Origin of the sequence: Streptomyces sp. NPDC088707 (assembly GCF_044752725.1) — a bacterium.
In the GTDB taxonomy this organism is placed as follows: domain Bacteria; phylum Actinomycetota; class Actinomycetes; order Streptomycetales; family Streptomycetaceae; genus Streptomyces.
The window spans coordinates 223,793-280,427 of the sequence record NZ_JBIVLV010000001.1; the positions used below are offsets into that span (position 1 = coordinate 223,793).

Annotated in this window: 52 protein-coding genes and 2 pseudogenes (1 of these 54 only partly in view); 23 read left to right on the top strand and 31 right to left on the bottom strand. The window is 71.4% G+C overall.

Going from position 1 to position 56,635, the window contains the following annotated elements; all coding sequences use genetic code 11:
* Positions 1-713 carry the 3' portion of a cytochrome P450 gene (locus tag ACIP84_RS01105; RefSeq protein ID WP_401793023.1) on the top strand. It extends 544 nt beyond the left edge of the window, so the window shows 713 of its 1,257 coding nt (coding positions 545-1,257); its start codon lies beyond the left edge, outside the window; its stop codon occupies positions 711-713.
* 36 nt (positions 714-749) lie between these two features.
* Here the strand turns inward: ACIP84_RS01105 and ACIP84_RS01110 are convergent, their stop codons facing one another.
* Entirely contained in the window at positions 750-1,169 is a 420-nt protein-coding gene (locus ACIP84_RS01110; RefSeq protein ID WP_355969431.1) for a hypothetical protein, read from the bottom strand.
* Positions 1,170-1,492: 323 nt separating this feature from the next.
* Entirely contained in the window at positions 1,493-3,103 is a 1,611-nt protein-coding gene (locus ACIP84_RS01115) for an FAD-binding oxidoreductase (RefSeq protein ID WP_401793026.1), read from the bottom strand.
* 64 nt (positions 3,104-3,167) lie between these two features.
* On the opposite strand from ACIP84_RS01115, the gene ACIP84_RS01120 reads away from it, so the two are divergent.
* Positions 3,168-3,803, top strand: a complete 636-nt coding sequence (locus tag ACIP84_RS01120; protein ID WP_401793029.1) for a TetR/AcrR family transcriptional regulator — start codon at positions 3,168-3,170, stop codon at positions 3,801-3,803.
* A gap of 278 nt (positions 3,804-4,081) precedes the next feature.
* Here ACIP84_RS01120 and ACIP84_RS01125 read toward each other — a convergent pair whose 3' ends face one another.
* Positions 4,082-4,402: a hypothetical protein gene (locus ACIP84_RS01125; RefSeq protein WP_401793032.1), complete on the bottom strand. Its 321-nt coding sequence runs from the start codon at positions 4,400-4,402 to the stop codon at positions 4,082-4,084.
* Between the two features lie 184 nt (positions 4,403-4,586).
* On the opposite strand from ACIP84_RS01125, the gene ACIP84_RS01130 reads away from it, so the two are divergent.
* Both ACIP84_RS01130 and istB read left to right on the top strand, forming a co-directional pair.
* Positions 4,587-5,129, top strand: a complete 543-nt coding sequence (locus ACIP84_RS01130) for a GNAT family N-acetyltransferase (RefSeq protein WP_401793035.1) — start codon at positions 4,587-4,589, stop codon at positions 5,127-5,129.
* 345 nt (positions 5,130-5,474) lie between these two features.
* Positions 5,475-6,270, top strand: a pseudogene (istB, locus tag ACIP84_RS01135) (IS21-like element helper ATPase IstB).
* A gap of 29 nt (positions 6,271-6,299) precedes the next feature.
* On the opposite strand, the gene ACIP84_RS01140 reads toward istB, so the two are convergent.
* The 4 genes and pseudogenes from ACIP84_RS01140 to ACIP84_RS01155 form a co-directional block, all read right to left on the bottom strand.
* Entirely contained in the window at positions 6,300-6,590 is a 291-nt protein-coding gene (locus tag ACIP84_RS01140) for a hypothetical protein (protein WP_401793038.1), read from the bottom strand.
* A 978-nt stretch (positions 6,591-7,568) separates the two neighbouring features.
* Positions 7,569-7,804, bottom strand: a pseudogene (locus ACIP84_RS01145) (DUF2267 domain-containing protein); the annotation flags it as partial.
* Between the two features lie 61 nt (positions 7,805-7,865).
* Positions 7,866-8,261 carry a DUF2267 domain-containing protein gene (locus ACIP84_RS01150; protein ID WP_355969419.1) on the bottom strand — a complete coding sequence of 132 codons (396 nt, stop codon included), beginning with the start codon at positions 8,259-8,261 and terminating at the stop codon, positions 7,866-7,868.
* Positions 8,262-8,360: 99 nt separating this feature from the next.
* Complete coding sequence (locus ACIP84_RS01155; protein WP_355969418.1) at positions 8,361-8,792, bottom strand: Hsp20/alpha crystallin family protein; 432 nt, start codon at positions 8,790-8,792, stop codon at positions 8,361-8,363.
* Positions 8,793-8,920: 128 nt separating this feature from the next.
* On the opposite strand from ACIP84_RS01155, the gene ACIP84_RS01160 reads away from it, so the two are divergent.
* The 4 genes from ACIP84_RS01160 (at position 8,921) to ACIP84_RS01175 (ending at position 15,210) form a co-directional block, all read left to right on the top strand.
* The gene (locus ACIP84_RS01160) at positions 8,921-9,571 is read left to right on the top strand and encodes a type III effector protein (protein WP_401793040.1); all 651 of its coding nucleotides are present in this window, start codon (positions 8,921-8,923) and stop codon (positions 9,569-9,571) included.
* 130 nt (positions 9,572-9,701) lie between these two features.
* Positions 9,702-11,621, top strand: coding sequence for a molecular chaperone HtpG (gene htpG, locus ACIP84_RS01165; RefSeq protein WP_401793043.1), 1,920 nt, complete (start codon positions 9,702-9,704; stop codon positions 11,619-11,621).
* A gap of 540 nt (positions 11,622-12,161) precedes the next feature.
* Positions 12,162-13,196 carry a hypothetical protein gene (locus tag ACIP84_RS01170; protein ID WP_401793046.1) on the top strand — a complete coding sequence of 345 codons (1,035 nt, stop codon included), beginning with the start codon at positions 12,162-12,164 and terminating at the stop codon, positions 13,194-13,196.
* 976 nt (positions 13,197-14,172) lie between these two features.
* Positions 14,173-15,210, top strand: coding sequence for a PI-PLC domain-containing protein (locus ACIP84_RS01175; protein ID WP_401793048.1), 1,038 nt, complete (start codon positions 14,173-14,175; stop codon positions 15,208-15,210).
* 250 nt (positions 15,211-15,460) lie between these two features.
* On the opposite strand, the gene ACIP84_RS01180 is transcribed toward ACIP84_RS01175, so the two are convergent.
* From ACIP84_RS01180 to ACIP84_RS01210, 7 genes are all read right to left on the bottom strand, one after another.
* Positions 15,461-16,657, bottom strand: coding sequence for a S8 family peptidase (locus ACIP84_RS01180; protein ID WP_401793051.1), 1,197 nt, complete (start codon positions 16,655-16,657; stop codon positions 15,461-15,463).
* Between the two features lie 341 nt (positions 16,658-16,998).
* The gene (locus tag ACIP84_RS01185) at positions 16,999-18,954 is read right to left on the bottom strand and encodes a hypothetical protein (RefSeq protein WP_401793054.1); all 1,956 of its coding nucleotides are present in this window, start codon (positions 18,952-18,954) and stop codon (positions 16,999-17,001) included.
* Positions 18,955-18,964: 10 nt separating this feature from the next.
* Positions 18,965-19,378, bottom strand: coding sequence for a MerR family transcriptional regulator (locus ACIP84_RS01190; RefSeq protein ID WP_401793056.1), 414 nt, complete (start codon positions 19,376-19,378; stop codon positions 18,965-18,967).
* Positions 19,379-19,393: 15 nt separating this feature from the next.
* On the bottom strand, positions 19,394-20,395 hold the full coding sequence (locus ACIP84_RS01195; protein WP_401793059.1) for an MDR family NADP-dependent oxidoreductase: 1,002 nt from the start codon (positions 20,393-20,395) through the stop codon (positions 19,394-19,396).
* A gap of 245 nt (positions 20,396-20,640) precedes the next feature.
* Complete coding sequence (locus ACIP84_RS01200; RefSeq protein ID WP_401793062.1) at positions 20,641-21,828, bottom strand: FG-GAP-like repeat-containing protein; 1,188 nt, start codon at positions 21,826-21,828, stop codon at positions 20,641-20,643.
* Between the two features lie 190 nt (positions 21,829-22,018).
* On the bottom strand, positions 22,019-22,234 hold the full coding sequence (locus tag ACIP84_RS01205) for a DUF6243 family protein (RefSeq protein ID WP_355965333.1): 216 nt from the start codon (positions 22,232-22,234) through the stop codon (positions 22,019-22,021).
* A gap of 233 nt (positions 22,235-22,467) precedes the next feature.
* On the bottom strand, positions 22,468-23,805 hold the full coding sequence (locus tag ACIP84_RS01210) for a PLP-dependent aminotransferase family protein (RefSeq protein ID WP_401793065.1): 1,338 nt from the start codon (positions 23,803-23,805) through the stop codon (positions 22,468-22,470).
* Between the two features lie 88 nt (positions 23,806-23,893).
* On the opposite strand from ACIP84_RS01210, the gene ACIP84_RS01215 reads away from it, so the two are divergent.
* Entirely contained in the window at positions 23,894-24,517 is a 624-nt protein-coding gene (locus ACIP84_RS01215) for a DJ-1/PfpI family protein (RefSeq protein ID WP_401793067.1), read from the top strand.
* A gap of 186 nt (positions 24,518-24,703) precedes the next feature.
* Here ACIP84_RS01215 and ACIP84_RS01220 read toward each other — a convergent pair whose 3' ends face one another.
* The 8 genes from ACIP84_RS01220 to ACIP84_RS01255 all read right to left on the bottom strand — a co-directional run bounded on the left by ACIP84_RS01220 (position 24,704) and on the right by ACIP84_RS01255 (position 33,794).
* Complete coding sequence (locus ACIP84_RS01220) at positions 24,704-25,606, bottom strand: SMP-30/gluconolactonase/LRE family protein (RefSeq protein WP_401793070.1); 903 nt, start codon at positions 25,604-25,606, stop codon at positions 24,704-24,706.
* A 394-nt stretch (positions 25,607-26,000) separates the two neighbouring features.
* A complete protein-coding gene (locus ACIP84_RS01225; RefSeq protein WP_401793073.1) occupies positions 26,001-26,414 on the bottom strand; it encodes a hypothetical protein in 414 nt (137 codons plus the stop codon).
* Complete coding sequence (locus tag ACIP84_RS01230; RefSeq protein WP_401793076.1) at positions 26,411-27,112, bottom strand: hypothetical protein; 702 nt, start codon at positions 27,110-27,112, stop codon at positions 26,411-26,413. Before ACIP84_RS01230 ends, ACIP84_RS01225 begins: the two co-directional genes overlap by 4 nt.
* 372 nt (positions 27,113-27,484) lie before the next feature.
* On the bottom strand, positions 27,485-29,224 hold the full coding sequence (locus ACIP84_RS01235; protein ID WP_401793079.1) for a lysyl oxidase family protein: 1,740 nt from the start codon (positions 29,222-29,224) through the stop codon (positions 27,485-27,487).
* A 398-nt stretch (positions 29,225-29,622) separates the two neighbouring features.
* On the bottom strand, positions 29,623-30,861 hold the full coding sequence (locus ACIP84_RS01240) for a cytochrome P450 (protein ID WP_401793082.1): 1,239 nt from the start codon (positions 30,859-30,861) through the stop codon (positions 29,623-29,625).
* A gap of 24 nt (positions 30,862-30,885) precedes the next feature.
* A complete protein-coding gene (locus ACIP84_RS01245) occupies positions 30,886-32,277 on the bottom strand; it encodes an NAD(P)/FAD-dependent oxidoreductase (protein WP_401793084.1) in 1,392 nt (463 codons plus the stop codon).
* Positions 32,267-32,491, bottom strand: a complete 225-nt coding sequence (locus ACIP84_RS01250) for a ferredoxin (RefSeq protein ID WP_355965343.1) — start codon at positions 32,489-32,491, stop codon at positions 32,267-32,269. The genes ACIP84_RS01245 and ACIP84_RS01250 overlap by 11 nt, the downstream gene beginning before the upstream one ends.
* A 199-nt stretch (positions 32,492-32,690) precedes the next feature.
* Positions 32,691-33,794: a PP2C family protein-serine/threonine phosphatase gene (locus tag ACIP84_RS01255; RefSeq protein ID WP_401793087.1), complete on the bottom strand. Its 1,104-nt coding sequence runs from the start codon at positions 33,792-33,794 to the stop codon at positions 32,691-32,693.
* 414 nt (positions 33,795-34,208) lie between these two features.
* Between ACIP84_RS01255 and ACIP84_RS01260 the strand changes: the two genes are divergently transcribed.
* The 4 genes from ACIP84_RS01260 to ACIP84_RS01275 all read left to right on the top strand — a co-directional run bounded on the left by ACIP84_RS01260 (position 34,209) and on the right by ACIP84_RS01275 (position 38,155).
* On the top strand, positions 34,209-34,799 hold the full coding sequence (locus tag ACIP84_RS01260; protein ID WP_401793090.1) for a hypothetical protein: 591 nt from the start codon (positions 34,209-34,211) through the stop codon (positions 34,797-34,799).
* Positions 34,800-34,939: 140 nt separating this feature from the next.
* Positions 34,940-35,815 (top strand): hypothetical protein, encoded by an 876-nt coding sequence (locus tag ACIP84_RS01265; protein ID WP_355965315.1) that lies wholly within the window; start codon positions 34,940-34,942, stop codon positions 35,813-35,815.
* Between the two features lie 138 nt (positions 35,816-35,953).
* On the top strand, positions 35,954-36,694 hold the full coding sequence (locus ACIP84_RS01270) for a class I SAM-dependent DNA methyltransferase (RefSeq protein ID WP_401793093.1): 741 nt from the start codon (positions 35,954-35,956) through the stop codon (positions 36,692-36,694).
* 231 nt (positions 36,695-36,925) lie between these two features.
* Positions 36,926-38,155 (top strand): aromatic acid exporter family protein, encoded by a 1,230-nt coding sequence (locus tag ACIP84_RS01275; protein ID WP_401793096.1) that lies wholly within the window; start codon positions 36,926-36,928, stop codon positions 38,153-38,155.
* A 33-nt stretch (positions 38,156-38,188) separates the two neighbouring features.
* On the opposite strand, the gene ACIP84_RS01280 is transcribed toward ACIP84_RS01275, so the two are convergent.
* The 4 genes from ACIP84_RS01280 to mgrA form a co-directional block, all read right to left on the bottom strand.
* Positions 38,189-38,815, bottom strand: a complete 627-nt coding sequence (locus ACIP84_RS01280; RefSeq protein ID WP_401793099.1) for a hypothetical protein — start codon at positions 38,813-38,815, stop codon at positions 38,189-38,191.
* An 81-nt stretch (positions 38,816-38,896) separates the two neighbouring features.
* Positions 38,897-39,346 carry a hypothetical protein gene (locus ACIP84_RS01285; RefSeq protein ID WP_355965310.1) on the bottom strand — a complete coding sequence of 150 codons (450 nt, stop codon included), beginning with the start codon at positions 39,344-39,346 and terminating at the stop codon, positions 38,897-38,899.
* Positions 39,347-39,626: 280 nt separating this feature from the next.
* A complete protein-coding gene (locus ACIP84_RS01290) occupies positions 39,627-40,364 on the bottom strand; it encodes a VOC family protein (RefSeq protein WP_401793101.1) in 738 nt (245 codons plus the stop codon).
* 155 nt (positions 40,365-40,519) lie between these two features.
* The gene (gene mgrA, locus ACIP84_RS01295) at positions 40,520-41,512 is read right to left on the bottom strand and encodes an L-glyceraldehyde 3-phosphate reductase (RefSeq protein WP_401793104.1); all 993 of its coding nucleotides are present in this window, start codon (positions 41,510-41,512) and stop codon (positions 40,520-40,522) included.
* A 142-nt stretch (positions 41,513-41,654) separates the two neighbouring features.
* Between mgrA and ACIP84_RS01300 the strand changes: the two genes are divergently transcribed.
* Positions 41,655-42,542 (top strand): LysR substrate-binding domain-containing protein, encoded by an 888-nt coding sequence (locus ACIP84_RS01300; protein ID WP_355965305.1) that lies wholly within the window; start codon positions 41,655-41,657, stop codon positions 42,540-42,542.
* 96 nt (positions 42,543-42,638) lie between these two features.
* On the opposite strand, the gene ACIP84_RS01305 is transcribed toward ACIP84_RS01300, so the two are convergent.
* The 4 genes from ACIP84_RS01305 to ACIP84_RS01320 all read right to left on the bottom strand — a co-directional run bounded on the left by ACIP84_RS01305 (position 42,639) and on the right by ACIP84_RS01320 (position 46,681).
* Positions 42,639-43,283, bottom strand: a complete 645-nt coding sequence (locus ACIP84_RS01305) for a dihydrofolate reductase family protein (protein ID WP_401793107.1) — start codon at positions 43,281-43,283, stop codon at positions 42,639-42,641.
* Between the two features lie 244 nt (positions 43,284-43,527).
* Complete coding sequence (locus ACIP84_RS01310) at positions 43,528-44,565, bottom strand: endonuclease/exonuclease/phosphatase family protein (RefSeq protein WP_401793110.1); 1,038 nt, start codon at positions 44,563-44,565, stop codon at positions 43,528-43,530.
* 105 nt (positions 44,566-44,670) lie between these two features.
* Positions 44,671-45,948 (bottom strand): extracellular solute-binding protein, encoded by a 1,278-nt coding sequence (locus ACIP84_RS01315; RefSeq protein ID WP_401793113.1) that lies wholly within the window; start codon positions 45,946-45,948, stop codon positions 44,671-44,673.
* A 349-nt stretch (positions 45,949-46,297) separates the two neighbouring features.
* Positions 46,298-46,681, bottom strand: a complete 384-nt coding sequence (locus ACIP84_RS01320) for a hypothetical protein (protein WP_355965302.1) — start codon at positions 46,679-46,681, stop codon at positions 46,298-46,300.
* A gap of 290 nt (positions 46,682-46,971) precedes the next feature.
* Here ACIP84_RS01320 and ACIP84_RS01325 point away from each other — a divergent pair, with 290 nt between their 5' ends.
* The 3 genes from ACIP84_RS01325 to ACIP84_RS01335 all read left to right on the top strand — a co-directional run bounded on the left by ACIP84_RS01325 (position 46,972) and on the right by ACIP84_RS01335 (position 48,895).
* Positions 46,972-47,406 carry an ATP-binding protein gene (locus tag ACIP84_RS01325; RefSeq protein WP_401793116.1) on the top strand — a complete coding sequence of 145 codons (435 nt, stop codon included), beginning with the start codon at positions 46,972-46,974 and terminating at the stop codon, positions 47,404-47,406.
* Between the two features lie 161 nt (positions 47,407-47,567).
* On the top strand, positions 47,568-48,134 hold the full coding sequence (sigK, locus tag ACIP84_RS01330) for an ECF RNA polymerase sigma factor SigK (RefSeq protein WP_355965298.1): 567 nt from the start codon (positions 47,568-47,570) through the stop codon (positions 48,132-48,134).
* Positions 48,131-48,895, top strand: a complete 765-nt coding sequence (locus ACIP84_RS01335) for an anti-sigma factor domain-containing protein (protein WP_401793119.1) — start codon at positions 48,131-48,133, stop codon at positions 48,893-48,895. Before sigK ends, ACIP84_RS01335 begins: the two co-directional genes overlap by 4 nt.
* Positions 48,896-48,972: 77 nt before the next feature.
* Here ACIP84_RS01335 and ACIP84_RS01340 read toward each other — a convergent pair whose 3' ends face one another.
* A complete protein-coding gene (locus ACIP84_RS01340) occupies positions 48,973-50,424 on the bottom strand; it encodes an RNB domain-containing ribonuclease (RefSeq protein ID WP_401793122.1) in 1,452 nt (483 codons plus the stop codon).
* A 588-nt stretch (positions 50,425-51,012) separates the two neighbouring features.
* Here ACIP84_RS01340 and ACIP84_RS01345 point away from each other — a divergent pair.
* Genes ACIP84_RS01345 through ACIP84_RS01370 form a run of 6 tightly spaced genes read left to right on the top strand, consistent with a single transcriptional unit; the run spans position 51,013 to position 56,511 of the window.
* A complete protein-coding gene (locus tag ACIP84_RS01345) occupies positions 51,013-52,686 on the top strand; it encodes an ATP-binding protein (protein ID WP_401793125.1) in 1,674 nt (557 codons plus the stop codon).
* Entirely contained in the window at positions 52,686-53,087 is a 402-nt protein-coding gene (locus tag ACIP84_RS01350; protein ID WP_073903351.1) for a roadblock/LC7 domain-containing protein, read from the top strand. Before ACIP84_RS01345 ends, ACIP84_RS01350 begins: the two co-directional genes overlap by 1 nt.
* Positions 53,084-53,437: a DUF742 domain-containing protein gene (locus ACIP84_RS01355; RefSeq protein ID WP_355965291.1), complete on the top strand. Its 354-nt coding sequence runs from the start codon at positions 53,084-53,086 to the stop codon at positions 53,435-53,437. Before ACIP84_RS01350 ends, ACIP84_RS01355 begins: the two co-directional genes overlap by 4 nt.
* The gene (locus ACIP84_RS01360) at positions 53,418-54,047 is read left to right on the top strand and encodes an ATP/GTP-binding protein (RefSeq protein WP_355965289.1); all 630 of its coding nucleotides are present in this window, start codon (positions 53,418-53,420) and stop codon (positions 54,045-54,047) included. Before ACIP84_RS01355 ends, ACIP84_RS01360 begins: the two co-directional genes overlap by 20 nt.
* Positions 54,044-55,273, top strand: a complete 1,230-nt coding sequence (locus ACIP84_RS01365; protein ID WP_401793130.1) for a cytochrome P450 — start codon at positions 54,044-54,046, stop codon at positions 55,271-55,273. Before ACIP84_RS01360 ends, ACIP84_RS01365 begins: the two co-directional genes overlap by 4 nt.
* Complete coding sequence (locus ACIP84_RS01370) at positions 55,270-56,511, top strand: cytochrome P450 (protein WP_355965286.1); 1,242 nt, start codon at positions 55,270-55,272, stop codon at positions 56,509-56,511. The genes ACIP84_RS01365 and ACIP84_RS01370 overlap by 4 nt, the downstream gene beginning before the upstream one ends.
* The last annotated feature ends 124 nt before the right edge of the window (positions 56,512-56,635 follow it).

The following is a 56,635-nucleotide window of genomic DNA, read 5'->3' on the forward strand; positions in this document are numbered from 1 at the left end:
GGAGCGACGCCGCCCTGGAACTGTTCTACGGCTGGCCGTCGGCCGAGCGGCAGGTCCGCCTCGGGGAGCTGGTCGGCGAGTTCCACCGATGGTTGGCGGGCCAAGTGGCTCGGGACGCGCCTGCGGGCGGTCTGATCGGCTCCCTCCGCGAGCACCGGCTGTCCGGCGGCGAGCCGCTCGACGCCTCGACCGCCGTCGCCGTGTGCTTCTTCGTCTTCATCGCCGGACAATCCACCACGGGCCAGCTGATCTCCACGGCACTGCTCCGCGCGTCGGCCGACCCCACGGCCTGGGCGCGGGCCGCCACCGAGGACGGCTACGCGGAGGCCTGGGTGGAGGAGATCCTCCGCCGTGAACCCCCGGTCACGACCTGGCGCAGGGTCACGGCGCACGAGGTGGAGCTGTCCGGGACGAAGCTGCCCGCCGGCGCGGAACTCCTGCTCATGCTGATGGGGACGGGCTCGGATCCGGAGGTGTTCGAGGAGCCGGCGGTGCTGCGTCCGTATCGGGACAACATTCGCCATCACCTCTCCTTCGGAGTGGGCCGGCACCGCTGCCCGGGAGCGTCTCTGGCGCGCACCGAGGCTGCTGTGGCACTCCGCACGGCCGCGCGGCTGCTGCCCGACGCTGTGCTCGCCGAGGACGGCGACCCTCCCATGCTGGGGCTGCTGTCCTTCCGCGCCCCCCTGCGCGTGGTGGTGCGCCGCGGCTGATCCACCACGCCACGCCACTCGTCGAGCCGCCAGGGGTCAGAGGCCCGTGGGGTCGGTGTCGCAGGTGGCGCGGCGCCTGCCGATCGCGACCAGGGCCTCCCACAGGGCGTCGGGCTCCCCGCGGCGAACCTCGTGGATCGCCCCGTCCCGGGGTTCGGCACCCGGGCCAAGGGGCCGGTCCGGCTCGCCTTCGTCCCTGCGGAGGATGATCCCGGTGGGCGGATCCAGAGCGCGCAGATCCCGCAGGAGACGGTAGCGGGCGAGGTCGGCCTCGGGGTGGGGCAGGTGGCGGGTGATCACCGCGATGTCGGGCAGCAGTACACGGGCCTGGGCCAGGGCGATCCGGGGCTCGTAGGCGTGGGCGACGATGCGGAAGTGCGGGCTGGAGTGCACGCGGGCGCGCACGGATTCCAACTCGGCGCCCTCGGGCAGGCCTGCTATCAGCACGGTCATCATCGAAGCCATTGTCCCTCCGTCCGGCCGCCCGTGCCTCGCCGCGGCGGCGGGTGGAGGCCGCCCTGCGGAGTCCGTCCACCCGTCGACGCCTCTCTGCCGCTCTCACGCTCCCCCGCTGCCGAAGGAATGCGCCCGTGGCGCCTTTGACGCTCGGGTGACGACGCCGGCGGCCATGCCGGACGCCGCTGTCAGGGACACAGACGGGCAGAGCCAGACGCGACCGAGGTCGAGGCGCCCTCGGGGAGAGATCCTCCCGAGGGCCCGCAGGCCCAGCTGCCACCGACCGGGCCGCACGCCGCCGCGCCCGGCTGGGCGAGACCGCCTCAGTCCACCAGCACTCCCGGGTTGAGGACGCCGTGCGGGTCGAGGGCGCCCTTGGCGGCGCGCAGTGCGAGGGCGAAGGGCTCGGGCCGCTGGCGGTCGTAGCCCGGCCGGTGGTCGCGGCCTACGGCGTGGTGGTGGGTGATGCTGGCCCGGTGGCGGTGGAGCACCTCGCCCGCCACCGCCTTCAGCTCGTCCCAGAAGGCGACCTCGTCCCCCAGGCGGCCCGCGGCGAGCACGGTGAAGTAGGGCGCCGCACCGTCCGGATAGACGTGCGTGAGACGGCAGTTGACGGTAGCAGGGTGGCCCGAGATCTTCAGTGCCGCCTCGTTGACCGTCCTTCGGACGTCCTCTACGAGGGCGGGGACACGGTCCCAGGTGGCCGCCGTCTCGAAGGTCTCCGCGACGGCGCCCATCCGCGCCAGGCCGTCCCTGAGGTAGGGCATCCGCAGGAAAGCCGACCGCCACGCGTTCACCGCCTCGTCGGCGGGAGCTCCGTCCGTACCGGCCTCGCCCTGCTCGCGCCGGCCCCCGTGGGAGCGGGCCAGGTCGACCGCCTGCGCGAGCCGGGCGTCGACGGGGGCTTCGGCGGACTCGAAGCCCAGGACGAGGACGGCCGAGCCGTCCCGCGCCGCACCGGCCAGCGCGGCCTCGCCGGAGTCGAGCAGCCGGCAGTTGGCCGGGGCGAGGTCGGACTGCGCGAGGGCACGGACCGCCCCGAGCGCGGCGCTGAAGTCGTCGAAGGCGAGCGAGGCGGACGCCTTGTGCACCGGGCGGGCCTGTAGCCGTACCCACGCCTCGGTGATGACGCCGAGCGCGCCCTCCGAGCCCAGGAACATCCGGTCCGGCGAGGGACCCGCGCCCGAGGCGGGCAGCCGCCACGACTCCGAAGTGCCGGACGGGGTGACCACCCGCAGCGACTGGACGAAGTCGTCGATGTGCGTGCGGCCGGTGGCGTAGTGGCCGCCGGCCCGGGTCGCGAGCCAGCCGCCGAGGGTGGAGAACTCGAAGCTCTGCGGGAAGTGCCGGAGCGTGAGGCCGTACGGACGCAGCTGGTTCTCCAGGCTCGGCCCGAGCGTCCCTGCCTGGATGCGGGCGGCCCTGCCCCCGGAGTCGACCTCCAGCACGCGGTCCATCCTGGTCAGGTCGAGGGAGAGCACCGCGCGGTGGCGGTCGCCCCGGTACTCGACCCCGCCCACCACCGAGGACCCGCCGCCGAAGGGCACGACCGCGACCCGGTGTTCGCCGGCCCAGTCCAGGAGGTCGGCCACCTCCCGCTCCTCCGTCGGGAACGCGACCAGGTCGGGGATACGGCCCGGACGGCCGCGCAGGGCGCGCGCGATGTCCCGGTAGGCCTTGCCCATCGCGTGGGCCGCGCGGTCGCGCGGATCGGTGCTGACCAGCCGCGCCAGGCTCGCGGAGGGCTGGACGGCGGGTGCCCCGATGCCCAGATCGGCGATACGGGGTACGGGGAGGGGGCGGGCCAGGGTTCCGGGCAACAGGGCGCCCATCGCCACGCACTCGGCGTCGTCGGGGTGGGCGCTCTCCCACCCCCAGCCCCACCAGGACCGGAGGGGGGCGGACGGGATCGGCTGCGTCGTCGTGCCGGACATGGGCGCTCCAGAGGCCGCGAGTGAATTTACCAAGAGGTAAATTACTTACTGATAATATCCACGCATGGCAACCCCCCGTTCGAAGGCCGGCACCAAGGGCGTCCCCCGGCACGTGCGTCGCCGGCAGATGCTGGAAGCAGCCACGAAGGAGTTCGGAAGCCGCGGCTACGCCACCGCGTCCCTGGCCGCCGTCGCGGAACGCGTCGGGGTCACGAAGACGCTGCTCCACCAGTACTTCGGCAGCAAGGAAGACCTGTACGTCGCCTGCCTGACGCCCGTCGGGGACAGCCTGCTCGACGCGATCCGCACGGCCATGGGCGAGGAGGGGACGACGCCTCACACTCCCCTGCGGGTGCTCCGCGGCATCTTCGTCGCGCTGGAGGGACGCCGGGAGGCGTGGTTCGTCCTCTACGACCGCTCCCTGCCGCCCGACGGTGAGGCCGCCCGGACGGCGGCGACCTACTGGGCGGCGATCGACGCGCTCGCAGCCGACGGCACCACCGAGCTGCTGCGCGCCGCCGGCTCCACCGACCCCATGGACGGCGACGCGCTCCGCCACGTGTGGACGGACCTGGTCGGCACGCTCGTCCGCTGGTGGGTCAAGCATCCCGAGGAGACACCGGAGGCCATGACCCGGCGCTGCGGCCGCCTCTTCTCCGTCGCCGCCGCACTGGCGGTCGACCCCGCGCCCCCGGGCTGACCGGAAGGCTGAGGGGCATACGGCGGGAAGGCGGGACGACTGGGAGGCCGGACGCCTGGGAGGCCCGGCAGCGGGAGGGCCGAGGACTGGGAGGCCGGACGACCGGCAGGCCCGACAACCGGCAGGCCCAGCAACCTGGAGCCACCGAGTGCCGAGAACCAACGAGCGTCGAGAGCGGTCAGCATGTCGTCCGCGACTACAGCAGCCCCTGCGCCGCCCCGCCCTCCTTCGCCGGGGCGTGGAAGGGGCGAGCCGGGCCGTGCGGCTCTCGGCGCCGGTCACATGCCGGTGACGTCCCTGGCGCGCTTGAGCACGGAGTCGAGCGCGGCCAATCCTCCGTCGCGCCGCCTCGCGCGCGCCGCCCGGTTCTCGGGAACCAACCGTTCGGCGGTCCGCACGGCGTAGGCGTCCGGGTCGCCGAAGGCAGCCCGCGGGTGCTCACCCGTCTCCGCGCAGCGGCTCGTGACCTCCTTGACCGCCTGGAGCACGACCGCCCGGTCCACTCCCGGCTGCATGGCGAGCCGTACCTGGAAACGCGCCATCCACTTCTCGCGGTCCTTCTCACCCGCCGTGTCCGTCGTCCGCTCCTTCTTCGCCACGTGTTCCCTCCCGTGTGATCCGCAGCCGTCCGTCATGGAGGGGGACGTCGAGGCGTCCCGGCGGGTTGCCTGAACATGGCACCTTGATCGTCGTACGGACGCGGAAGTCGAGTCGGCCGTCCGGGACTCGGGCGAAATGGCCGACGTGGCCGACTGAGGCGGGAGTGCGATCCAGAATGGTCAGATGGTCACACTGGAGACTTCCCGTTTGATACTGCGCCGCTGGCGCGAGGACGATGTTGCGCCCATGGCCGCCATCAACGCCGATCCCGAGGTCATGCGGTGGATCCGTGACGGCAGCGTCCGTGACGAACAGCAGACCCGCAGCGGGATCCAGGCATGGGAGAGCGAGTGGAAGTCGCACGGCTTCGGCCTGTTCGCCGTGGAGGTCCGGTCCACCGGCGAGCTGGCCGGGTTCACCGGCCTTTCGGTGCCCCACTTCTTGCCGGAGGTACTGCCGGCGGTTGAGGTCGGCTGGCGGCTGGGCCGCTCTCACTGGGGGCAGGGCTTGGCCACCGAGGCCGCCGCGGCCGCCGTACGGTTCGGGTTCGAGGAGCGAGGGCTGGAGCGGATCGTCAGCATCGCGCAAGTGGGCAACGACGCCTCCGAGCGGATCATGACCAAACTGGGGATGCATCCGCTCCGTGAGACCGTCAATCCGACCGGAGGCCGCCGAGTCCGGATGTTCACGTTGTCGTCGCACCAGTACGTCACCACCCCTCACTGAGCGCCCGTACGCGGCCGGGGCAGACGCATAGCCGGCCCCGGCCCTCGGTGGGATCGAGGGCAGGCGAGGGGTGACCTGGTCATCGGCTTCGCGGCGGCCTTGAAGACGGGCGCACTGAGCGCGGACGCCCTCGCACTCCAAGCCCGCAAGGCAGCGGAGGAGGACAGCCATGCACAAGCGGATCCGGTGCTACCAACGACCGGCCGGTCAAGTGTCACGTCCCTGGCTTCACGCCGCCTGGCTTACCTACCACCCGACAAACGGCCGCTTCCCTCGGTTGCCCTCTACGACCGGCTGCTGCGACTGCGCCGGCCGGACTGCCCCACCCCTTGAAGGGGAACGACTGTGACCTTCCCCCGCCAGCGAGGACTGACCGAGCAGGCCGCTACAGCGGCGGTCGACCAGGCATGCAGGATGCTGCGGCTTCCGACCATTGGGTCCCAGTTCTCCGAGCTCACCGCGACTGCCGAACGCGAGCAGATGTCCTACCTCGGCTTTATCTCCGAACTCCTCCTCGCCGAGTGCGACGACCGGGGCCAGCCCCGCTCCGAACGCCGCATCAAGGCAGTCGGCTTCCCCCACGACAACTCCCTCCGCAACTTCGACTCCGACGCCAACCCGAACATCGACGCGGCCGTGATCCACACTCCCAAAGTGCGAATGGATCAAGAAGAGCCTGCCGCTCTGCCTCATCGGCAACTCCGGCACCGGCAAGTCCCACCTGCTGATCGCCCTCGGCACCGAGGCAGCGACGGCCGGCTACCGGGTCAAGTACATCCTCGCGACCAAGCTGGTCAACGAGCTCGTCGAGGCCGCCGACGAGAAGCAGCTGACTCACACCATCGCCCGCTACGGACGTGTTGATCTTTTGTGCATCGACGAACTCGGCTACATGGAGCGTGGCCGCCGCGGAGCCGAACTCCTCTTCCAGGTTCTGACCGAGCGGGAGGAGAGGAACAGTATGGCCATCGCCTCGAACGAGTCGTTCTCCGGCTGGACAAAGACCTTCACCGACCCGCGTCTCTGCGCAGCCATCGTCGACCGACTCACCTTCGACGGCGACCTCATCGAGACCGGCACCAATGTCTACCGCCTCGCCACCACCCGAGCCCGCGCCGAGCAAGAGCCGACCACGATCTGACCTGGGCGCACGAGGCTTCGTGAGAACCCTCAGTGCTCACGGATCCTTGACCACCACCAGCCGCCCACCGTGAAGGCAGTCACCGGCCCAGGATTCGGCAGAGTGCGACGCTCGAACTCATCGTCGATACGAGCAACCAGTCGGCCGAGATCGCGCCTGGCGCCGCAAGGGAGGTGATGCATGACCTCTTCCAGATCATCGCGGGCATACTCCACCTCCAGTCCGGGCTGCCAGACCTGGGACGCGTTCAGATAACGGTCGGGTTGCCTGAACGCGCACTCGAAACGGGCGAGCGCGTCAGCAACTGCGCCAGGCCACATCCGCTCATCCTCGACGCGGTGGACAGCTGCACGAGTCCTCGCGGAAACGCCCCGGATCCGCCGAACTACAACGTGTCTGCGAGGCCGCCACCGCTCAGCACGGACGGCCTTCGGGCGCCTACGCGGCATCGCCCTTTCTGATCAACATGCCGTCATCCTGCCACGAACGAGGCTGGCTCCGCACACACGATCGAGCTCGCCGCCGCCCGGAGTGCTCTTACTTCTCACCAACATGCACGCACTCTTCGGTCACGTCGTGATGCCGAAAGCCACCGACAGCGCTCTCGCCTAGAACCTACGCAGCCAATCCTCCATCCGGCCCAGCAGAAAGTGTTCGGCGGCCCGGGCGTCACCGTCGCGGCGGCTGTGGGTGGACTGCCCGATCCCCGCGAGAACGACGAGTTCGACCCGCGGAGGCGTCGAGGCCGATCGCGGGCCCACCGCACCGGCGTCGACGGGTCCCGGCGTCTCCGGCACTCCCGCGCGCATACGCAACGTCCGGGGATGACTCGCGTTGACGAGCTGGGCCCGACCGGTGTGAAGGTTGATGCACAGCAACGACCGTTGGCGTGCCCTCGGTTGTGGTCAGCCAGGGCCTGATCAGGTTGCGCGCCCGCCGGCGGCCCCCGTCGGGCGCGCGGGCCTGGGACGGGCACTCGGCTGTCGACCGCGCACGCGGCCCCCCCTCCACCGACATCGTCGATGTGGACGTCCAGATGTCCGGGGCCGACGACATCGCCGCGACCCGACTGCTGCGGGAGCGACCGAACGCCAGGTGGCCGGCCTGCGGCTGCCGGGGCGCGCGGCCTGTCGAATCCGGGATGGGCGCACAGCCGGGAATGACCGACGGCACGGTCACGTCCCGCTGTGACCCGACTGCCGGCCCGGCGGGGGGTGTCGAACCGCGTCGAGGCCGCGTGGATCGCCAACCGCCGACCGGCTGCGCCCGGTCGTCGATCGCGCGGTGGAACTAGCCGTCTACGCCGCGGTGGTGAGCTCGGCCCGGCCGAACAGCAGGCCTTAGCCTGTGGGGGGAGCTGGTGGAGCGTGCGCGTGATCAGGTCGGGGCCGGCGTGGGCGGCGACGGTTGCGAAGACGGAGCCGGTGTCCCAGCTAGTGGAGGCCGGCGAGGCACCGGAGCGTGTGGCGAGGTCCTTGACGAACGCCCAGCCGGTGAGCGGCCGCGGGTCGGGGCTCTGCGCGGTCGGCGCGCGGTCACCGCGGTGTATGCCCTTCATGACGCCTTGGGGTGCCGTGCGGCACCCCGGGTCTTGGTCAGGTGGGCCGGGGGCGGCCGAAGAGGAGGTCGTAGCCGACGGGGAGCTGGAGTAGGAGCTGCCCCATCAGGTCCTCGCCCGCCGTGTCGGCGACGGTGGAGAGCACGGCGCTGACGTCCCAGGTCGCCGTCTGCTCGGTGGCGCCCTCGATCCAGGCGGCGGTCGCCCGGACGAACCGGTCCGGAGTCAGCGGTTCGGCGCTCTGCAGCGGGTTGAGCAGGATCAGGGCGAAGCCTTCCGGGAGGCGCGCCGCGAGTTGGGCACGGACCTCGCCGATCAGGTGGGCGCCGAGCAGGGCGAGCACCACGCGGGCCGCGCGTTCGGCTTCTTCCGGAGTGTTGTAATCGCCGCGTTCCTTCACCTGGTCCAGGAACGCTTCGCGTCGCACCGTCATCGGCGGCGACCCCCTTTTCCTGCTCGAACGTCCACGGGCTGCGGAGGAGGGAGCGGAGGGCAGATCAGGTGCCCGTCCTCCGCACCCGTCCGGCCGGCATCAGCCGGAGATCTCCTTGCGGCCGGAGCCGGTTCCGACGGAGATCTTGCGGGGCTTGGCGCGCTCGGCGATCGGGATGCGCAGGGTGAGCACGCCCGCGTCGTAGTCGGCCTTGATGTGCTGGGTGTCGAGGGCGTCCGCAAGCACGATCTGGCGGGAGAAGACGCCCAGCGGCCGCTCGGACAGTTCCCTCTGCACGTCGGCGGCCTTCGCCACCGGCCGGCGCTCGGCCTTGACGGTGAGCATGTTCCGCTCGACGTCGATGTCGATCGCGTCGGCGGTGACGCCGGGGATGTCGAAGGCCACCACGTACTCGTCGCCCTCGCGGTAGGCGTCCATCGGCATCACCGACGGCTTCGACCAGGTTCCCGGGCCCATCATCTGCAGCGCCAGTCGGTCCAGCTCACGGAAGGGGTCAGTGCGCATCAACATCGTGAAAACACCTCCAGCAGGTTTGGGCAGTTGCTGCCAATGCGCTTCACTGACACCGTTGTAACATGTCATCCAATGGATGACAAACACGATGTCGTCGAGGCGACGACGTACCGAGGGAGGTGCCCATGACCACAGCCGACCAGCCGCCCACGGCCGGCACCGACGCCCACAGCCCGGCGTCCTTTCTTGCTGCCGCGGCGGCCCTCGCCGCCATAGACGACGCCCTGCGCGACGCCCAGCACGAGACCCCTGACGCCGCCGGCCCCGGCCCTGAGCAGGCGCTGGCTTCCCTGATGCTGCTGCGGCAGGTGCGCGAGCAGCTCGCCGGCTGGGAGACCGGCCTGATCGAAACCGCCCGCGAGGCGGGCGCCAGCTGGGCCGACCTCGCCCGCCCCCTCGGCGTCGCCAGCCGCCAGGCCGCCGAACGCCGGTATCTGCGCGGCCGGCCCGGCGCCGACGGTGCCACCGGCGAGCAGCGCGTGACGGCCACCCGTCAGGCCAGGGCCGCCGAACGGGCCACTGTCACCTGGGCCCGCGCCCACGCGGCCGACCTGCGCCGCCTCGCCGGGCAGATCACCGCGCTCGACCACCTCGCCCCCGAAGCGCGCTCGGCTCAGGCCGCCCTGCACGCCGCCCTCGGCGCCACCGACGCCGCCGAGCTCCTTGCCCCCCTGACCGGCATGCGCCCGTACCTCGATCCCCGCCACACCGACCTCGTCACCTGCCTGGACGCCCTCGACGACCAGCTCACGGCGACAGCGGCCGACGATGACTGACCTCTCCCACAGCACGCCACACCATGCCGGTGCGGTCCCGCCCGACCCGAACCCCGCCGACGGCGGGCGACGATACGCATCGGCCCGATACCTGTCCGTTCATGCCGTTCCCACAGAAAGGGCCCCCCATATGGGTAGCAGTGTCGAGACGCTGGAGTTCCAGGCGGAGACACGCCAGTTGCTCCGACTGGTGATCCACTCGATCTACTCGAACAAGGACATCTTCCTGCGCGAGCTGATCTCGAACGCCTCCGACGCACTGGACAAGCTGCGGCTGGAATCGCTGACCGACTCCAGCCTCGTCGAGATCGACACCACGGACCTGCACATCTCGCTGGAGGTCGACAAGGACGCCCGTACCCTGACCGTCCGCGACAACGGGATCGGCATGAGCCGGGACGATCTCGTGGAGCTGATCGGCACGATCGCCAAGTCCGGAACCGCGAGCCTGCTGGAGAAGATCAAGGAATCCAAGGACGCCGCCGCAGCCGAGAGCCTGATCGGGCAGTTCGGCGTCGGCTTCTACTCGGCGTTCATGGTCGCCGACAAGGTCACCCTGCGCACTCGGCGGGCCGGCACCGACTCCGGCACCGAGTGGGAGTCCGACGGCGAGGGCGCCTACACCGTCCAGGCCGTCGACGGCCTGCCCGTGGGCACCTCGGTCACCCTGCACCTCAAGCCCGCCGACAGCGAGGACGGGCTCGCCGACTACCTGTCCGAGCCGAAGATCCGTCAGGTCGTGAAGCAGTACTCGGACTTCATCCGCTGGCCCATCCGGATGGCCACCGAGCGCACCGACGCCGAGGGCGGGACGACGAGCGAGGTCGAGACGCTCAACTCGATGAAGGCTTTGTGGGCCCGGCCGCGCACCGAGGTGACCGAGGACGAGTACAACGAGTTCTACCAGCAGATCAGCCACGACTGGCTGGCCCCGGCCGAGACCATCCACATGCGCGCCGAAGGCACCTTCGAGTACGAGGCGCTGCTGTTCATCCCCTCGCAGGCGCCCTTCGACCTGTTCTCCCGCGAGACCAGGCGCGGCGTGCAGCTGTACGTCAAGCGGGTGTTCATCATGGACGACTGCGAAGCGCTCATGCCCGACTACCTGCGCTTCGTCAAGGGTGTCGTGGACGCCCACGACCTGTCGCTCAACGTCTCCCGCGAGATCCTCCAGCACGACCGCCAGATCCGTGGCGTACGCCGACGCCTCGTCAAGAAGGTCCTCGGTGCCCTCAAGACCATGCAGACCAAGGACGCCGAGCGCTACGCGAAGGTGTGGGCGCAGTTCGGCCGGGCGCTGAAGGAGGGCCTGGTCGAGGACACGGACAACACCGAGGCCCTGCTCGAGCTGGTGTCGGCCGCCTCCACGCACCACCCGGAGCAGACCACGACGCTGCGCGAGTACGTCGAGCGCATGAAGGACGGGCAGGAGGCCATCTACTACCTGACCGGCGAGAGCCGGGCGATGGTGGAGAACTCCCCGCACATGGAGGCCTTCGCCGCCAAGAGGTACGAGGTCCTGATCCTCACCGACCCGGTCGACGAGGTGTGGGTCGACCGGGTCCCGGACTTCGACGGCCACCGTCTGCAGTCCATCGCCAAGGGCCAGGTCGACCTCGACGCCTCCGCCGACGGCGACCAGGAGGCCGAAGCCGAGAAGGCCCAGCGCGAGCAGGACTTCGCCGCCCTGCTGCCGTGGCTGGCCACCACCCTGTCCGAGCAGGTCAAGCAGGTCCGCCTGTCGTCACGCCTGACGACCTCGGCAGCATGCATCGTCGGGGACGCCCACGACGTGACGCCGACCCTGGAGAAGATGTACCGGGCGATGGGGCAGCAACTGCCCACGGTCAAGCGGATCCTGGAGCTCAATCCCACACACCCGCTGATCACCGCGCTGCGCACGGCACACGACGCCGACGCCGACGACCCCGCGCTGGCGGAGATCGCCGAGCTGGTCTACGGCAGCGCTCTGCTCGCCGAAGGGGGCGACCTGCCCGACCCCGCCCGCTTCACCCGGCTGCTCACCGACCGCCTGACCCGCGCTCTGTGACCACGGGTGCGACCCGGCCCGACAGAGGCGCCGGGTCGCACCCACCCCGACCTGCCTGCACGCACACCCCGACCTGCCTCCGCACACACGCCGTCCGCATGCGCGGCGCGACGCTGTGCCGTACTCCTCGGAGGGGCGGGACGGCGAGCTTCGGCCTTGGCTGACGACATCCGCCCGGCCCCTGACCGGCATCGATGTCGTGCTCCCTCGACGACGCCGTCTTCCTCGCCACGGACCTCGTACAGCTCGACGCACCAGAAGCCGCGGCATGCCTCCTCGCCCGCTACCGCGGCCGTGCCGCCGTTGTCGCCCGTGTGTCCGGGCGTGGACGCCCACTACGCCCACTACGCCCACACACCGCCTCGGCCAACTCCTGTCGCGACCCCTTCCGCTCGGCCCTGACGCGCGATTCCGCGGATTGAGCACTCGACCGGGCCGGGCTGAGTACAGGTGCTCATGGCGGGGCGCCCGCCCGCTCCTACCGTGACGGGTAGGTATCGAGCGGGCGGGTCGAACGGCAGGGATTCCATGACCTCAGTCATGTACGACGCGAGCGGCAGCACTTGCGCTTCGGAGGGCTGGCCGATCCTCTACCTGAGCGCAGTCGCCGTCCTCGCGGGGTTCGGTCTGTTGATGAACCTGATCGCTTTCTGGGTGAGTGTCAACGTCGACCAGGTCCCCAAGGCGCGGGTTTTGCCGATGGTCCTGCTCCCCTGGGTGGGCCTGATCGTGGCGGTAACGGCTTCCGTGGGGCTGGGCCTTGAAGCGGCCGACCAGGGTGCATCTCCCTGGCCGTTCCTGCTTGCAGGAGCGGGGGCACACCTGGGCGCGCTGGCTGCCGCGGCCGCCTTGATCTGGTCCGCCGCGAGGCGGGCCGATCGTGACGGCAACTCGGCGCGAGGCACGTCCGACGCACAGGCCGGCGACACGCGCGGCAGTGCAGCGAAGTCCGCGCGGGACGATGCGGTCGGCATCACGGCGGAGGACGGACCGGGGCGTGGGGGGAGCCGACGCGACAGCAGTACGGAGGCAGGCGACAGCCCTTCGACGCCGCCGCCCCCGCGCCCGCACCCGCAGCCCTCTGCCACCGGCCGCGCCACGCCCACCCGCTCCCCCGGCTCGCCCGAGGAGTGGCAGACCCGGGTGATCCGCCGGCCGGACGACGTGGGGTACGGGATCCTGCTGCACCGCAAAGCCGAGAAGTACTTCGAGCACCACCACCGTCTGATGGACTGGCACGTGCCCAGCGGCTGCCACACGGGTGAGACCGCCACAGCGGGCGACGCGCTCGCGGTGCTCGCCCTCGGAGAGACCATCAACCGCGCGGTCCTGTCGGACCGCCCGTGGTCCGTGCATGACGCCCTGAAGCTGGGAGCCTCATGGAATGAAGTGGCAGCCGCTCTGGACGGCACCACGGACGAGGCCCGCGCCGTCCTTCGGACGTATGCGGAGGTACAGCGGCAGCAGTACGTGGAAACCGAGATGACCGGGTACCGGCCCTCCGGCTACTCGTCCGAGGAATACCGGTCCGTGCTGGCGCTCATCAGCCTGACCGACGACGACCGGTCTTCGTAGCCGTTCCTCGATGTCGCGGCGTCGTCAGGGTGCGTCGCAGTGATCGCACAGGTCATGTCAGATCATGCTCACGCTGGGGCCGAGTGACCTTGCAGCACGCTCGGACGCCGGTTCTCCGCAATGACGGTGAGCCAGGCGGCCGGCCCGCGCGCACCGGTATCCCGGTGAGGTACCCGGTCGCGCGGTCGGCAGTCGACTCTGCCCGGCCCTCTCGCCTCGTTCAGGTCAGTGGCCGTCACCTCGACCGAGGGTTCTGCCGCAAGCAGGCTCGACGTCGACACGCCGGTCCTGCGGCCGGTTCGAGGACTCGCCCAGGGCGCGGTGCTCAGGCCGCGGGTGCTTGAAGTGGCAGTTGGCGGAGAGGCCGTGTCGTCGGTGGTGTCGTCAGCCGTGCGTACGCGCCAGCCGTAGCTTTGGCCCGGCGTGAGCTTCGGCACGGTGAGCGAGACAGTGCCCTGGCCCTTGACCGTCGCGCTGCTCCTCGATCCCGGTGTGCCCAGGCTCAGGATCTGGGTCGAGGTGGTGTTGTCCCACAGGGAGAACTCGGCCCACACGTCCTTGGACGGGTCGGGGTGCCGGACCGTCGCGGTAAGGGTGCGCCGTAGGCGCGCGGTGGGGGCCGTGAACGGGATCACTCTGCGGTCAGCGCGGCACTCTCCCGGAGTGCGGCGTGAGGTATTGCGCCCGTCGGTGCAAGGGGGTACACCATGCATATGACTGACTGGTAGTTCAGTAGCGCCAGGCTGCCAGAGGCCGGGAAGTGACCGCTCCAGGGGACGGCGGGGCCATCACCCGTTCGTCGATGATGGCGACGAACGATAGACCGCGCCATATCAAACATAACCACCCAAACAGGTCTGAACCGACCGCCAGGGCACTACGCTCCCACTTCATGCCGACCATGAACATGTCACTCCAGAGAGCCCGTCTCCGCGCGGCCCCGTGGTTCGGTCCGTGCTCGGTCGGGACCGCCTCGTTGAGGAGACCCGTCCGGATCTCCTTCGTCCTCCTTCTTCTGCTGAGCCTCCTCGGGACGCCGGCCCTGGCCGGCGCCGCCCCGCCCCCACCCGCCCGATCCGTCGCGGCCGCCGCGGTGACGGCGAACGGCTCCGCCGCGGCCCAGGCCCAGGCGCGCTGGGGCGACCGACGCCTCGACCAGGTCTCCTTCCTCGGCACCCACAACGCGTTCACCAACTACGAGGACTCCCGCTGGAGTTCGGTGGCCCAGTCCGAGTCCGTTCGCCATCAGCTCGACAACGGCGTGCGGGGCCTGAGCCTGGACACCCACTGGTACGAGCGCAGCAGGTGGCTGTGCGTCATCAGCTTCGGCAGCGACTGCTACCCGAGCGACGTCTACCTCTGCCACGGCGAGTGCAAGACCTTCGCCGGGGTCACGTACGCGCTGCCCCGGCAGTCCTTCCAGAGCAGCATGCAGACCGTGGTGGACTTCCTCGCAGCGAATCCCCAGGAGGTGGTGACCATCTTCCTGGAGGATTACGTCAGCGCCCAGCAGCTGGGCACCTCGCTCGGCCGGGTACGCGGCCTCGACCAGCTGCTCTTCCGGCCCGACGCGTGGAACGTACGCCAGCAGGGTTGGCCGAAGATGACCGACCTCGTCGGTTCCGGGAAGCGCCTGCTGATCTTCAGCGACGAGCCTGACCGTGAGCACCTGGGTGTCATGTACGACAAGGCCTGGACCGTCAGCAACTACTGGAGCCTCGGCGACCTCGGCAACGACGTCTCCTGCGTCAGTCGGTGGTCCGACGTTCCTCTGGACCGTCAGGAGCCAGGCTTCCGAAGGCTTTTCACCATGAGCCACCATCGGAACGTGCCCACCGTCATCAACGCCGCCCTCGACAACGGGTCCAAACTGCGGGACCGCGTCAACCAGCAGTGCCGCCCGGCGGCCGGCGGCCGCGACCCGAACTTCGTCTCGGTCGACTTCCACCGGATATCCGACGGCAGCGGCCACACGCCGGCTTCCCTCGTCGCGGAGCTGAACGCCCGGAACTGAGCCGGAGCCGGCCCCGGGTGTGGGGAGCACGGTATCGACGCGGCCATGAAGCTGGTCGTGGTTCGGTGACCCGGATGAGGCCATCCTTGTCGCGAGACTGCCGAGCGCCCGTGGAATGTCGTGGTGTCGGAGCCGGCTCACGGCACCGGTGCGATCGCGGCACCGATGGACCCCGACCAGGCAAGGCAGACGGGGCAGACGCCGCCCACGCCCTGGGGCGAGACCAGGGCGTGGGCGGCGGACCCTCCGTTCACAGGCCGCCGGTGTAGAGCAGCTTGTCAGGGGTGCCGGTGCTGAGGTTGTTCAGGACGCCCTTGGTGGAGTTGCCGTCGAGCCACTGGCTGATCTCGGCCGGGCTCGCCGTGGGGTACTGGGCCTTGTAGAGCGCGGCGACGCCGGCGACGTGCGGGGCGGCCATGGAGGTGCCGCTCATGGCGACGGATCCGCCGCCCATCCTCGCCGACACGATGTCCTGGCCGGGCGCGAAGAATTCCACGCACCGGCCGTGGTTGGAGAAGGACGTCTCCTCGTCCCACACGTTGGAGGCCGCGACGGTCACCGTGCCCGCCGCCGACGCGGGCGACACGTCGCAGGCGTCCTTCGAGGAGTTGCCCGCAGCGATGACGGGCAGCACGCCCGCGGCGGCGAGCGCCGTGGCGGCGTTGTTGAGGGCCACGGACCTGTCCCCGCCGAGGGAGCCGTTCAGGACGGCCGGCTGCCTGGCGTTCTTGGCGACCCAGTCGAGGCCGGCGATCATCCCCGAGTAGGAGCCACGGCCGTCGCAGCCCAGCACGCGGACGCTCACCAGGTTGGCCTTGCGGGCGACCCCGTACGTCCCGCCGGCGACCGTCCCGGCGACGTGCGTGCCATGGCCGTTGCAGTCCTGGCCGTACCGCCCGTCCCCGATGGCGTCGAAGCCGAACGTGGCGCGTCCGCCGAACTCGGCATGGTTGTAGTCGATTCCGGTGTCGAGGATGTACGCGGTCACCCCGGCGCCGCTGCCCTGGGTGGTGAAGTCGTTGTCGAGCGGCAGGCTCCACTGGTTGATCCGGTCCAGGCCCCAGGTCGCGGCCGGAGCCCGGGGGGTGGCAGGTGCGGACAGCTGGGGCGGGGTCTGCACCACCGCGTCCTCCTCGACCGACGCCACCCCCGGAGTGCTCCTGACGGTGTCCAGCTGGACCGCGGTCAACGGCGCAGCGAATCCGTTGATGGCCTTGTCGTAGACGAAGGTGGGCCGCAGGCCCAGCGTTTCCGTCGCCTTGACCGCGTCGACCGCCTTGTCGAGGGTCACGATGTACTGGCCGGGCACCGCGTTGGCAGCAGTGACCAGCGGTGCGGGGGTCGGTTCCGGGCCGACGAAGGACTCGGCCGCCGTCGCCGTCGGGACGACGAGGGCCAGAGCTGTCACGGAGGCGCTCGCGAAAGCGAGTCTGGTACGTGTGTTCACGCCGCCGAGCGCATCACGCAGAAACGATCACTGGCTAGGACATTCCACATGATTCAGGCGGATGCCGGAAGCGTCACCGCAATGCACTGCGCCGAAGCGGTGGCACCAGCCCGAACGGTTCGAGGCAGGGGGACACAGATCGCGCTGCCCGGGTCCGCGCCGGACCGGTGCAGCTCCTCGACCGCGTGAGCGAGACGGCAAGGCCGGTCGGCGTTCAGCACGAACAGCGCGGGCGGCGGACAGCAGGCAGCGGAGAAGAGATCTGCGGAGCTGCAGGCGCGTTTCCCGTCAGATGGCGACTCTCCGCCGACAGTTCCCCCCACCTTCACGGGGCGGCGGGTTCAGCGTCGGGCCGCCACGGCTGCCGCCGCCGCCGCGGCCAGGATGCGGTGCAGGACGGGGACCGGGATCCCCGGGTTGGTGACCGCCGTACATGCCGTGTCGCGGTCGTGCAGGAGCCCGGCGAGGACGCGGGCGGGTAGCCGCGGACTGCGCATCGCGGTCCCGCGGACATGGGCCGCCGGGTCGTTCAGCAGGCGCACCGCGTCGGCCGGGGACAGCCGGGGATCCTCGGCCGCGCGGTGGCGCACCTCGGCTTCCGGGTCGCGGGCGAGGCGCGCGACGACGGCAGGCGTGGACTCCGGATCGTCCAGGGCCAGACGGCGCATCCGCCCGGAGGGGTCGTCGGCGTAGCGCAGCAGGCCCGTACGGGGGAAGTTGGGGTGGTTGCGGGGGCGGTCGGGGTGAGTGAAGCTGCCGTCCCACCAGCGCCAGACCTCCAGCAGCATCTCGGCGGGGGCGTCATCGCACGACTCGGCGAGGAACAGGCGGACCGTCCGGTCCTCGTCCCGGGCCAGACGCTCCACGACGTCCGGTGGAAGGCGCCGGGCACGGGCCACACTTCGGCGGACGAGTGGATGGGAGGATGCGGCGAGGCGTCGCATCGCGTCGGCGTCACCGTGCAGGCCCGCTACCCAGGGCAGAGTGTGCGACATCGACGTCGGGTCGACGTCGTGGCGCACCGCGGCACGCTGCTCCTCGTCGAGGTCGGGCCGCAGTGCCACCGCCGAGCGGACGTCGTCGTACGGGTCCTCCGCCAGGACGGCGACGCCGTGGGCGCTGAGCGCCGGGTTGGCGGCCAGCGCTCGACGTACCTCCGCGTCCTCGTCCCGGACCAGCTCCGCCTCAAGGGCGGGCGAGAGACGGCACTGTTCGAGCGCGCGCCCGGGCTGGGGCAGCGCGGCGAAGACCTCGCGGGGCATGGGGACGGCCGTGTGGTGGGCGAGCAACGCCGCCGTACGCACTGCGTCGTCGGTGTCGGCCAGCAGGCGCGCCCGCAGCGGCGCGGCGAGGTCCTCCCACCGGGCGCAGACAGTCGCCCGCACCCGGGGATCGGCGTCGGCCACGAGGCTGGGGAGGTGCTGCGCGGGGAGCCCCGGGAGTTCGGCGGCCTGAGCGCGGGACGGGCCGGCGAGGAGGTCGTCGTACAGGTCCCCGGGGAGTTCGACGCCCCAGACGTGGGCACGCCCGGCCCAGAGCACGCGCCGGCTCGGCGACGGTTCGGCGCGGACCAGGCGTACCCACTGGTCGGGCGTGAGCTTGGGCCGGAAGGTGTCCGCGGGGCGCGAGCGCACCTGCGGATCGGGATGCGCCACGGCTGCTTCGAGTACGGCGGGCCGGCCGCAGCCGTGCAGGAACCCCCACTCCACGTCCAGCAGCCGGATCAGCAGGTCGTCCGGCGCGGCCGGGTTGGACCCGATCCCCTCCGCCCAGTGCAAAGGCCATGCCGGCCGGCCAGGCACCGCCGCCCAGACGTCGGCGCGTTCGGCCTCCGTCTCGCCTGCGGAGGCCGCGGCCACCTCCTCCAGCCGCTCCGGCAGTCGGTCGAGGGCCGTCACCCGAGTTCCGTCGGCGTCGGGCACCTCCGCGAGGAGCACCTGGCCGTCGAGGGAGAGCGCCACGAACCCGGGGCCCCCGGTGAGACCAGGCACACCGGCGTCGGCGTCGATGGTGGCGGTGGCAGCGTCGACGCCGCCACAACGGACCCGGGTCCACCAGGTGTCGTTGCCGCCTACCCGGTGTCCGAGGACGGCCACCAGGAACTCGCCTTCGGCATCTGCGAGGCGGCGCCACCACACGGTGTCGAGCGCTTCCCGCACCGCGCCGTCCGGCGCCGCGATCCCCCGCGCGATCCTCCAGCCGGCCTCCGGCGGGAACAGAGTGCCCGGGCGCACGTCCTCGACGACCGTGAGTCCGGCGCCTTGGAGCAGTCCGTGGAGTTCCTGTCGGTGTTGCACGCGATCATGATCACCGCCCGCCCGGAGCGGGACAAGGCCCGGCCGTTCGGTGTTCCGTCACGTCCTGCCCACCTGCCGCCGCCGCGAGGCTCCGCCGTAGGTGTGTGAGGCGGGCGATCTCGGCGTCCAGGGTTGCCAGGCGATCGGCCACGACACCGTTGAACTCGCCAGGGCGGCTGTCGCAGGACCCCGCCGGGTCCTGGACAAGGAGGTCCAGTCGGTGGGCGCGGCGGCGCACGTCCTCCAGCGTGAGGCCCAGAGCCAGCAGATTCCGGATGACGCGCACGCGTGCCACATCGGCGGGGGCGTACTCGCGTTGGCCGGACCCAGTACGTGGCGGGGGTCGGAGCAGGCCGCGGGCCTCGTACAGGCGCAGAGCGCGTGGGGTGGTGCCGGCCGCTGCCGCTGCTTCACCGATCCGCATGCCCGCTCCTCGTGTCTACAGCTCCACGATCGCCGCACCGAAGGAGCGGCCGGCGATCAGTCGCGGCAACGCCTCCGGGGCGTGCCGCATTCCCTGGACCGCGGTGTACGGGAACCGGATGTCGCCTGCCCGCAGCCAGTCCCCGAAGCGGGCCTCCCACTCTCCTTCGACATCCGGGTGATCCATGCCGTTGTAGCCGGAGATCCTGATGCCTCTGGTCAGCAACCGGTACGTGTCGAGCACAGCGGGCGCACTCCCGCCCGCCCGATCCGGGGAGAGCTGACCGGCCAGCGCGCCCACGAGGGCGAACCGGGCGCCCCGGTTCGCCGCATGGACGGCGGCCGTCAACTGCTCCCCGCCCACGGTGTCGAGGACGATGTCGATGCCGTCCGGCGCAGCCTCGGCGAGCTGTTCGCCGAACGGGGCCCCTTCGCGCAGCACGACGGCGTCGTAACCGAGTTCCCGCTCCAGTCGCCGGGCCTTGTCCGGTGAGCCGGTGCTGCCGATCACTCGGGCGGCTCCCAGCAGACGGGCGATCTGGCCTGCCAGGGTGCCCACGGCGCCGGCGGCGCCCGTCACGAACACGGTGTCCCCCTCTCGTACTTCGGCCAGGCGGGTCAGCGCGCCGTAGGCTGCGGATCCCTGGGCCAGGTGGGCCACCGGGTCGGGCAGGCTGCCGTCCAACGGCCTGCACTCGTCGACGCCGGGCGTCGCGTACTCCCGCCAGCCCTGGAGGTGCAGAACCAGCCGGCCCTTCTTCAGCGGGCCGTCGACCACCTCGCCGATCGCGGGCCCGAACAGGGTGTCGCCGGGGTGCAGCGGCGGCAGCGGCACATCACGGGTCTCGCCTCCGATGAGGGTGCGCAAGCCAGGAAAGACGAGGAAATGGGTGTTGCGGACGAGTACCTGGCCGTCCTCGGGTTTGGGAACGGGGGCCTGTACGAGGGTGAAGTCGTCCGGGGTCGGCAGTGCAGCGGGGCGACGGAGCAGGCGTACAAGCTGATGAGTCGTGTCCATGGCCGGACGCTAAACCTTGACCCGTGGGGCAGGGGCAAGCCCTGGCCGGGGCCAGGGCCCGTACTCGGAGGTCACGCACAGCAGCCGGCCCGCCGGGGGGGCCGGTGTCGTGCCGTCGCCGTGTTGCAGAAGTCGCTCCAGCGAACCGAGCCGCCGTACGTGCTCCGGCCTGCGGCTCCCGCTCAGCGAGCAGCAACCGTGCCGCCCGCCTCCGCGGGCGGGCGGCACGGCCGTTCACGGGCGGATCAGAAGGCGGTGGCACCTTCCAGCGCCCACCAGGAACCGTTGAGGTTGTCGACCTTGCGCAGGCCCCCGGCGGCGAGCCCCTGGTACTGGTAGAGCCAGGACCCGTCGGACGCCTCCAGGTCGGGTCGTCCGTCGCCGGAGGTGTCACCGACGGCCAGGATGTGGTCCATCGAGTTCCAGCCGCCGCTGCCGACGAGCTTGCGGGCGCCGAGAGTCCGGGTCGAGGTGCCGGGGTAGAGCCACAGCTTCCCGGTGGCCTTCTCCCGGGCGACGAGGTCGGCCCGGCCGTCGCCGGTCATGTCTCCGGCGCCGAGGAGTGCGTTCATGCCGTTCCAGCCGGCGTTGCCGATGAGCCTGCGCGCACCGAGGCCCCCGCCGGCGGTGCCCGGGTAGAGCCACAGTTTGCCGGTGGTCTTCTCCACGCCGAGGAGGTCGGAGCGGCCGTCGCCGGACAGGTCGCCGAACGCGGCGAGCCGCCCCATGGAGTTCCAGCCGCCGCTGCCGACGAGCTTGCGCGCGCCGAGGCCCCCGCTACCGGTGCCCGGGTACAGCCACAGTCTGCCGGTGGCCTTCTCGCGGGCGATCACGTCCTCGCGACCGTCGCGGCTGAAGTCACCGTGCCGCGCGAGGGCGTCGAACGCCTTCCAGCCGCCGGAGCCGATCAGGCGCCCGGTGCCGTTGCCGGGCAGGAACCACAGACGCCCGGCCTCGTCACGCAGGACGGCGTCCGCCCGGCGGTCGCCGTTCAGGTCGCCGAACCCGCCCACCTTCGGCGAGGCCGCCGTCTCCCAGGAGGGATACGGGTCCGACTCACACTCGCGCAGCGTGGGTACGATCTTGACGGAGCTGATCTCGGGGCTGCCGCCGTTGGTCGGATAGGACTGGTCGGGGGTGTCCCATGTGTACCCGCCTGCGTAGTTCTTCTCGTCGAAGAGGCAGACGTTCACGTCCGTGCGGTTGTATCGCATCCGGATCTTGTTGTCCCAGCTTCCCAGCGTGGGCATGCTCGTCTTCGTCCTGAACATCGAGCCGGCGCCGTTGCCGTCCGCCCAGCCGCAGAGGTAGCCCTTGGGGCAGTCACCGGTCGCCGCCCGCGCGGGCGCCGCGCCGGCCCCGAGCAGCCCGAGCGACGTGAGCCCCAGCGTCGCGGCCAACGCGACCGCGCGCTGAAGCAGAGTGTTGCGCATGGATTCCTCCCTTGGGCGGCGCGGAGAAGAGTCTCGACGTGCCGCGCCAGGAAGATACCCCAGCCCACGGACCAGCTGGTCAGGTGCCCCTGGCGTGGCCACCGGCTCCCCGGGTACGGCGGCAGGTCCCGGACCGCGCATGGTGGTCCGGGAGCTGCCCCGTGTGTTGCCGTCCTGCGGCGGCGATGCGTCAGCTCTGTGCGGCGTCGTCGCTCGTCTGCGCGGCGCCCGTGGCTCCGTGTGTCTTCTCGCGCATCTTGCGCACCAGCTCCGCCTTCTTGTCGGCTGCACTCTGGCGGTCGAGGTTGCGGTGCGGACCGTTGTTCTGCCGTTCGGCACGGGACAGCTTCTTGCGCTGGCCGCCGCCCTGGCCCACGGGGTTGTTGATGTTCTTGCTGTCGGTCACGGGTTCTCCCGTTGGTGGTGTGAGGTGATCTGCGGATTGATCGGTGCGGGGACGGGTAGCGCTGCCTCGGAGTACGGCGTCGGCCGGGCCCGTCACGCCCTCACTCGTAGATCGGCGTCTGGAAGAACATGACAAAGACGTTACCCGGTCCAGTCGGCCCCGCCGACCAACCTTCCTGCCGTCCCGGCGCCGGCCGGGCCTTCGGTGGGGGCCCGGGGTCGGTCGGGAGGAGTTCACGTACAGGCGTCCTCCAGGACGACCTGTCGCACCGTGCGCAGCGTCGCGCGGAGACGGTCCGGGTCGGCGGAGCCCAGGGCGAGCCGGAGTGCCTGTGGTGTGTGGGTCGAGGTGGTGTACGGCTCCGCTGTGGAGACGGAGATGCGCTGCCGCGCGAGGGTGGCGGTGAGACGGTCGGCGCGGGCGTCGTCGGGCAGCGGGAGCCAGGTGAAGTAGGAGGAGGGGTGGCTGACGAGAGGGAGGCCCGCCAGTTCTTGGCCGGCGAGTGCTTGGCGGGCCTTGGCATCGTCGCGCTTCCGCGTTTCCAGGTGGTCCGCCGTGCCGTCGTCGAGCCAGCGGCAGGCGATGGCGGTGGTGAGGGCCGGGGTGTTCCACGTGGTCGCCCGGATCGCGCGTTCCAGCGACGGCAGCAGAGGCGGTGGAGCGACGACGAAGCCGACCCGCAGACCGGTGGCGATGCTCTTGGAGAGCCCCGAGACGTAGAGGGTGATGTCCGGCGCGGACGCGGTCAGGGGCGGTGGCGGGTCCTCGGCCAGGTAGGCGTACGAGGCGTCCTCGATGATGAGGGAACCGTGCTGCCGGGCGATCTTGATCAGGCGGGTGCGGTCGGCCGCCGGCACGACCCAGCCCAGAGGGTTGTGCAACGTGGGCATGGCGTAGATCGCGCGCACGGGCCGCGTCGCGCACAGCTTCTCCAGGACATCGAGATCCGGCCCTCCAGGGGTTACGGGGATGGGCTCCAGGTCGAGCTGGAAGGCATGCGCGAGCACCTTGAATCCCGGATAGGTCAGTGCGTCGACCGCGACGACGTCGCCGGCCTTCAGAGTGGCCATGACCGTGATGGCCAGGCCGTGCTGAGCACCGCTTGCGATGACGATCCGGTCCGCGTCCGTGGTGATGCCCCGGCGGCTCAGGTGCCGTGCGATCGAGGCCCTGTCCTGGGGGCGCCCTCGATGCGGCTGGTAGCGCAGCAGCGCGTCGAGGTCACCGGAGGCGGCCACCTCCCGCAGGGCCTGCCGAAGGAGGTCGGCCTGGCCGGGCAGCGACGGGTAGTTGAAGCTGAGGTCGACCGCATCCGTGGCGACGGCCTGCTGATCGATGCCGTGGCCGGCGGGAACCGTGACGTCACGCACGAAAGTGCCGCGTCCCTGTTCCCGGCTCACCAAGCCCCTCGACTCCAGTTCCGCGTACACCCGCGTCGCGGTCACCAGGGCGATGCCCTCGCGGGCGGCGAGAGCACGGTGTGTCGGCAACCGCGCGCCTGCGGTCAGTCGCCCCGACCGGATGTCGGATGCGAACGCGTCGACCAGTTGTTTGTAGCGCGGAGCTGCCATGAGCCGCATTGTATGCATGACAATTCTTTGACTGTCCTGTTCGCGGGTCCTTACCGTCAGACCCCGCCCAGCCGGAAGGACATCCGCCGTGCACATCGCCATCCTCACTTTCGACGGCTACAACGAGCTCGACTCCCTGATCGCGCTCGGGGTCCTCAATCGGATCAGGACCGACGGCTTGCGCGTCACCATCGCCACGCCCAGCCCCAAGGTGACGTCGATGAACGGGGTCGTCATCGAGCAGATGTCCACGCTTGAGGAGGCGTGCGCCGCGGACGCCGTCATCGTCGGCAGCGGCATCGCCACCCGCGAGGTCGTCGAGAATCCCGCGATCATGCGGGTCCTCCGGGGCTTGGATCCGTCCCGCCAGCTCATCGCGGCGCAGTGCTCCGGCGCGCTCGTGCTGGCCAAGCTCGGTCTGCTCGACGGCGTTCCCGCCTGCACCGACCTGACCACCAGGCCCTGGGTCGTCGCCGCCGGCGTCGAGGTGCTCAACCAGCCCTTCTACGCCAAGGACAACGTCGCCACCGCCGGCGGCTGCCTGGCCTCGCCGTACCTCGCCGCCTGGATCATCACCCGCCTCCAGGGCCGCGATGCCGCCGAGAGTGCGCTGCACTACGTCGCCCCGGTGGGCGAGAAGGAGCTGTACGTCGAGCACGCCAGGCGCAACATCACCCCCTACCTGCCCCTCGCCTCGCAGACACTCGCCTGACACGACGACTTCGAGGCCGCGCGCTCCGTAGGAGCCGGGCGGGCCCTCCAGGAACGCCGACGGCACACCCTGGCTGTCGGGTGACGGGCCGCGAGGACCGATCGCGGGGCCGCTCTTGTGCGAGTCACGTGCGCGCCGGGCCGCAGGAGGACTCATCCGTACCCGCCTGAGCACTCCGACGGTGCCTCAGGGGCGGGAGCCCGTCGACAGGAAGGCGAGGCCCGTCGGCGTGTTCAGGCCGGTGGACGGGAGGGTGGTCTGGCCACCGCCGGTCTCCTGGACGCGGACCACTCGGTTGTGGAAGCCGTCGGCGATGTACAGGCCGCCGCAGCCGTCGAGTGCCAGACCGAGCGGGTCGCTGAGACCGCTGGTGGGTACGGTGGTCTGGCCGCCGCCCTCCGCGATCTTCACCACGCGGTTGTTGCCGCTGTCGGCGATGTAGAGGTCCCCCGCGGCGCTGAGTGCCAGTCCGGTCGGCTGGGAGAGGCCGGCGGTGGGGATCGTGGACTGGCCGCTTCCGTCACCGGCCACCTTGACGACGCGGTCGTTGACGAAGTCGGAGACGTACAGGTTCCCGGCGGCGTCGAGCGCCAGCCCCCAGGGGTGCAGCAGGCCCGTGGTCGGTACGGTCGTCTGGGTGCCGTCGGTCAAGGACACCTTCACGACGCGGTCGTTGAAGCTGTCGGCGACATAGAGGTTCCCCGCCCGGTCCAGGGCGAGTCCCAGGGGGCGCGACAGGCCGTCGGTGGGGACGGTGGACTGACCGCTGCTGTCCGCCGCCATCACGACCACACGGTTGTTGCCGGTGTCCGACACGTAGAGGCGGCCCGCCTCGTCCCCGACCATGCCTGTCGGCCGGAGGAGGCCCTCGAAGGGCACGGTCGTCTGATCGCCGTCTCCCACGGGCAGGGTGACGACCCGGTTGTTGCCGTAGTCGGACACGTACAGGGGCGCGTGCGCGGAGGGGCGGCCCTCTGGCGACGGGGTCGCGTCCGCCGTCGTCGTGGGCAGCGTGCACAGTGCCACGAGACCCACCGCGGCGGCGAGCCGACGGGCCCATCGCCGCGAGACGCGCCCCTTGAGAGGCACCGACGTCACCGTTCCGGACCCTGCCGTCGTACGTGCCATGGCTCCCCATCAGGTCTGAGCGGCCGGCCCGCTGCCGCACCTGTCCCGACCATAGGAAGCGGCACCGACCGATGCGGGAACCACGCCGCCCGTCCGCCCCGAGGCCACCCCAACGCCCCGGACACCGACCTCAGAACGCCGCGGCCGAAGGAGAAGGCGGAGCCTGAGGCGCTCACCGGCCTCCCCGTCACCCACGTCGACGGGGCAAGAGCAGCCTGAGTGGTGGTCCCCGTCCGCCCCTCCCCAGGGCCGCGCCGGTCCAGGTGTGTGCGGCGCCGGAGGCCGCACGCGGGCGCGGGCTCCTCCACCGTGGGGTCAGAGCCGCGCGAAACGCCGTCAGGTCACCCGAAAGGCCTTAACGGCCCATCCCGTAGACCGGCGGGGTCGGGACGGGGCGGGTCCGGGAGCGCTTCGCGGCGGTGCCGCGTGCCGCATCGAAGGCCGCGACCGCGTTCCCGTTCCTGCGCCAGGGTTGGGCACCGCACCACGGCCCGATCAGACGGAACTGCTCCAGGGCGGCCTTGTACAGCATCGACCGGAGCATGTGGTACGCCAGCAGGTGGCGCAGGCCCGGCAGGCGCTCGTCGTCGGGCGCGACCTGTTCGAAGGATGTGGCGACCTGCTTCAGCGTCTTCCTCGTCAGAAGCGTGGCGGACATCGCGACAGCGCTGTGCCGTTCGGTGAGCTCGTTCAGCGCGTGCAGGTAGATCCCGGCGAGGGGGCTGCCCGGCGGTGCCTTGCGGACCGCCTGGCGGGCGAAACGCATCATGCGACGGTCGCTGCCGAACCACTTGGCGCACCAGTACTGGAGGGCCTGCCAGTGCCCCTCGTAGTGGTGGGGCGCGCGGGCGACCCCTCCCAGAGCGGCTTGAAACGCGCCCGCCTGTACTGGGCTCCGCGCGCCGCCGTGATCATGACGACCCAGGGGCCCGGGTTCGCGGGGTCGAGCAGGGCGGCCCGCTCCGCCTCCTGGATCGCGGCCGGGAGCATCGCGCGGAAGCGGTCCATGTCCGAGGACATGACCTCGTGGGCGTAGCCGCTGCCCCGGATCTCCCAGGCACGGTGCACCATGATGCTCGCGTGGAGGGTGGCCGCGTCGCAGTTGCCCGGCTCGGCAGCGCGCCAGGCTTCGAGCCAGGCGTCGTCCTCCCCGGCGACATGCTGCAGGAGCTCCAGCCGGGCCCAGCGCTCGTCCCAGTCCTCCCCCGCCGCACTGACGTACCGCTCGGCGGACTTCCAGTCCCCCTCCCAGGCAGCCTCTGCCACGGCCTGCCTCTCGTCCGCCCGGTGGGCGGGCGGGGGCGGACCCGCGCGTCGCGAGTCGAGCTGCGCACGGGGTGGAAGGCCGTAGGAGGATGCCACGAAGCGGTCGTCTCCGACCCACCCGTCGGCGTTTCGGGGGGTGCTGACGACGCGGTAGAGCACGATGAGGAGCACGCCGAGTACAACGGCGCCGGAGATGGTCACGGCGGGGAATCATCCCCGAATCGATCACTCTCCACAATAGCTCAGGCCAACGATAGGGCGAGGTCAGAAGGCCGAGAACCACCCGACACCGGCTCAGGAGGTTGCCGGCCAGGCGGCCGCGAACCCCTTCCTCCGTTCCCGCGACGGGCGGCGAGGAGCCGGAGACGACGACCTCCTCGCCGTACGAAGTGGCCCGTCGAGGCGGAGGCCCCGCCGGCCGAGGACGCCGTGACCACCGGCTGATCATCAAAGGGTGCGTCGGATCCGTGCACCTGACGTCCTGCGGGGTACGTCCTGCGGGGGTAGGACGGATGACGACCGAGCCGGCCCTCTCGGGCCGGCTCGGCGGATGCTGCGGGGATCGACCTGCGGTCAGTTCGCGTTCACGAGGTCGTGCGCGGGGACGGTGACGGTCCGCCGGCCGGGGGTGCCGCCGAGGACGACCTTGCGCAGGGCGCTGTTGTTGTCGAGGTTGGTCTCCTTCAGCCGCTTGGCCGGGTTGGCGAGGACCTGGATGTAGTAGGTGCCGTTGGGCAGGTCCGTGATGTCGAAGGACTGGCCCGGCAGGTCCTGGGTGTAGGTGTCACCGGAGCCGACGTCCAGCACCTCGCGGACGGAGATGGAGTTCTCCTGACCGCAGGCGGTGGACAGGTCGGTGTTGTTCGGGTGCCAGTTGGCGTTCTTCACCGTGTAGTCGACGGCGTCGGTGTTCGCGAGGCAGAACGCCTCCTTGCCGCTGCGGACCGCTTCCTTCTTGTCGGCCTTCAGCAGCCGGTAGCTGGCGAAGTCGGTGAAGTGCCAGTGCACGTGACCCGGGCGCGGGTCCCACTCCATGGTGCCGGTGGGCGTGTAGCCGACCTGCTTGCCCTGGGCGTCGTAGAAGTACTGGAAGGCGTCCATCTTGGCCTTGCCGGGCGAGCGGAAGCCGTCCACGACGAGCTGGGCCGGGCCGGCGTTCCAGACGTTCGCGCTGAAGGCGAGGTAGTCCTTTCCGGGGACGTCCTGGATGCCGCCGTCACTGATGGTGATGCCGTAGGCCGGCAGGGACCGCAGGTCGGGCTTGGGGACGTTCGGGACGGACGGGGTTCCGGTGGGGCGCGCGGACCGCGGCGTGAGGGCGGGGGCCTTGCGCGAACCGTCGGTCTGCCCGGGGGTGTCACCGGCGGCCCGGAAGCCGGCGCGGCCGGCCTGCTGCACCTTCAGCGCCCACGGCAGGGCCGGGGGCGCGGCCTTCAGCGGACCGTGGCCCACGTTGTACGAGGGGCCCGCGCCGCTGGTCTGCGGTGCGCCGGCCTGAGCGGGGGACGGAGCGTGTCCTGCTCCGTGCCCGGCGTGGGCGGAGGGGGCCTGGTGGGCGGCGCCGTGCCCGGCGTGCTCCCCGGCGGCGGCCGCACGGCCGTTCTCCCAACTGCGCTCCTCCACGGTGAGCTTCACCGAGGCGGGCTTGTCGGCGATGCCGAAGAGGTCCCGGTACTTCTTGGCGACCCTGACCTTGGCCGTGTACGAGCCCGCGGCGAGCTTCACGGGCGTGGTGTAGGAACCGCCGTAGGTGTTGGCGGCCCACCCCTTCTCGACGCCCCATACCGAGCCGAGGGTGAAGGGGTTGGTGGGGCAGCTCTCCGGATACTTCGAGGTGGCGGGCGCGTCGGGCCGGATCCGTCCGCTGGCGTTGTTCGGGCAGAAGCTCTCCGCGCGGGTGGCGACCACCTTGCCGTTCTTGTCGGTGATGGTGATCTCGGCGAAGCCCGGCAGTCCGGAGAAGTCCTTCACGGTGCCCAGGGGCAGCGTCTTCGCCTTGGTCCTGCCGCCCTCGAACACGGCCTGAGTGACCGTCACCGGGTCCTTGTAGGACTTCCGGGTCACCTTCAGCTCCAGCGGCCTGCCCTCGGCGGTGAGGTACGTGCCCAGGTCCAGGTAGACGCCCGGCTCCTCCTTCCACGAGGTGAGCGTGACCGAGCCGGTCGCCGCGACGAGGCTCAGCTTGGGCCCCGTCGCGGCCGTCGCCTGGTCCGGCGCGGCTGCCATGAAACCGGCTGTCACCGCCACGGCGGCGACAGCCGTGGTCCCCACGAGCAGCGGCCGTCGAAGCCGGTTGGTGCGCGTCGTACTCATCGTTCTCTCGTCCTCCGGGTGCTGTGCGGAAGCAGATCGGCCGCGGCCCGGCGGGACGTCTCCGGCCCGGGGCTCACGCGGTGCGGGTCGCTCGGTGCGCCCCGAGCTATGAGAGGAGGACATCGGACATCCGGTTGTCCGGAGAGCCACAACAGCACGATGTTGGCCGGAAGACGCTCCCGCGCCGAACGCCCGGCACGGCTGCCGAAGCGGCACCTCACCATGGGAAAGGGGTCCGGTTTCGGGAGCGCGTCGGGAAGATCCGAGGTGGCCCGAAAGCGCCAGTCACGAGCCGGTGCGCCAGGGCGTCAGGGGCGGGCCCAGGGCATCAGGGGCGGGCGGGGCGCGGCGGCGCGGGGCGAGACGATGCGCGGCGGGGCGGGACCTCGCGCCTCGTACTACGGTCGGATGCCGTCGCAGGCGATCCGCAGATGGCGCGGCCCGCGCAGTACGGCGTTCCGGCGGTACGGGGGCGGGTCGTCGAGCAGGCGGGGGTTCTCCAGTCTCCGGGCCAGCTCCGCCAGGGCGAGTTGGGCCTCGAGTCGGGCGAGCGGTGCGCCGAAGCAGCTGTGGATGCCGCTGCCCAGGCCGAGGTGCTGGATGTCCCGGCGGTCCGGGTCGAAGCGGTCCGGGTCCTCGAACCGCTGCGGGTCGCGGTTGCCGGACGCCAGGACCAGCCAGAGGGTGGAGCCCCTGGGGATGGTGACGCCCCGGACCTCGATGTCGGCGAGGGTGGTGCGCCCCGGGAGCAGTTGCACCGGCGGCTCGAAGCGGAGCAGCTCCTCGACGATGGGCACGGCCAGTCGCGGTTCGGTGCGCAGCCGCTGGAGCACGTCGGGACGGCGCAGCAGGGTCAGCATGCCGTTGGTGATGAGGTTGACCGTGGTCTCGTGCCCCGCGATCAGGAGCAGCGCCGCGGTGCTCAGCAGTTCCATGGTGGCCATCGGGCCGTCCGGGCCCTTCGCCGTGGCCAGTTGGGAGAGCATGTCGTCCCCGGGGTTCTTGCGGCGCTCCTCGATCAGGCCGGCGAGGTACATGCCCAGCTGCATCCGGGCCTCGTGCGCCGCGCCCTTGCCGCGCTCGGCGGGATCGGCGTCCGGGTCGGGGTCCAGGCTGGCGGCGAGGGTGTCCGCCCACGTGTGGAAGCGTGCCTCGTCCTCGCGCGGTACTCCGAGCAGTCTGCAGATCACCGTCACCGGGAACGGGTAGGAGAACTCCTCCACCAGGTCGATCCGGCCCGGGTCGCCGAGGCCGTCGATGAGGCCGGCGACGATGTCGTGGAGCTCCGGACGCATTCCGTCGACCCGGTGGGGGGAGTGCGGCGGGCCGAAGTGCCGGTTCGTCATGCGTCGCATCCGGTCGTGCTCCGGCGGGTCGAGCCGTAGGAAGCTCGGCGGCAGGGCGCTCTCCTCGGGTGACGCCTCCGCCAGCGGGTCAGCGCTGCCGGACGCCTGGTTGCGGGCGTCGGAGCTGATCCGGGGATCGTGCAGCAGGCTGCGGATCTCGTAGTAGGTGCTGATCACGTACGGACCGTCGGCCTCGTGGTGGACCGGTGTCTTCCGCAGCTCCTCGTAGATCGGGTACGGGTCGGCCCGGTTGGCGTAGTCCAGGATCTGGTGGAGCAGGGTTCGCGTCATGGCAGGTCCTTGTGGCCGTGCGGGTCAGTGCGCGGGGGTGAAGGTCAGCCGGCGGTCGGCCGGCGAGTATCCGCTGAGGGTCACGGTGGGACCGTGGCTGGGGACGGAAGGGTCGGGGAAGTCCGCGTCCATCGGCCGTTGTCCGTCCGCGTGCCGGTCGACCGTGGGGAACTGCGGCGGGAACGGCGCGGTCCGCTCGATGAGTTCCTGGTAGAACGGCAGCCACCGGCCGTGGTCGAAGGAGACGGCGGCGATGACGCGCCCCTGGTATCCGTACACGCCGACGAACCGGCGGCTGTCGAGCGAGCCCTGCGCGATCAGGATCTCCGTCGCCATCGACGGCACTCCGACCGACTTGACGTTGACGCCGAACTGGGAGGACCAGAAGGCGGGTACGTCCATGTGCGGCAGTCGGTCGACGCTCTCGCTGAGCATGTTGTGGGCGGCGATCCCGGCCTGGGCCACGGCGTTGCCCCAGTGCTCCAGTGACAGGAACTGGTACCCGAACAGGGGGTGGGGGCAGCGGGCGACGTCGCCCGCGGCGTAGATGTCGTCGGTGACGATGCCGCGGATGTTGAAGGCGCGGCAGCCGGCGTCGCAGGCGATGCCGCGGGGCCCGGCGCCGAGCCCGGAGCCGTGCAGCCATTCGGTGTTGCGGAGGGCGCCGAGCGAGACGACCACCACGTCGGTCTCCACGGTGGAGCCGTCGGACAGATGGGCGGCGCGCACCCGCCCCGACGCGTCGCCCTCCAGAGCGGTGACCATGACCCCGCACCGCAGGTCCACCCCGTGTGCGCGTTGGAGGTCGGCGGCCACCGCGGCGACCACCCCGCCGAGTGCGCCGACCAGGGGCGCGGCGCCTCGTTCGGCGACGGTGACGGGCAGGCCGCGTTCGCGGCAGGCGGAGGCGACCTCCGAGCCGGCGAACCCTCCCCCGATGACGAGGACCCGTTCGGGTCCCTCGTCGAGCCGCCGGGCGAGGGCGGCGCCCTCGTCGCGGGTCCGCAGCACGAAGACGCCGTCGAGTTCCGCCTCCTCCTCACGCGGCCACGGCCGCGCCCGGACTCCGGTGGCGATCAGCAGCCGGTCGTACGGCACCTCGTCGCCGTCGGCCAACCGCACCCTCCTCTCGGCCATGTCCAGGCCGGTGGCGGCAACGCCGAGCCGCCAGGTCGCGTCGACGGACCGGAGCCGGGGCAGCGCGGTGCGGTCGGCGCGCGCCCTGCCCAGCAGCACCCCCTTGGACAGCGGGGGCCGGTCGTACGGTTCGCAGGGCTCGTCGCCGATCATGGTCAGAGACCCCGCGAAGCCCTTGGCTCGCAGGGTCTCGGCTGCCCGCAGGCCCGCCAGCGAGGCGCCGACGACGACGATGCGGCCCTCGCGCTTGAGCTGATCCAGGGCTCCGTCACCGAGCATCGGACACCGCCCGGGCGGGCTCGTCCACGGCATCGACGAGGATGGCCTGCACCGGGCAGGCCGCGGCGGCCTGGGCCAGCTTCTCGCGGTGTGCCTCGTCGGGATCCGGGTCGTAGAGGAGCGCCTCGTCGCCGTGCATGGTGAAGATCTCGGGGGCGAGGAACGCGCACTGCGCGTACCCCTGGCAGCGGTTCAGGTCGACGGCGATGCTCACCACGGGATCCGGTCCTCTCCGATGGCTCGGTCGGGCCCCCGTGTCCACTCTCATCGGCCGGGAGGGCCGCGGCGACGGGGGACGGACCGATCGAGTGAGCGGTGCGGCCCGGGGTTGCTCGCGCTGCTCCCGGACCCACCCGCGCTGGGGACGCCCGGCGTCGACGCGTATCTCCTCGGGCCGGCCCGGTCCGGAGATGTCAGTCCGGCCCCGAGCTTTCCAAGGTCAGGATCAGGAGGGTGACGTCGTCCTGGATCTTGGGGGCGAAGCGGCTCAGGTCGGCCCAGATCTCGTCGGGCAGCTCGTCGAGGCCGACACCGGTCATGTGCGCCAGACGGCCGGCGAAGGGGTAGAAGGCGCCGGAGGCGTCCCGTGTCTCCAGGACACCGTCCGACGCCAGGAGCAGCCGGTCCCCGGGCAGCAGCGACACCGTCGCGGCGGTTCCGGGCATGACGCCCGCGAGGCCCAGTCCCAGGGGTGGACCGGCGTCGAGTTCCAGGGTGGTCACGGCTCCGCCGCGCAGCAGGACCGGCGGCGGGTGGCCGCAGGCCAGGACACGGACCTCCCGCCCGCGCGGCGCGAAGTCGAGAAGGACGGCCGTGGCGAAGAGTTCCGCGTGCTCCGTCCGCGCCGAGTCGACCACGAGCCTGCGGTCGAGGCGCGCCGCGATCGACTCCGCGTCCACGTCGTCCAGCACGGCCTCGCGGAAAGCCCCCAGGACGGAGGCGACCGTCGCGACGGCCGACAGGCCGTGCCCCTGTACGTCGCCGAGGACCGCCCGCACCCCGTGGGGACCGGGCCGGACGTCGAAGAAGTCGCCTCCCACCAGCGTGCCGCGCTCGGCGGCACGGTAGAGGCTCGCGCAGCGCACGGGCCCGACCTGCCCCCGTACGTTGGGGACGATGGCCCGCTGGGCCGTCTCGGCGACGGTACGTTCCAGGTCGAGCTGCTCGTCCCGGCGCCCGCGGACGAACGAGACGAAGACGCTCAGGGCGGCGACGCAGCCGAGGGTGACGAGGTCGGTGTTGCCGGGCCGGTTCAGGTGGAAGACGGGAAGGGTCAGCAGCCCGATCGTCGCGGCGCCGAGGAAGGCCGTGGCCAACGGCCCGTAGGCCAGGACGGCCAGCGGAGGCACCGCGCCGAGCAGGAAGCCGATGTCCAGCGGAGCGGAGTCGGTGAGGGAGGCCACTCCGACCCCGACGAGCAGCAGCACGGGCAGGACCCGCACCCAGCGGGGCGGCGGGGCCCCGCGGAGCCAGCTCTGCCGGTGCGCGCCGGTCGCCGTCTTCCTTGGCTTCACCACACCACCAGGCTCCTATGCCGGAGTGCGGCGCGCACTCCACGGCCGCCACCCGGCCGTTCCGGCGGGGCACACCGGCTGCGGGTGGAATCCGTCCGGAAGGACGCCGAGCGCAGCCCTCCGCGAGCCGCCGCGGCAGGAACAGCGCCGACGTGACCGCCTCGCCCTTCACACGTAGGCCGGGCGGTCGGCTGTTCTCGCCGTCGGGTCAGGCACTGTCGCGCTCCGCGTGTGAGATCCGACGGGTGCCGTTCGGCCGGCTGTACCTTCCGAGGGCAGGACAGCGCCCTGCCCCCGTACTCGACCGTGAGGGCCCCCATCGTGACCGGACGCACCCCCGAGCCAACCGTGAGCCCGAGACGGCCGGAGCCTGTCGGCGAGCCCCGATGGCCGATGGCTGCGGCCGTCGTCGCCGCCATGACGTTGACCATCGTGCTCCCCGACGACCTCCGTCTCGCGCCTCGCTGGTTCATCCCCGCCGTCGAAGGGCTGCTGCTGCTGGCGCTCATCGCCGGCGACCCGGGCCGTATCGACCGGCGCTCGGCCGCCCTGCGGAGCTTGTCGATCGCCCTGGTGGCGGTCCTCGCTCTCAGCGCCGTCTGGTCGACCGTTCAACTGGTCGACGACATCCTCCATGCCGGGAAGGAGACCAGTTCCGCCACCAGCCTGCTGCAGACCGGCGGCACGGTGTGGGCCTGCACCGTCCTCGCCTTCTCCCTGCTGTACTTCGAACTCGACAGCGGTGGGCCTGCCGCCCGCGCTCACCGCATGCCCTCCGTGCCCGCACTCGCCTTCCCCCAGCACCTCGAGCCTCGGCTGAGCAGCGCCGACTGGCGGCCCCGCTTCATCGACTACCTCTACCTCGGGCTCACCAACGCCACCGCCTTCAGCCCCACCGACGTCATGCCACTCGCCCCCTGGGCCAAGATCGCCATGGGGGTTCAGTCGCTCGTCTCCCTGCTCATCCTCGGCCTCGTGGTCGCCCGAGCGGTCAACGTGCTCGCCTGAGGAACCGGTTCAACCGTATGTCCGGCAAGCACATGCGGCGCGGACGCACACCGCCACGAGTGGCGCAGGCCGACGCCCGAGGTGCACGCTGAAGGAGGGGATGTCGACGGCCGCACGCCCGCGCACTGGAGGCGAACGACATGGCCGAGAACATCATGAAAGGTCAACAGAACGACCTCAGTTCGCTCATGGAGCGGGCGTCGAAACGTGATTCCACCGTCCCCTTCGAGGGCTACAGCCGGGACGACGGAAACATCCCGGGAAACATCCTGATCGTCGAGTCCGGCGACTGCGTCTACTCCTTCGCCAAGTCCGACATCATGGACCGCGAGGCCCTCGGCGAGGACCGGATCAGGGTGCATGTGCGGGCGGGGGCCACGGCATTCCGCCTCGGCCGGATGCGCGCCGGTGAACCGCAGGACGCCTTCATGGTCGCCATGGAGAACATCGCACCGCCGACGAGCCCCCGAGTGCCCGGAGAGCCGACACCGGCGAACGGGCCGGCCGGGCTCGCGGACGCCGAGGCGATGGAGCACCTCGCTCCCCCACCCGCCGTGTACGTACCTGGCGCGCCGCGCTACGCGGCAGCGGGCGGAGAGCCGGCGCAGACGGCCCGGCCCCAGGTGCTCGCCCCGGCCCTCTCCACCGTCGGAAGCCACTGGACGAACAAGTGCATCGCCGGCGACGCCTTCGCCAACAACTGTGCCCACTTCCTCTCGGACGCGTTCATCCGGGCCGGGTACACGGAACTCTCCGACTCCAACCCGCACATAGCGGCCCGGTGCTACACCTACGCCCGCAGGCCCATCCGCGCACGGAACATGTGGTCCTGGTTCAAGTCCAAAGCGGTTCGCACGAGCAGCACGCCGACGCCGGACACCGGATGGTGGGCTGTCTTCCAACTCGACGAGAGCGTGTACTGGGGCGGTCACGTGGTGCTCTTCGACTCCGACACCTGCAGCTACTACGGCACCGGATGGCACGGCACGTGGCGTCAGTACATGTACCAGTGGTGAAGGTCGCCCGGCCCCGGGCCGCGCGCTGTCATGCGGTCCTGATCGACATCGGCGGGCGAAGGCGCTCGGTCGGCAGATCCGCAACGCGCGCGTAAATGCGTCGACAGCGCTCCTCGGTACCCGGCAGAGTGGCCGCCCGTGACGAGCAGTGAGCTGTGGACCCGTGCGACCGCCGACCGCTACGACGCCGAGGAGGCCGAGATGTCCTCGGCCGCCGCTCTCGGACCGACTCTCGCGTTCCTCGCCGAGCTCGCCGGAGACGGCCGGGCACTGGAGTTCGCCATCGGGACCGGCCGGGTGGGCGTCCCGCTCCGGGAACGCGGCGTGCCGGTCGTGGGCATCGAACTGTCCGAGCACATGGCAGCGGTGCTGCGGCGCAAGGTCGACGAGGACACGCTCCCGGTCGTCATCGGGGACATGGCCACCACCGCCGTTCCCGGCGAGTTCACCCTGGTCTATCTCGTCTACAACACCATCACGAACCTGCTCACGCAGGACGAGCAGGTCGAGTGCTTCCGCAACGCCGCACGTCATCTGGCGCCCGGCGGCCGATTCGTCATCGAGCTGGGCGTGCCGCCGCTGCGGTTCCTGCCGCCCGGCCAGGTAGCGGTGCCGTTCGACGTCTCCGAGCAGCATCTCGGCTTCGACACCTTCGACCCCGTCGAGCAGATCCTCGTCTCGCACCACCTCACCCGCGACGGCGACGACGGCCGCTACCGCCGCGACGACTCCCGGCACCGCTACGCCTGGCCGGCGGAGCTCGACCTGATGGCACGCATCGCCGGCCTCGAGAGGGAACGTCGCCTCGCGGACTGGGACGGGGCGCCGTTCACCCAGGACTCCGCGAAGCACATCTCCGTGTGGCGCAAGCCGACCTGAGCTCGGCCGCCGGGCCGTCTCCACCCCCGCCACGTACCTCGTCCCTCGTACGCCAGGTACGCCACGTACGCCACCTACGCCGCGCGCACTCCGTGCCTGCCGGGGCCGCCTGTCCCCGAAGCGGTGGTGATCCGTCGTCCGCCCGGGCGTACCCGTGCTTGAGCCCGGGGCCGTCCGGGCAGGCGGAGTGTCCAGAGGGCCTTGCGGGGCGGCGACGGGACGAGGTGGGGCGTGGCACGCGGCACAGGACGGCAGGACCGGGGCGACGGGAAGTTCGCGCGCCTCCGGCGGGACCCTTTCGCCGTCCAGACCGTACGGTCCGCGGCGGCAGCCACGCTCAGCTACGTCGTCGCCCTCCACCTCAGCAGCGAACCGGCCCCCCTCACGGCGCCCCTCACCGCCCTCCTCGTCGTCCAGGTCACGCTCTACTCCACCGTGACCACCAGCCTGCGCCGGGTGAACTCGGTCGTCGTCGGCGTCCTGATCGCCATCGCGTTCAGCGCCGTCGTCGGCCTCTCCTGGTGGAGTCTCGCCCTCGTGATCCTCGCCTCGCTTCTCGTCGGCAGGCTCGTCAGGGTCGAGGAGTTCATCCCCGAGGTCGCCATCAGCGCCATGCTCGTCCTCGGCGTCACCCAGGTGTCGGACACCGCCTGGGACCGCGTCCTGGAGACGCTCATCGGCGCCGTCGTCGGCATGCTCTTCAACCTGCTCCTGGCCCCGCCCGTCTGGGTCGACACCGCGGGCGACTCCATCGAGGACCTCGCCCGGCGGATGCGGCTGCTGCTCCTGGACGTGGCGGACGAGTTCACCGGCGCGCCCCTCGTCGAGCAGGCCGCCACCCGGCTCCACGAGGCCCGCCGCCTCGACAACGACGTCGCCGACGTCGACGGGGCCCTGCGCACCGCAGAGGACAGCCTGCGGCTGAACCCGCGTGTCAAGGAGGGCCTGCTGCACCGGGTGGTGCTGCGCACCGGCCTCGACACCCTGGAGATCTGCGCAGTCGTCCTGCGGGTCCTCGCCCGCACCCTCACCGATCTGGCGAAGCACCGTAACGGGCACCAGCTGCTGCCCGAGGCGGCCGCGCTGGCGATCCGTGAGACCGCCCAGTACACCGCCGACGCGCTCGTCAGCTTCGCCGTCCTGGTCACCGCACAGGGCAGTGAGGACGCCGAAGCCGCGGAGACCCGGCTCGCGGGCGAGCTGCGCGCGGCCAGGGCGTGCAGAGACCACGCCGCCGACCGGCTCCTCGCCCTGGCCCTCGCCAACCCCGGCCGTTGGCAGCTGTACGGGGCACTGCTCACCGAGGTCGACCGGATCCTCGACGAACTCGACCCCGAACACCGCGGCCAACGGCTGATGGAAGAGCTCGACCGACGGGTCCGCGAGAGGACCGACCGCCGACAGCGGCTCGCCCTCCGTCACCGGCGGGGCGCACGCCGCCCCACTCGCGCCGACGGATGACCGCACACCACGTGGGACCCACACCGGTGAGTGTCATGCGGGTGGCTGCCGGACGGGCAGCGCGTGTGCGAGGAGGTACTCGGTCGCTCCGGCGATGGCCTCGGCATACGTGCGGTGGACGGGCTCCGACTCCGTGTCCTGCTGGTCCGCGCCGGTGGCGGTGTACCACCAGGCGTCGGCGTCGGCATCGTGGTGCACCACGGCGGTACCACCCGCGTGGCGGAACGGGATGGACTCGCACGCGGCCTTCCTGACCACTGCGTGGGGCCACTTGAGACGGGCGGACTGACGCTTGATGCCGCCCCAGGCGGCACCGAGCTGGGCGTAGTTCGCTCCGCTGCGGCCGGCGACGGTGGCGGCGCTCTCCGCCAGCCGCTCGACGGACTGCTTGGCTTCGTGCAGCGCGCGCAGCAGCGCCAGCTGCACATCGGGCGATGCCATGAGCACGGGGTCGAGGGGCTTGCCGGCGGCCCGGTAGGCCCGTACGCGGGTCGAGATCCGTTCGACCAGGGCGCGCACGGCCTCGTGGACTCTCTCGTCCATGGTGAACGCGTCGTCCTGACCGGGCTCGCTCCAGGGGGGCTCCACCAGGGCCGAGGCGGCAGTCCAGAAGTTCTCGTCGTTCCTGTCGGGAGTCGGAACCGCACTCACATCACTCATGCGACAAGCGTAACTGTCACATGCGAGTTCCGACAGTTAATTCTGTCGGACGTGGGAGGGCCGCCGAGTGGGACGGTGGGGTCACCGGCCGCCGCGGTGCTCCGCGCCTCGGCCTCGCCGGGCGCGTGGGGGGCGCTGGCTGCGGCGCGCGGCGGAGACGTCGTCCGCGTCGGTCGCCTGCGGGGAGGAGAAAGTGGCCTGAACGGGCGCCGGCGGCGCGGGCTTGGTGGCTGCGGGGACCGGGATTCCGGGCGGCGCGGCGGCGCCCGGCAGGAGTGTGGCGTTGACGATGTGCGGAGCGCAGGCCTGGCAGACCTCGGTCAGGGTCCACACATCACCCACGACCCGGTTGTGGATGAGGACCAGCAGGGTTCGGCCTGTGCACGTTGTTCTGGTGGTGTGGTGGCGACAGTCGGCCGCACCACAGGCGCAGGTGGCGTGGGGGCGTGGGGTGGCGGAGCGTGCGTGGGCCTGGACGTGCTGCTGCGCGAAGCGGCGCAGGGCGTTGACGTCCTTGGAGCGAGGGGGCATTCGGCACGCCGTGGTGCTGCAGGCCACGGTGGCGGAGTGGTCCGGGTGTCCGGTGAGCCGGACGGTCCAGGTTCTGCCCGGCAGGCGTGATCCGGGAAGGCTGTTCAAGTCGTGTGTCCGTTCGATCGTGGGGTGTGACGGTCTGGTTTTACCCTCCCATGGCATGAGGGTCACATCGGTGCCGACGGCAGCGGCGTACGGTGGCCGGATACGGCGGTTCGACAGCGGGAGCGGGGGTTCCCCGCAGGCACCCCGGCCGGCTGCCGGGCGGCGCGTGACGTCAGCGAGGGGTGAGCAGGCAGAACTCGTTGCCTTCCGGATCGGTCAGGACCGTCCAGGAGATCGCGGACTGATCGATACCGGGATCGGTGGCGCCCAAGGCGCGCAGCCGGGCTTCCTCCGCCGCCAGGTCCTCACCGGGGTAGGGGCAGACGTCGAGGTGGACGCGGTTCCACCCGCTCTTGGCATCAGGGGTACGGAGGAACTCCAGGTAAGGGCCGACGCCCTGGGCGGATCGCAGGGACGCGTGGTCGTCGGCGACCTCGTGCAGCGTCCAGTCCATCGCCGCGTCCCAGAACCGGGCCATCCCCCGGGGATCGGCGCAGTCGACCACCACCGCGGCGACCGGCCCGGTGTCCTGGTAGATCGGACGGGGCTCCAGGACGCAGAACTCGTTGCCCTCCGGGTCGGCCATGACCGTCCAGGGGACGTCGCCCTGGCCCACGTCGGCGAGCGTCGCACCGAGATCCTCGAGGCGCTCGACCATCTCCGCCTGATGGGCGGCCGAGGTGGTGGCCAGGTCGAGGTGCACCCGGTTCTTCACCGTCTTGGGTTCCGGGCGGGCGACGATGTCGATGCAGACGGCCACGGGGTCGGGGTAGGCGAAACCCACCGGTTCGAGGTTGGTCACGCCCGGCCCCTCGCTGTCGACACCCCAACCGAGCGCCTCCGCCCAGAACCGGCCGAGCGCGGCATCGTCATGGGCCTTCATGTTGACCTGCACGAGTCTTGTTGCCATGCCCGAGATCCTAGAAGCCGCCGTCGGCTCGGCGGCCGTACGGACGCGGGCATGCGCTCACCCAGGCGCTGACCTGGCCGCCCCCCGTTCGCGCCGCGGAGCGGTGTCGGCAGCGAGCGGGGGTCTCGACGTGGTTCGGGGACGGCTCTCGCGCCTCAGGGACGGGCCAGCTCGTCGACCAGGGCCAGTTCCTCGCTGTCGAAGTCGAGGTTGCGGAGGGCGGCGACGCTGTCCTCCAGCTGTCCTGCGCTGCTCGCTCCCACCAGGGCGGAGGTGACGCGGCCGCCGCGCAGCACCCAGGCGAGGGCGAGCTGGGCCAGAGTCTGGCCACGCGACGCCGCGATGTCGTTGAGCGCGCGCAAGCGGGATACCAGGTCCTCGGTGACGGCGTCACGGTTCAGGAAGGGGCTGTCGCTCGCGGCCCGGGAGTCCTCGGGGATGCCGTTCAGGTAGCGGCCGGTGAGCAGGCCCTGTTCCAGCGGCGAGTAGGCGATGGACCCGATCCGCAGGTCGTCGAGGGCGTCGAGCAGGCCCTCGTCCTCCGGGCGTCGGTCGAGCATCGAGTAGCGGGGCTGGTGGATCGAGAGTGGCGTACCGAGCTCGGCGAGGATGCGGGCGGCCTCGCGGGTCTGTTCGGCGGAGTAGTTGGAGACGCCGACGTACAGTGCCTTGCCCTGCTGGACCGCGGAGTGCAGGGCGCCCATGGTCTCCTCCAGGGGCGTCTCCGGGTCGAAGCGGTGCGAGTAGAAGATGTCGACGTGGTCGAGACCGAGCCGGCGCAGGCTCTGGTCGAGCGACGACAGCAGGTACTTGCGGGAGCCCCACTCGCCGTACGGTCCGGGCCACATCAGGTAGCCGGCCTTCGTGGAGACGACCAGTTCGTCGCGGTAGGGCGCGAAGTCCGTCCGCAGGAAGTCACCGAGGGCTGACTCCGCCGCGCCGGGCGGGGGGCCGTAGTTGTTCGCCAGGTCGAAGTGGGTGATCCCGAGGTCGAAGGCGCGGCGCAGGATGGCGCGCTGGGTCTCCGCCGGGCGGTCGGGGCCGAAGTTGTGCCACAGCCCCAGGGAGAGGGCGGGGAGCTTCAGGCCGCTGCGCCCGGTGCGGCGGTAGGGCATGTCGGCATAGCGATCGGCATGTGCGGTGTACAACGCGGCTCCATGGCTGACGTGGGGCGCCCCCGGTGGGCGGGGACGGCGGGGAGGCGGACGTGCCGCCACCAATCTCCCCTGTCCCCCGGGCATGAATCCAACAGGAGAGTCCGATGGGATTCAGCGCGTAGGCTTCTGAATCATGGAACTGCGGCATCTCCAGCACTTCGTCGCCGTCGCCGAGGACCGGCACTTCACGCGGGCCGCGGAGCGGCTCATGGTCTCCCAGTCCGGCCTCTCCGCGTCGATCCGGGCCCTGGAGCGGGATCTGAGGGCTCCGTTGTTCGTACGGAGCACCCGCCGGGTGACGCTGACGGAGGCCGGGCGGGCACTGCTGGTCGAGGCGGAGCGCGTCCTGGCGCAGGTACGGGCCGCTCACGAGGCGGTGGCGGCCGTGCAGGGCGTCGTACGCGGCACGCTCCGCCTCGGGGCCGAGCAGTGCGTCGCGGGCGTGCACGTGGCGGGGCTCCTGGCGGCGTTCAGGCGGCGGCACCCCGAGGTGGAGATACGGCTACGGCAGGAGGGTGGGCTCGCACTGGCCGAGGACGTCGCCGCAGGCCGCCTCGACCTGGCCTTCGCCTACCGCACCCGGGCGGACTCCGACCAACTGCGCTCGGTGCCCCTGGCAGCCGAACCCATGACGCTTCTGTGCCACCCCGAGCACCCGCTCACCGCGGCTGGGCCGGTCCTCGCGCTTCGAGACCTCGCGGAGGAGGACTTCGTCGACTTCCACCCCGGCTGGGGACCCCGACGGGCCACCGACGCCACCTTCGCCTCCGCCGGCGTGCCGCGCACCGTGACCCTGGAGGTGAACGACGTGCACAGCCTCCTGGACCTGGTGGAGGAGGACCTCGGTGTCGCTGCCGTACCGCGGCATTTCCGGCACAAGCGGGACTCCCTGCACGCCGTCCCTCTCGCCGGCACCGGGGAGGCCGTCTACGAGACGGTGGCCCTGCTGCCACCGCCGCAGGCGACCAGCCCGGCGGCCCGCGCGCTCATGGCCCTTCTGGAGCGGGGAACGGCCCGCTGATCGCCCTGGCCTCACGGCCGGGGTCTCGGGCTGGCCTGACATCCCCGCCGAGCGCCGATCACCACCGGGCGCTGATCCCCGCCCTGGGGCGCGGTCTCAGCCGTTGTCTCCGAGACCACGGTCGGGCAGGCTCATGTCCCCGGTCACGGGAGTGCCGTCGGCGATCCCGTAGCGCAGGAACACGGTCCCCGTAGGGCCGGCCGCCGGCGGCGCGAGGAGTGTGACGTTGGTGGGCACCGCGCCGTCCTCGAACACCTTCTTCCCGACGCCCAGCACCACCGGGTGCAGCCAGAGGTCGATACGGTCGAAGAGCTTCTCGCGCAGCAGGCTCTGCACGAGGTTCAGACTCCCGACGACCTTCACGTCCTCATGCCGGTCACGGATCTCCCGCACGGCGTCGGCGAGGTTCGGCCCGAGCTGCGTGGACCCCGCCCACGAGAGGTCGGGCCTGCCGTGCGACGCCACGTACTTCGGGACGCTGTTGAAGAGCGTGGCGATCTCGCCGTCCTCGCCGCCGCTCTGGTGAGGCCAGTAGGCGGCGAAGATGTCGTACGTCCGCCGGCCGAGCAGGAGGGCGTCCGTGCCATCGTACGCGGCGCCGATCTGCGCTCCGGCGACCTCGTCCAGCAGGGGCGCCTGCCAGCCGCCGAACGGGAATCCCACCGGGTCCTCGTCAGGACCGCCGGGCGCCTGCCCGACGAGGTCGAGGGTCGCGAACAGCTCGATGGTGATGAGGCCCATGGCTTACTCCCGATGCGTGTGTTGTCTCCGTCAAGAGATAGCCCGTGCCGGCCGGCCACTGATCCATCGACGCGGCGGAATCCGGCCCGCCCGGTCGATGGTTGGTCCGTCCGGTCGAAGCGGGCGGTGTCACGGCCGAGGCCCGGCCCGCTCGCGTCGCCACCCCTCGACGACCGTGCTCCGGCCGACCTCCGGGCCGTACGTCCTCCAGGGGGCCTGCCACGGCCGGAGCGGTCGCGGCGGCTCATGTACGGGAGTGCAGTGTGATCCTCGCGGCGACCGGCAGGTGGTCGCTGCCGGTGGCGGGCAACGTACGGATGTGGCCGACGGTCGCCGAACGGGCCATCACCTGGTCGATCCGTGCCAGCGGGAACGCGGCGGGGAAGCTGAAGGCGAAGCCCCGCTCCGCCACGTTCATGCGTGAGGTCAGCGGGGCCAGCCCGCGGTCATCGACCGTGCCGTTGAGGTCGCCCAACAGCACCACCGCGCCGACCTCCTCAGCCGCGACCGCCTTGCCCAGCAGGCCGGCGCTCTCGTCACGCCGAGAAGACGCGAGGCCGCTCGCCCCCACGCGGACCGAGGGCAGGTGGGCGACGTACGCCGCGATCTCCCCCTGCGGCGTGTGGACCACGGCTCTCATCCCGCGACTCCAGGGCCCGGCAACCCCCTGCGGTCTGACATCCAGCAGCCGGACACCGGTCAGCGGATGCTTCGACCACAGCCCGACGGTGCCCCGTACCGCGTGGTACGGGTAGGCCGCGGCGAGGGTCCTCTCGTAGACCGACAGCGCCGGGGGCACCACTTCCTGCAGCGCGATCAGATCGGGCTCCGCGTCGGCCAGGGTGAGGGCCGTCCCCGCAGGGTCGGGGTTCTCGTCGCTGACATTGTGCTGAACCACCACCAGATCGTGCTCGCCGGGCTTCCCACCAGGCAGGAACAGCCCGCCGAAGAGGTACGTCCAGACTGCCGTCGGCAGCAGGAGGGCCACCAGTGCGGTGGCCGAACGGCGCAGCAGCGCCACGCCGAACAGCGCCACGACGGCCAGGCCGAGCCAAGGCAGGAACACTTCCAGCAAACTGCCCAGACGGCCCACGGAGTTGGGCACCGCCCCGTGAAACACCAGCAGTCCGGCCGTCAGCACAGCGCAGGCCGCGCAGACCCGCCCCCGCGCCCGGACCGACCGGCCCCTTGCCGCCCCTCCCCCGCCCGCACCCGCATCCGCACCGGGAACCCACCGCCGGGGCCATCGCCGCACCCTCCATGACACCGCTGCCTTCGGCATCGATGTCACTCCGCTGTCCACCCGCTCCACCCGGCTTCCCCTCCACTCGGCTCCGTCTCCCGAGACGAGCCACCAGGCGAATCGGTTTCGCAGGGCGTGTCCGGCCTACGACTGGTCCGACATGTTCCGAACCTCTTCGGCGATGCCGTCCAGAACGGCTTTCGGATCGGCGGACGGCGCGACGGCTCGGCCGATGTTCCGCTTGATGGTGTTGCTCACCTGCAGCCAGGACGGTTCGTTGACCGGGTAGAGCTCGGCGACGCTCAGGGCGTCCAGGAACTGCTCGTTGCTGGGGTCCGCCGCGTCCTTGGACGCGAGGCTCGCGGTCACCGTCGAGGGCAGCAGGTGATAGCGACCGGCGAACGCGCTGAGGTTCTTGTCCTCGTAGACGAATTCCAGAAAGTTCCCCACCAGTTCACGATTGCCGTCGCGCTTGAAAGCCATCATCCAGTCGGCGACACCAGCCGACGCCATGGGTTGCCCGTCTTTCAGAGTGTCCGACACCGGCATTCTCAGTGTGCCGACCTTCATGCCCTTATCCCTTGCCTCATGGAGAAGTGAGGGGTAGCCGTTGAGCATGCCGACCTCACCTCGCAGAAAGGCGGTGAAGGCGTCTTTCCGGTTGAGTTCGGCCGGCGGGACCGGGCCTGTCAAGCCGGGCTCGACGAGGTTCTTCTTGAGCCAACGGAACGTCTGTGTGTTCTGATCGGACGCGATGTCGTATCCACCGGTCTCGCCGGCGTACCCTCCACCGTTGCTCAGTTCCCAGATCAGGGCCTCGGCATGGGCCTCCTCGGGGCCGAGTGGCAGAGCGTACGGGTAGGGCACGCTCTCCTTCTTCAGCGCCTTGGCCGCCTCTTCCAGATCGGACCATGTCTTCGGCGGCTTCGCTCCGGCCTTCTCGAAGAGCTCCTCGTTGTAGAAAAGAAGTCGGCTGCTCGCCACGAAGGGCAAGCCGTAGAGCGTGTTGTCGACCGAACCCGCCTCTACGAGCGGCGGCAGGAAGTTCGATTCCACCCTCACCGGCAGCAACTCGTCCGCGGCGTAGAGCCGGCCTTGCGCCGCGAAGTCGGAGTACGCGCCCATCAGCGCCACGTCCGGGGCATTTCCTTCCTCGACGAGGCGGGTGACCTCGCGGTCGACGTCGGCCCACGGGTAGAGCGTGACCTCAACCTTCCTACCGGGGTGGGCGGCGGCGAATTCGGCGGTCAGTCTGTCCCAGTACACCTTGGAACTGGTCTCCGGGCTGTTGCCGTACTCGGCCGCCACCAGACGCAATGTCGTCCCGTCACCGCCCCCGGACGAGCCGCAGGCGGTGACGAGGGGGCCGAGTAGTCCGAGTGCGGCCGCGGAGGCGGTCGCGCCGGAGAGTCTTGGTCGCACGGATCGTTCCTTTTAATTCATTCGGACAGTGCGTCCGGATTCTCTCCCGGCCCGGGTCTCATGGCGCCCCCTGATCGAAGATTGTGGAAACTTCTCCAACAACACCTTTGAGGCCTGGTGCCTTCTCATAGTCCGAAACGAATCACGACGCGCGTAGACCGCTCCACCATGTCCGTCGGCACTACACAATGGAGTGCCGCCGAGTGGTTGACTCAGGGACGTCCGCGCCCCCTGGATCCGCTGCGCCACAGCGGTGGCAGGCCTCGTTCCGCTCGCGGACCGCGCTGAGGGCCAGGCACGAGGCCTGACCCTCAGCGGCAGGAGTACGGGAACAGCGGTTCACCGGTGGTCACCGGTGGTGGCAGTCCCAGTGACCCTTCACCCAGTGGTGATCCCAGTGGGCGGCGACGTAGACCCACTTGTACTGGCGGTCGTGGCTCCAATAGCCCTTGTGCCAGTCACCGTGCTTGTCGTGATGGCCGGGGTGCCACGTCTTGTGGTGGGTCCACTTCTTCTCCCAGTGGCCCTTCACCCACTTCTTCTCCCAGTGCCCCTTCTTCCACTCGCACCGGTCGTGGTGGTCGTGACCGTCAGCGGCCACCACCGTCGCGACGGATGCGGGCGCGGGTGCCGCGGTTGCCGTGCCGGACATGCCGAGCGCGGCTCCGCCGGCCAGCAGTCCCGCCGCCGCGGCGCTTGCCACCAGACGACGGGCGCGTATGGACGCGGTCATCAGACACACCTCCCTCGATTGATCGACTTCCGTGAGCACGTCGAGTGGCCGTGGAGTTCGAACGGCTGACTCGCTGTGCGGGGTCATCAGGGATTCGGAGCCGGTCCACCGGCAGATGAAGGAGCGCCGGAAAACGTGCACATCCGGGTCGAACGGCCGAAGGCCCGGCACCCACGCCCGTGGAGTCCCCGGGCCGCGGTCCGGGAGGCCGCCGGCCGTGGACCCGTCATCCGCGCCGTCGACGGCTACGAATCCCTCACACAGGAAATCCCCGTCCCCAGGGAGCGGTCATGACCATCACCGCATCACCCTCAGCGTCCAGCACGACGCGCCTTGTCGTGGCCCTTCCCTGGGGTCTGCGGAGTCCGGCCGTGGCCCGTCGCGTCGCGGCACGATGGCTGGAAACGGCCGAATGCGCCCGAACGGCTGACGCCGTCCTGGTCGTGTCCGAGCTTGTCACCAACGCCGTCCGCCACACCCGCGGCCCGTGTCTCCTGACGCTCACCGAGGACGGCGAGTCCTTGGACATCGCTGTCACCGACCACAGCGAGGAGATGCCCGAGGTCCACCGGCCCCTCGGCGGCGACCAGCGAGGCGGCTTCGGCCTGGAGATCATGCGCCACCTCGGCGACTCCGTCAGGGTGGTCCCCCGCCTCGGCGGAAAGACCGTGCATGTCGCACTGCGGGTCCACACCCCGGCACACGACCGCCGGAGGCCGCCGTGAGGGGCCCCCGGCCCCGTGCCGGACTCACCCGGCTGGCGCGGCCACGCGGCACGACCCCGCCTCAGGCGGCAGAGTCGGACACGTCGGGCCGCTCCCAGCAGGGCGACCCGGCGGCACACGCCCGGGCGACCGACCACCAGAGGCACGATGGGGGAAGACCCTTGCCCCACGCACGCGAACCGAACGCCGAACTCGACACGCTCCTGCTCCGGGCGGCGAACGGTGACCGGGACGCGTTCGCCGGCGTCTACGACGCGCTGGCCCGGCCGGTGATGGGGCTGGCCTGCCGGATCCTGCGGGACGCCGGTCAGGCCGAGGAGGTGACGCAGGACGTCATGATCGAGGTGTGGCGGACAGCGGACCGGTTCCGGCCCGACCTCGGAACCGCCAAGGCGTGGGTGCTCACCCTCGCCCACCGGCGCGCCGTGGACCGGGTGCGTTCCGTCCAGGCGAGCAAGGACCGCGAGGTGCGTGCCGGGATGCTGTCGCCGGACCGGGACTTCGACCAGGTCGCCGAGACCGTCGAAGGCCTCGATGAGCGGCGCCGTGTCCACCGCTGCCTGGCGGCCCTGGCCCGTCTCCAGCGAGTGCCGCTGGTGCTCGCCTACTACCAGGGGATGACCTGCCTGGAGGTGGCACGCTCGTTGTCCACCCCCGAGGGAACGGTGAAGTCCCGCATGCGGAAAGGCCTCGATCAGCTGCGTGCCTGTCTGGAGGCCGGATCATGACAACGTCAGAGGATCCGCACCTCAGTGCCGCGGCGTACGTTCTGCACGCTCTGTCGCCGGCGGAGGAAGCCGCCTTCGAGAATCATCTCGCCGGCTGCGAGGTCTGCCGCCGGGACGTCAGCGTGTTCGAGAGGACCGCTGCCCGGCTCGCCTCCGTCGAGACGGCTCCGGTACCCGAGGGTCTGCGTGTCCGTGTCATGGAGCAGGTCTCCCGTACTCCGCAGGACCGTCGGCAGCGCACCACCGGTCCCCGTGGCGGACTCCGCCGGAACGGGTTGCGTCTCGCGCTCGCCGCGAGCATCGTGGCGGCCGCCGCGCTCGGTGCTGTCGCCGTCCGGGAGCACGAGGAGGCCGACGAGGCACGCGCCCAGGCGGCTCAGGCCCTGGAGCAGGCCCGCACCGCGGGCGGAGCCTTCGCGGACGTCCTCACCGCCCCCGACGCCACCGTGCACACCGGTGAGCTCTCCGACGGAGCCGATGCGGCCGTCGTCGTCTCCCGCGCGCAGGCCAAGGCCGCCTTCACCGCCCGCGGCCTCCCGGCGCTGCCGAGCGGCACGGTGTACGAACTCTGGTACGCCGGTGAGGCCGGCGACCTGCGCCCGGCGGGCCTCCTGGACGACACCGGCGACCGAGCCACGCGCGTCCTCGACGGCCCTCTGGGCAACGCGGTCGCCGTCGGCATCACCGTCGAACCCGCGGGCGGCTCCGACCAACCGACGACGGAGCCCCTCGGCATCATCCCCATCGGTGCCAACGCCTAGAAGCGCAAGGGTGCGGGGCGGCGAGGGCGAGGCCGGGGCCCCCACGGAACGGCACCCGGCACGTACCGGCGGAAGAGCTAGACCGACCTGAAGAGGAGCTTGTTCCTGCCGGCGAAGAGGGGGTCGGCCCGCGTGAGTTCGGCCTGGACGCTCGCGCCGAGATCCAGTTCGGCTCCGGACGTGATCCTGCCCATCACGGCGGGCTCCGCCAGGTGCACCGTGCCCTCCTTCGGTCTGCCGTCCTCGGCGTCGGTGTTGATGACCACGCCCCCGAAGACCTCCCCCACCCTGTTCTTCAGCACGGCGGCCTCCACGAGGTCCACCGCGCGCCGGTCCGCCACCTTCCCCTTCCCCCGAGCCATGTCGCAGGGCAGGCAGTTCAGGGCGTCGAGCACCCAGTTCGGCGGTGCCTGGCCGGCGCACGCGGCCACACAGAGTTCGCCGGTGTACCGGTCGATCAGGCGCCGCAACGGGGCCGTGCAGTAGGTGTACGGGGCCGCGATCGCCGCGTGGGCCGTGTGCTTCGGAATGTGGTGGTCGCGGAACACGGTGTACTCCGCTTTGAGCAGCATGGCGATGGCCTCGCTGAGGAAGGCCATGTGCCTGTGGTCCGCCGGGTCGAGGGAGTTGACCAGCGCGGCGTACGGGACTCCGGGCTTCCAGTCGATGTCCAGGCACTTCGCGATGGCGTGGACGCGCTGGACCACCTGCGGGTCGGTCTGCTCCTTCTGGGTCCGGAGAATCCCGGTACCGCTGTCCAGCATGATCCGGGCCGCGGCCATGCCGGTCATGAGGGAGATCTGCTCGTTCCAGCCCTCCACGGGCAGTGCCGCCACGTAGTTCACCTGGAACGATCCGTCCTTCAGGGTGACCTCCTGGTCCGGCAGGTTCACCGCGACCCCGCCGCGCGCGGCCTCGACGGCTTCCCGCAGCGTGCCGATCTCGCGCAGCAGGGCGACGGACTCCTCGGCGGTGCCCGCTTCGATGTCCTGTTGGACCCCCTGGTAGTTGAGCTTGGCCCTGCTGCGGACCTTGGCCCGGCTCACGGTCGAGTCGATCACGTTGCCGTCGGCGTCGAGGTCGTGTCGCCACAGCAGGGCGGGGACGATCTGGTCCGGAAGCAGACTGGCCGGTCCCTCGGAGATCGAGGGCGGGTGCAGGGGCACCTTGAGGTCGGGGAGGTACAGGGTCTCGATCCGGTCGTGCGCCTCGGCGTCCAGTGGGCTGCCCGCCTTGACGAAGGCGGCCACGTCGGCGATGGCGTAGTGCACGCGGTACCCGCCGCCGGGCCGCCGTTCCAGGAACATGGCCTGGTCGAGGTCCTTCGAGGTCGGCGGGTCGATCGTGAACAGCGGCAGGTGGGTGGCGTCCTTGTCGGGCAGCCGGACCTCGGCTTTGGCGGCCTCCGCCGCCTGGAGCACATGGACGGGAAACTCCGTAGGAGCCTTGAGCTCCGCCCGGAGCTGCTGCAGTGCCTTGAGCAGGGCGTCCTGGGCCTCGCGGGACATGTGCATCTGGCGGCGTCGCATGCAGTCGAGCGTAGGGCGACGGCCTCGGGGCGGCGCAGTGAGCGGGTCCAGGTGGGGGAAGGGAGCAGCGCGTTCCCTTACGCTCAGTGACGGTCGAGGGGGTGGGGTGCCGTACCGGATCGTGCACGGCGCGCATGCCGCGGTGCTCTCTTCCTCCCCCGCCTCCCGCCTCCCTCGTCTCGTTCATCTCCCCCGCGGGCGGGGGAGATGAACGAGACGACTGAACGGCCCTTCGAACCGACCCGTCCGCCCCTGGCGCTTCGCCCCGGCTGATGGGCTGACGGATCACTCACTGTGACGACCTTCGGGCGATCAGCTGCACGCGCACCGCCCGCTTGAGGGCCAACCTCCGCCGCACCGGGGCCAGTAGGGCAGGGAGCAGAACCGAGGGAAGGTCAGGAAGCGCTTGCCCCCCGGCACTTCCTGCGGGACCAGCAAGTTCGGACCTCCTTGGACGCAGCGCCGGAAGATTATGCTCAATGTTGGATGCCGATCCGATCACGCGAGTTCCGAACTGATCAACAACACATCTATAGTGCCGTCGTTGCGACTCCCTTCCCCGCGTGCCCGCTCCCGAGAGTCTGGTTGATGTCGGCGTCACCCTCCCCCTTCCGTCCTGCCCTGACCGCCTCGCTGCTGACCGCCGCCGCAGGCGGTGCGCTCGCCGTGGCATCCGTCGCCGCGGCGCCGGGCGGAGTCCGCGCCCCGCTCGGCTGGTTCGCCGTCTGCGGCGTCCTGCTGCTCTCCGCCTCCGCCTTCGCCGTGACCTGGTACGGGCGGACCTCGCGCCTCCTCGCCCGGCGGGCCGAGACCCTCGCCGCCGAAGTCGCCTCCAAGGACGCGTACGTCAGCGCTTTCACGGCCACCGCCGAGCGCGAGAAGGCCACCGCCGAGGACCGCCACGTGACGGAGACCGCCGCCGCCAGGGCGGCCCACGCGGCCCAGGCCGAGGAGATCGCCCGGTCCCACGCGGCCGAGATCGCCGTACTGGTCAGGGAGCACGCCGCCGAGACGGCGCGGCTCGAAACCCGGCTGCGCCGCGCCGAGTCCGGCCGGTCCGCCGCCATGGCCGCCGCGGCCAACGCCGCCGGCCGCATGCAGGCCCTCGCGACGAGCATGCTCGCCGACCTCCGGGAGATGGAGCACCGGCACGCCGACGAGGACGTCCTGACCGACCTGCTCCACCTCGACCACCGCACCGCGCAGGCGGGCCGGCTCGCCGACTCCGTCGCCGTGCTCAGCGGGGCCAGGTCCGGCCGGCGCTGGGCCCGCCCCATCGTCATGGAGTCGATACTCCGCGGCGCCATGGGCCGGATCAGCGGCTACCAGCGGGTGCGGCTGCACTCCAGCAGCGACGCGGCCGTCGCCGGGCACGCCGCCGAGGGCGTCATGCACGCCCTGGCCGAACTCATGGACAACGCGGCGAACTTCTCGCCGCCCACCGCCGAGGTGCACGTCTACGTCGAGGAGGTCCCGGCCGGCGTCATCATCGCCGTCGAGGACAGCGGCCTCGTGATGAGCGACGTGCAGCAGCGCCGCGCGGAGGCCGCCGTCGGCTCCGCACCGCAGGACCTGGCCGGCCTCTCCGGCACGCGCCTCGGCCTCGCGGTCGTCGGCCGGCTGGCGCGCAAGCACGGCCTCACCGTGTCGTTCCGGCCCTCCGCCCGCGGCGGCACCGGCGCCCTGCTGATGCTGCCTCAGGAGCTGATCAGCCACGCGCCCGCGGAGCCGACGGCCGCGCCCGCCGCCACGCTGCCGCCGGTCGCCGGCCGGGGTCTTTCCGCACCCGCCACGACCGACACTCCGGCCGCGGCCCCCGAGCCCGAGACCGTCCACGACAGCCCGGCGGAGAGCACCGGCGAGCACCCGCGGTTCGGCGAGAGCGGCCTGCCCCAGCGCCGCCGCGGCCGGGCCATGGCCGCCGCGCACCCGGAGGGGCCGCAGGCCGCCGAGAAGACGCCCGCCGAAGGACCGCGCACCGGCGCGGCCGCCGGCGCGGCGAACCGGTTCGGCACGTTCCGTCGCGCGGTCCGCGGCACCACCGCACGGCCGGACGGCGAGCCCGAGAACAGCCCCGTGCCGGAGACCGCGTCCGGCGTCCCCCACCCGACCGCCGGCGACGACCGTCCCGGCTCCCCCGGCGCTTCCGCCGACGACCGTCCCGGCTCTCCCTCCGTACCCACCGATCCGGCCGGCCCGGTGCCCGCTCCGCGGACGCCGTCGCCGACCTCGAACCCCCCGTACCCGGAAGGCACCTCGTAATGACCGGCTCCACCACCGACGAGAAGCTCAGCTGGCTCCTCGAGGGCCTGCTGGAACGCACCCCGGGCACCCGGCACGCCCTGGTGCTCTCCCGTGACGGCCTCAAGCTCTGCCGCACCCCCGAGCTCTCCGTCGACCAGGCCGACCAGCTCGCCGCGATCGCCGCCGGCATCCAGAGCCTGTCGCACGGTGCCTCCGTGGAGTTCGGCGACGGCACCGGCGGGGTGCGCTCCGCGATCGCCGAGTTCTACGGCGGCATCCTCTTCATCGTGGAGGCCGGCGAGGGCGCCCACCTCGCGGTCGTCGCCGACGAGGACGCCGACGCCGGCCTCGTGGGCCACAACATGTCCGAGCTGGTCGAGCAGTTGAGCGAGCACCTGGTCGCGAGGCCCCGGGGATGAGCCGCGGCAGGCCGGGCCGGGACGACTCCCCCGACCGGCTCTACACCCTGACAGGCGGCCGCAGCCGCGCGGGGTCGGACGCCTTCGACCTGGTGACCCTGGTGGTCGCCGAGAGCGACCCGGTCCCCGGTATGCAGTCCGAGCACACCGCGATCCTGCGCATGTGCCGGTACCCCACCGCGGTTGTGGAGGTCGCGGCCGGGCTCGGGCTACCGGTGTCGATCACCCGGATCCTCCTGGCCGACCTGCACGACACCGGCCGGATCAGCGCCCGGCATCCCCGTGCGTCGTACCGCCTTCCCGATCACGACATCCTGGAGCAGGTGCTCGTTGGACTCCGTAACCTCTGAACAGCGCCAGACCCTGCACAGCACCGCCGACAACGGACTCAAGATCGTCGTCGTCGGCGGATTCGGAGTCGGCAAGACCACCCTCGTCCGCTCGGTCAGCGAGATCCGTCCGCTGAACACCGAGGAGACGATGACGCAGGCGGGCGAGGGCGTCGACGACACCGCCGGGGTCGCCGCCAAGTCGGCCACCACGGTGGCCTTCGACTTCGGCCGGATCTCGCTCGACAGCCACAACGTCCTGTACCTGTTCGGGGCGCCCGGGCAGGAGCGGTTCTGGTTCCTGTGGGACCGGCTGTTCTCCGGGACGCTCGGCGCGGTGGTGCTCGTCGACACCCGCCGGCTCGCCGACTCCTGGTACGCCATCGACCGTCTGGAGCACCACGGGACGCCGTTCGTCGTCGCGTGCAACGACTTCGGCGGTCCCGCCCACACCCCCGCCCAGATCCGCGGGGCCCTCGACCTCGCCGACGAGGTTCCACTGGTCTTCTGCGACGCCCGGTCGCGCGAGTCCAGCAAGCAGGTCCTCATCTCGCTCGTCGAGCACCTGCGGACCGTCGTCGCCCCGGCCACGCCGCCGGTCCCGCAGCCGATCCCGGAGCCCACCCCGTGACCCTCCCCGAGCACCCGCCCGTCCCCCTGAGCGGGCCGCGCTTCCAGACCGACCCGACCGAGCTGTACCGGCAGATCCGGCGCGAGCACGGGGCCGTCGCCCCCGTCGTGCTGGACGGCGGCATACCGGCCTGGCTGGTCCTCGGCTACCGCGAGCTCCACCAGGTCACCAGCGACCCGGTCCTCTTCTCCCGCGACTCCGACCTGTGGAACCAGTGGGACGCCATCCCGGCGGACTGGCCGCTGCTGCCGATGATCGGCCGCAAGCAGCCGTCCATCCTCTACACCGTCGGCGAGCGGCACCGCGAGCGCGCGAACGTCATCTCCTCGGCCCTTGAGGGCATCGACCCGTTCGTGCTGAAGGAGCGGGCCGAGCGCTTCGCCGACGAGCTGATCGACGCGCTGTGCGGCAAGGGGGCCTGCGACATCATCGCCGAGTACGCGATGCTGTTGCCGGTACGCGTCCTCGCCAGCGTCTACGGCTTCTCCGAGGAGCAGGGGCCGGGCCTCGTCACCGCCCTCAACGACATGATCAACGGCCAGGAGGGCGCGCTCGAGGGCCAGCGCCACCTGGCGGAGTCCATGTTCGCACTGCTCGCCGCGAAGGCGGCGGAGCCGAGCGACGACGTGGCCTCCCGGATGCTGGGCAACACCGCCGGGTTCACGGTCGAGGAGATCGCCCAGGACCTCATGGTGATGCTGGCCGCCGGCCACCAGCCCACCGCCGACTGGATCGGCAACTCGCTGCGGCTGATGCTCACCGACGACCGGTTCGCCGCCTCGTTGTCCGGCGGCCGGCACAGCGTCGGCGAGGCGATGAACGAGGTCCTGTGGGAGGACACCCCCACCCAGAACGTCGCCGGCCGCTGGGCCTCCCGGGACACCCACCTCGGCGGGCGCCGGATCGGCCGCGGCGACCTGCTGCTCCTCGGACTGGCCGCCGCCAACTCCGATCCGCACGTGCGCGCCGACGCGGGCCGGCTCACCGGCGGCAACAACGCCTACCTCTCCTTCGGCCACGGCGAGCACCGCTGCCCGTTCCCCGCGCAGGAGGTCGCCGAGACCATCGCCCGTACAGGCATCGAGGTGCTGCTCGACCGGCTGCCGGACGTCGATCTCGCGGTGCCCGCGGCCGAGCTCGCCCGTCGGCCCTCGCCCTGGCTGCGCGGTCTCTCCGCGCTCCCTGTGACCTACACCCCGACCCCCGCCCTTGGAGCCCTCGGATGACCTGCCCGCACGCCCACGCCGCGTCCGCCACCGACGCCATCGCCCTGGACCCGTTCGTCGCCGACCTCGACGGCGAGAGCGCCCGGCTGCGGGCCGCGGGCCCGCTGGCCCGTGTCGTCCTGCCCGGTGGGGTGGCCTGCTGGGCCGTCACCCGCCACGCGGAGGCGCGGCGGCTGCTCACCGACGCCCGCCTGGTCAAGGACATCGGCGTCTGGGGTGCCTGGCAGCGCGGGGAGATACCCATGGACTGGCCGCTGATCGGCCTCGCGAACCCCGGCAAGTCGATGCTGACGGTCGACGGCGACGAGCACCGGCGGCTGCGTACGCTGGTCGCGCAGGCGCTGACCGCGCGCCGGGTGGAGCGGCTGCGGGAGGGCATCGAGGCCCTGACGACGGACATGCTGGACCGGCTGGCGGAGCGTCCGGCGGGTGAGACCGTCGACCTGAAGGCGGAGTTCGCCTACCCGCTGCCGATGAACGTGGTCAGCGACCTCATGGGCGTCGACGCGGTGGACCACCCGCGGATGAAGGCCCTGTTCGAGAAGTTCTTCTCGACGCAGACGCCGCCCGAGGAGGTGCCGCAGATGATGGCGGACCTGGGCACGCTGTTCGCGGGGATCGTGGCGGCCAAGGTCGAGAAGCCCGGTGACGACCTGACGAGCGCGCTGATCGAGGCGTCGGAGGACGGCGACCGGCTCACCACGGAGGAGATCACCAACACCCTCCAGCTGATGGTGGCGGCCGGGCACGAGACGACGATCAGCCTCATCGTGAACGCCGTCGTGGCCCTGGAGACCCACCCCGAGCAGCGTGCCCTGGTCCTCTCCGGAGAGGTGCCGTGGGCGAACGTGATCGAGGAGACGCTGCGCTGGTCGACACCGACCTCGCACGTGCTGATCCGCTTCGCCACCGAGGACATCGAGGTGGGCGACCGTGTCCTGCCCAAGGGCGATGCCCTGATCGTCTCGTTCGGCGCGATCGGTCGGGACGAGGAGCAGCACGGCCCGACGGCGGGCTCGTTCGACGTGACCCGTACGCCGAACCGCCACATCTCCTTCGGTCACGGCCCGCACGTCTGCCCGGGTGCCGCCCTCTCCCGCCTGGAGGCGTCGGTCGCCCTGCCCGCCCTGTACGCGCGCTTCCCGGGGCTGCGTCTCGCCGTCGCGCCCGAGGAGCTGCGCAACAAGCCGGTGGTCACGCAGAACGACCTGTTCGACCTCCCGGTCGTGCTGGCCTGACGGCCTGACAGCCGCGCGGAGGGGAGGGAACCCGGCAGCCGGGTTCCCTCCCCGGACGGAGAACGCCCTGGTGCTTCGCGCCAGGGCGTTCTCTCGTCTGCGGCTCCCGAGCCGGCGAGGGGGC

Coding starts and splice junctions, on each gene's coding strand:
- ACIP84_RS01320 (WP_355965302.1), bottom strand. CDS start 46,681: ATGACCGCGTCCATACGCGCCCGTCGTCTGGTGGCAAGCGCCGCGGCG.
- ACIP84_RS01225 (WP_401793073.1), bottom strand. CDS start 26,414: ATGATGCGTTTCGCCCGCCAGGCGGTCCGCAAGGCACCGCCGGGCAGC.
- ACIP84_RS01130 (WP_401793035.1), top strand. CDS start 4,587: ATGGTCACACTGGAGACTTCCCGTTTGATACTGCGCCGCTGGCGCGAG.
- ACIP84_RS01285 (WP_355965310.1), bottom strand. CDS start 39,346: ATGCCCCCTCGCTCCAAGGACGTCAACGCCCTGCGCCGCTTCGCGCAG.
- htpG (WP_401793043.1), top strand. CDS start 9,702: ATGGGTAGCAGTGTCGAGACGCTGGAGTTCCAGGCGGAGACACGCCAG.
- ACIP84_RS01370 (WP_355965286.1), top strand. CDS start 55,270: ATGACCTGCCCGCACGCCCACGCCGCGTCCGCCACCGACGCCATCGCC.
- ACIP84_RS01240 (WP_401793082.1), bottom strand. CDS start 30,861: ATGACGCGAACCCTGCTCCACCAGATCCTGGACTACGCCAACCGGGCC.
- ACIP84_RS01155 (WP_355969418.1), bottom strand. CDS start 8,792: ATGTTGATGCGCACTGACCCCTTCCGTGAGCTGGACCGACTGGCGCTG.
- ACIP84_RS01245 (WP_401793084.1), bottom strand. CDS start 32,277: ATGCTCGGTGACGGAGCCCTGGATCAGCTCAAGCGCGAGGGCCGCATC.
- ACIP84_RS01235 (WP_401793079.1), bottom strand. CDS start 29,224: ATGAGTACGACGCGCACCAACCGGCTTCGACGGCCGCTGCTCGTGGGG.
- ACIP84_RS01210 (WP_401793065.1), bottom strand. CDS start 23,805: ATGGCAGCTCCGCGCTACAAACAACTGGTCGACGCGTTCGCATCCGAC.
- ACIP84_RS01335 (WP_401793119.1), top strand. CDS start 48,131: ATGACAACGTCAGAGGATCCGCACCTCAGTGCCGCGGCGTACGTTCTG.
- ACIP84_RS01310 (WP_401793110.1), bottom strand. CDS start 44,565: ATGCCGAAGGCAGCGGTGTCATGGAGGGTGCGGCGATGGCCCCGGCGG.
- ACIP84_RS01305 (WP_401793107.1), bottom strand. CDS start 43,283: ATGGGCCTCATCACCATCGAGCTGTTCGCGACCCTCGACCTCGTCGGG.
- ACIP84_RS01325 (WP_401793116.1), top strand. CDS start 46,972: ATGACCATCACCGCATCACCCTCAGCGTCCAGCACGACGCGCCTTGTC.
- ACIP84_RS01120 (WP_401793029.1), top strand. CDS start 3,168: ATGGCAACCCCCCGTTCGAAGGCCGGCACCAAGGGCGTCCCCCGGCAC.
- ACIP84_RS01195 (WP_401793059.1), bottom strand. CDS start 20,395: ATGGACACGACTCATCAGCTTGTACGCCTGCTCCGTCGCCCCGCTGCA.
- ACIP84_RS01355 (WP_355965291.1), top strand. CDS start 53,084: ATGAGCCGCGGCAGGCCGGGCCGGGACGACTCCCCCGACCGGCTCTAC.
- ACIP84_RS01115 (WP_401793026.1), bottom strand. CDS start 3,103: ATGTCCGGCACGACGACGCAGCCGATCCCGTCCGCCCCCCTCCGGTCC.
- ACIP84_RS01110 (WP_355969431.1), bottom strand. CDS start 1,169: ATGATGACCGTGCTGATAGCAGGCCTGCCCGAGGGCGCCGAGTTGGAA.
- ACIP84_RS01280 (WP_401793099.1), bottom strand. CDS start 38,815: ATGAGTGATGTGAGTGCGGTTCCGACTCCCGACAGGAACGACGAGAAC.
- ACIP84_RS01140 (WP_401793038.1), bottom strand. CDS start 6,590: ATGTGGCCTGGCGCAGTTGCTGACGCGCTCGCCCGTTTCGAGTGCGCG.
- ACIP84_RS01300 (WP_355965305.1), top strand. CDS start 41,655: ATGGAACTGCGGCATCTCCAGCACTTCGTCGCCGTCGCCGAGGACCGG.
- ACIP84_RS01200 (WP_401793062.1), bottom strand. CDS start 21,828: ATGCGCAACACTCTGCTTCAGCGCGCGGTCGCGTTGGCCGCGACGCTG.
- ACIP84_RS01265 (WP_355965315.1), top strand. CDS start 34,940: ATGGCCGAGAACATCATGAAAGGTCAACAGAACGACCTCAGTTCGCTC.
- ACIP84_RS01190 (WP_401793056.1), bottom strand. CDS start 19,378: ATGCGGATCGGTGAAGCAGCGGCAGCGGCCGGCACCACCCCACGCGCT.
- ACIP84_RS01345 (WP_401793125.1), top strand. CDS start 51,013: ATGTCGGCGTCACCCTCCCCCTTCCGTCCTGCCCTGACCGCCTCGCTG.
- ACIP84_RS01160 (WP_401793040.1), top strand. CDS start 8,921: ATGACCACAGCCGACCAGCCGCCCACGGCCGGCACCGACGCCCACAGC.
- ACIP84_RS01350 (WP_073903351.1), top strand. CDS start 52,686: ATGACCGGCTCCACCACCGACGAGAAGCTCAGCTGGCTCCTCGAGGGC.
- ACIP84_RS01150 (WP_355969419.1), bottom strand. CDS start 8,261: ATGACGGTGCGACGCGAAGCGTTCCTGGACCAGGTGAAGGAACGCGGC.
- ACIP84_RS01260 (WP_401793090.1), top strand. CDS start 34,209: ATGACGTTGACCATCGTGCTCCCCGACGACCTCCGTCTCGCGCCTCGC.
- ACIP84_RS01340 (WP_401793122.1), bottom strand. CDS start 50,424: ATGCGACGCCGCCAGATGCACATGTCCCGCGAGGCCCAGGACGCCCTG.
- ACIP84_RS01170 (WP_401793046.1), top strand. CDS start 12,162: ATGTACGACGCGAGCGGCAGCACTTGCGCTTCGGAGGGCTGGCCGATC.
- ACIP84_RS01290 (WP_401793101.1), bottom strand. CDS start 40,364: ATGGCAACAAGACTCGTGCAGGTCAACATGAAGGCCCATGACGATGCC.